Origin of the sequence: Nocardioides bizhenqiangii, from assembly GCF_034661235.1 — a bacterium.
Lineage (GTDB): Bacteria > Actinomycetota > Actinomycetes > Propionibacteriales > Nocardioidaceae > Nocardioides > Nocardioides bizhenqiangii.
On record NZ_CP141059.1, the window covers coordinates 510,245 to 565,171 of the forward strand.

Here is a 54,927-nt window from a genome sequence, read left to right on the forward strand (position 1 = left end):
CTGCCGTTCGCCGTGGTTGCCTTGGTGTGCGTGCTGTTCATCAAGGAGTCGCCGCTGCGGACCAACGTCGGTCCGGTCGAGGCGTCCCCCAGGCGACCGGCGACCTCGAGGAGGCGTCCCGATGACATCCACCCCGAAGCGCGAGGACGGGCACCCGGACCGCGTCGACGCGCTCCGCCAGGTAGAGCAGGAGGTCGGCGTGCTCATCCGGCGGGTACGCCGGGTGATCGCCGAGCGGGCGCGCGCCGTGCACCCCGACCTGCAGTCGGCGTCGTACCTCATGCTCGGCTACGTGCTCGACGAGGGCCCGATCCGGGCGTCGGCGCTGTCCACCGTGTTCGACCTCGACAAGGGCGCGATCAGCCGCCAGCTCCAGCACCTCGTCGACCTCGGGCTGGTCGACCGCACGCCCGACCCCGACGACGGCCGCGCCACCCTGATCAGCGTCAGCGCCGAGGGCGCCCGCCGGTTCCAGGACGTCACCGAGCACCGGCGCAAGTTCTTCGACGAGCGGCTCGGGGAGTGGGCCGCCGACGAGATCCGCGCGTTCGCCGGCACCCTGGCCCGTTACAACGAGGCCCTCGGCGGCGAGGGCGGGTCACCGCCCTAGCGCGTCACCCGAAGCTCTCGACATCGACCGTGATCCACACGTGTTCAGCGGTCGCGCGGAGCCCACCGTCGTAGTCGTACAGCGAGGAAGCGGTGAACGTCTTGCGGCCCTCGTTGCCACGGACCTCACCGACGACCACGTAGTGCTCGCCGGTCACCGGCAGGTGGTCGAGCCGCAGCGTCATGGTCCCGAGCACCATCGGCCGCTCGTCGATGTCACTCGCCCAGCCGCCGGGGCAGTCCAGGGCCGCCCAGGTGATGGGCACGCTCACGTCGTACGGCGTCCAGGTGGCGGCCACCACCCCGTCGGAGCCGGCGACAGGACCGGCGAAGATGCGCAGCCCGTCGCCTTCCGCCCGGGCCGGACCGCAGGTGAAGCACGACGGGAACGGGTGGTCCCGGTGGCCCTTGTAGCGCGTCTCCGCGTCGGCCGCCGCCGACAGGGACACCGGCGGGACCGGTGTCGGGTCGGCATCGGCGAGCCGGGCCTCGGCCACCGTCCGGCCGGCGAGGGCGGCCACGAGCCCGCCGTCGGACGGCGTCACGTCGAGGGGGGTCTCCAGCGGAGGGGGCAGCCGCAGGGCGACCGTAACGGCCTGCCCCGGGTGCGGCGTCGCCAGCCGTTCGGCGAGCGCACCGGCGGTCCAGCCCCCGTTTCCCGACCTGATCGGTCCGTGGAAGTGCTCCGGCACGGTCAGTGGCTCGAGGGAGGTCATGCGTAGAGCCTGCCAAAGATCGGCGGACCACGGCGGCCGACCTTGCGTGCACCCGCTGGCGCGATGGGAGAGGATGGGGGGTGTGAGCGACCTGATCGACACCACTGAGATGTACCTCCGCACCATCTACGAGCTGGTCGAGGAGGGCATCGTGCCGCTCCGGGCGCGGATCGCCGAGCGCCTGCACCAGAGCGGCCCGACGGTGTCGCAGACGGTCGCCCGGATGGAGCGCGACGGGCTGCTGACCGTCGAGGGCGACCGCCACCTCGAGCTCACCGAGGACGGCCAGCGGCTGGCCACCCGGGTGATGCGCAAGCACCGGCTCGCCGAGCGGCTGCTCACCGACGTCATCGGCCTCGACTGGGAGCTCGTCCACGAGGAGGCGTGCCGCTGGGAGCACGTCATGTCGGAGACGGTCGAGCGACGGCTGCTCGAGCTGCTCGACCACCCGACCGAGTCGCCTTACGGCAACCCGATCCCCGGGCTGGCCGAGCTGGGCGAGCTCAACCTCGGCGAGGCGTTCATGTCCGACGTCGAGCCGCTGTCGAAGGCCGCCGCCGAGGAGCCGGGCCGGGCGCTGGTACGACGGATCTCCGAGGAGATGCAGAAGGACGAGGCGCTGATGAGCGCCATGCGCCGGGTCGGAGCGCTGCCCGACAAGACGATCACGATCCAGGCCACCGCCGATGGCGTGCTGGTCGGCTCCGGTGGTGAGTCCGCCGAGATCTTCCCCGAGGCGGCCGACCACATCTTCGTCAAGCGGCTGTAGACCGACGAGCCGCCAGCTCCGGCAGCCAGTCCGACGTGCCGGCGTCGACCTTGTACGACGCCAGCTCGTCCCCGCGGGTGGGACCGCGGTTGACGATCACGACCGGCACGCCGAGCTTGGCCGCGCGGCGCACGAACCGGAACCCGCTCATCACGGTGAGGCTGGATCCGGCGACGAGCAGCACCCCGCCGAAGTCCAGCAGGCCGTCGACGGCGGCGTAGCACCGCCCGACCCGGGCGACGGGCACGTTCTCCCCGAAGAACACCACGTCCGGCTTGAGCGGACCGCCGCAGGGTTCGCAGCCGGGCACCACGAACGTGTCCGTGTCGTCGAGCTCGACGTCGCCGTCCGGCCGGCTGGCGACGTCCGCGTGCCGCTCCACCCACCCGGGGTTGAGCTCGGCCAGCCGCTGCTGCAGGGAGGCTCGCGGCGTCGTACCCCCGCAGGAGAGGCAGACCACGTCGGAGATCCGGCCGTGCAGCGCCATCAGTGCCGGGGTGCCGACGGCCTCGTGCAGGCCGTCGACGTTCTGGGTGATCACCAGCTCGGCGCCGAGGGTTGCGACCGCGCGGTGCCCGGCGTTCGGCTCGGCCCGGCGCATCCGCGACCAGCCGAGGTGCGACCGCGCCCAGTAGCGCTGCTGGGCCGCCGGCCCGGACACGAACTCCTGGAAGGTCATCGGCATCCGCGCCGGCGCGCCCGGACCGCGGTAGTCGGGGATGCCGGAGTCGGTCGACAGCCCGGCGCCGGTCAGCACGACCAGGGGCCGGTCCGCGCAGAGGTCGAGCGCAGCCGTCGACACGGTCAGGGTCGGGGCGGTGCTCACGCCAGCAAGAGTACGGCGGCGCGTGCAACCCCGGGCGCCCCCCGATCCGTTGAAGGGGCATGAGGGCAACCGAGTGAGCCGGGACCGCGACCGCGAGTTCGCCGACTTCGTCCGCACCCATCGCGGGGGACTGATGACGACCGCGCGGCTGCTGACCGCGGGCGACGGTCACCTCGCCGAGGACCTGGTGCAGACCGCGCTGGTGCGGGTCTACCTCGCGTGGAGCAGGGCGCGATCCGGGAACCCGGTCGCCTACGCCCGCCGTACCCTCGTCAACTGCACCGCCGACCACCACCGCCGCGGCTTCACCCGTCGGGAGCACAGCGCGGCCGCCGTGCCCGAGACCGCCGCCCCGGTCCACGCCTCCGACGACCTCGATGCTGAGCTCGTCGCCGCGCTCGGGAGCCTCCCGCCGCGGATGCGCGCCGCCGTGGTCCTCCGCCACGTCCACGACCTGTCCGTCGACGACACCGCGCACGCGCTCGGCTGCTCCGTCGGCACCGTCAAGAGCCAGACCGCACGCGGGCTCGACAAGCTCCGCGCCGCCCTCGCCGTACCCACCCTCGAAGGAGATCACCGATGAACGACCTGACCGACCGCCTCGCCCGCCTCGACGGCGCGGCCCCCTCCCCGACCGAGGGCATCGTCGCCGGCGACCTCACCCGCGCCCACGCCGCCCTCGGCCGGCGACGCCGCAGCCGGGCCGCGGTCGCCGGAGTCGGCCTCACCCTCGGCGTCGGCGCAGCGCTGGGTGTGGTCGTCGCCGTCGACGCCGGCGACGACCCGGCGCCATCGCTGGCCGGGCCGTCGTCGTCCGAGCCCGGCCGCGGACAGGGCACCACGATCGACCTGATCGCCTACACCGGTGCTCAGCCCGAAGGCTTCGAGCTCGCCAAGGTGCCCGAGGGCTACGTCCTCCAGGGTTCCGACGCGTTCGTGCTCACGCTCGCGACGCCCGGCGACGACTCCCACCCGCTGAGCTTCGAGGGCAAGGTCGTCATCATGCTCGAGTCCCAGGACGCGGCGCAGCAGCTCGGCGCCGGCCGCGACGTCACCGTGAACGGTGAGCCGGGCGTGCTCGACGGCGGTCCTGGCGAGACCCGCACCCTGCGGTACTTCCAAGGCGACCACCTGGTGATGGTCCAGGTCTGGGAGACCATCGACCTCACCGACGAGCAGATCGTCGAGCTCGCCGAGGGCGTCACCGTCACCTCCGCCGTCGAGGCCGGCGTCGGCTGACCCGTCGGTCGGGGTCAGTCCTCGATGAGGGGCACGAACAGGTAGCGCCCGTGCCGCTCCACCACCGGTCCCTCCGGTGAGAGCACCACCCGCGTCATCACCCCCTCGACCGGCACCACCAGCACTCCTCCGACGGCCAATTGTTCGAGGAGTGCTGGTGGTACGGCGTGGGCCGCTGCCGACACCAGCACCCGGTCGTACGGCGCCTCCGCCGGCCAGCCCAGCACCCCCGGCTCGGCCTGGAACACGCTGATGGGCGCAAAGGGCGATAGTCCCTGACGTTCCTGTCGAGAATCCGGCCGATCGACGACAGATTCATCAGGGACTATCCGCGCCAGCGCGGTCCGGCTCGACGCCACCAGCTCGGGGATCCGCTCCACGCCGACCACCGATCCGGTGGGGCCGACCAGGTGGGCGAGCAGGGCAGTGGTCCAGCCGGAGCCGGACCCGACGTCGAGCACCCGGTCACCGGGCTGGGGGTCGAGCAGGTCGAGCATGTTGCGCACCGTGGTGGGCTGGCTGTTGGTGACGCCGTATCCGATGTCGAGCGCATGGTCGATGCCGGCGAACGGGTGCTGCCAGGCCGGGAGGAAGTCGCGGCGGGGGACCGCTGCGAACGCCTCATCCACCCGAGCGCTCATGGCGGCGCTCAGCCGTAGCGCAGCTTCGCCCGCTCGCGCGCCTTCTCCGCCTCGATCTCGCGGTCCTTGGGCGGCGCGTTCGTCACCAGCGCCTCCAGCAGGTGCTGGGTGGCGTGGGCGACCTCGTGGACAGCGCGGTCGAACGCCTCCTGGTTGGCCTGCGACGGCTTCGTCGTCCCGCTGACCTTCCGCACGTACTGCAGCGCGGCAGCGGTCACCTCGTCCGACGTCGCAGGCGGCTCGAAGTTGTGGAGAACCCGGATGTTGCGGCACATGCTTCGAGCGTACGCCGGGTCTCGATACGCGGCTCGCGCAGAGCGCTCGCCGCTACTCGACCACCGAAAGCATCGTTGGTCGAGTAGCCCGGCGTACGCCGGGTCTCGATACGCGGCTCGCGCAGAGCGCTCGCCGCTACTCGACCACTGAAAGCATCGTTGGTCGAGTAGCCCGAGCCGCTAGGCGAGGGCGTATCGAGACCTACGAGCGGTCGCGCAGGTCGAAGAACTCCACGTCCTCGCCGGTGACCAGCACGACCCGCCCGTCGGGCAGGGGTACGGCGCGCACCTGGTCGACGTCGTCGCCGTACTCCACCTGGACCATCCGGTTGCGCAGCTCGCCGTCCACGATCCGCAGCACCGACAGGTAGCCGACGCCACTGCGCTGGATGACGGTCAGGATGGTGCGGTGGTCGTTGATGAACGTGAACGACCGCGGGTCGGCGCCGGCCAGTGCGTTGGTGCCCGATGCATAGCGCTGGACGTTCATCCGGTGCACGTCCTCGAGGTCCGCGACGTTGAACAGGCCGACCTGGGCGCCCCAGCCACGGCCGCCGATCGACGGTCCCTCACCGACCCCGACGAGCCGCTTCGGCCCGAGCGGGTGGAGGTACTCCGAGAAGCCGGGGATCTTGAGCTTCGCGATCAGCCGCGGTCGCTCCACCTCGGTCAGGTCGACCGCGTAGAGCGGGTCGACCTGGCGGAACGTCACCAGGATCGCCAGCCCGTCGAACCACCGCACCGACTTGAGGTCCTCGTTGCGACCGAGCTCGTCGAGCCGGCCGATCTCGACCAGGTCCTGCCCGTCGCGGTCGAACGTCACGACCGAGTTGAAGTTGCCGGTCTCGGAGGTCGGGGTGACAGCGACGCGCAACACACCGCCTGCCTCGTCCATCGCCCACCGGTCGGCGATCGCGCCCTCGACCTCGCCGGACGCGACGTGCGTGGCCCGGGTGCCGTCGACCTTGAAGTCGAACAGGTAGGTGCTGCCGCCCTGCACGCTCGGCAGGATGCGCGAGCCGATGCAGCCGATGCAGTCGAGCCCGTTGCCCCAGCTCGGGCTCGCCGCCAGGTAGAGGTGGTCGACCGACTCGTAGGCGATGTCGGTCGCTCCGGCCAGGCCGATCGCGTCGACCTCCGCGGGAGCGGCGGCCTCGAAGCCGACCACGCTCACCGTGTCGAGCGTGAGCTCGTCGGACGGGATCGCCACGTCGGTGCAGTCCAGCAGCTGCGCGGGGTCCTCGCCGTTGGCGGTGATCGTCGGCAGCCAGTCCTCGATGGTGGACTTCTCCACCTTGTCGCGGTTCGTCGCCAGCGCCTTGCGGGCGCTGCGCCCGTTGGTCGGGCGCACGAAGCCGAGGTCCGGCAGTCCGCTCGACAGCACCAGGCGTACGGCGTCGCCGTGCTGGCGCGCCGACAGCAGCCGCGCGTCGTAGGCCACGTCCTCGACGACCTCGGGTGCCTCCGGGTCTGCGATCGAGACGGTGAGGACGCGGGTGCCCAGCCGAGAGCCGGCGCCGTACGCCGTCCGGACCCGCGGCGCGTGGTCGTCGATGCCGACGGCGACCACTTGGTCGCCGGCGAGCATGATCTCGCCTTCCTCGAGGCCTTCGAGGTCGACCGACGAAAGCCGCTCGGTGCGCTCCCCGGTGACGTCGTAGACGACCAGCTCGTCGTCACGCAGCCGCAGCAGCAGGTCGCCGTTGGTCTTGACCAGGTCGGGCTCGTCGACGCCGATCTCCTGCACGTTGGTGCCGGTGTCGCTGTTCTCCTGGCGGGCGGTCTTTGATGCCGTTCCAAAGGTTGCTCGGTCGTTGGCCTGCTCGAGGTAACCGAGGTGAAGGCTGTCCATGTCAAGGGGCGCGTCAGACGCGCCGCGGCTGAACTGCCTCACTTCCGCGATGATGGGGCCGTCCTCCCAGTAGGGGTTGTACGGCTCGTCCCACCCCCACGCGGTGACCCGGCCGAGCCCGCGGTCGACGTACGTCTCCAGCAGCTCGTCGCAGGACTTCGCCGTCTCGAGGTCGGCCTGGAACGCGACATGGCTGGGGGCCTCTCCGGCGCCACCGGCGTCGGAGTCGGAGCCCCCGTCGCCGCCGTCGCCGCCGTCGACCAGGGTCCCCGCGAGGAACGCTCCGACGATGCCGGTGGCGAGGCCGGCGGTCAGCAGCGGCTTGACCAGGAAGTGCCGCTGCTTCGAGGCTGCGGGCGCGGTGGCCTGGCGGCCGGCACGCAGGATGTCGTGGGTGGGCGGCTTGCCGACGGGCAGGTCGTCCCAGAGGTCTTCGAGGTCGGTCATCGCGACGCCCCTCCGCTCAGGTCGAGGATGTGGTCGTTCGCAGCCAGCAGGGCCAGGGACCGCGACAGCCGGCTCTTCACGGTGCCCGCCGGCACCCCCAGGACGTCGGCGGTCTGTCGTTCGGTGAGCTGCACGAAGTAGCGGAGGACCACCACGTCGCGGTTGGGCTTGGTCAGGCAGTCGAGGGCGCGGTGCACCGCGTCGGCCAGCACGATGGCGTCGGTGCCGTCACCGACCGATGTCTGCATCGATCCGGCGCCGCCGTCCTCCAGCTGTCCGGTCGCCGCACGGTCCTTCCACCACCGGCTGCGCCGGTTGTCCCGCAGGCAGTTGAGCAGCATCCGGTAGACGTAGGCGTCCCGGTTGTCCGCGTTGCTCACCTTGTCCCAGCCGGTGTAGCACCGGACCAGCGTGGTCTGGGCGAGGTCCTCCGCCTCGTGGGGCAGGGCACCCAGGAACACGGCGGCACGGACCAGCGTCCCCCAGGCCTGCTCCACGTAGGCGGCGTACTCCGCCTCGGTGTCTCGATCCACGAACTCTCCGATGCTCTTCCCTGCCGGGCTGCTGACCGTACGACGGATCTACGACCCCGGTAGGTTCCATCGGTCTCGATACGGCCTCGCGCAGAGCGCTCGGCCTACTCGACCACCGAAGGGACGGAGTGCGACGATGGCGGACATGGCTCAGTCATCCGGCTCCCCGCGCACCTACGACCTCGTCCTGCTCGGAGCGACCGGGTTCACCGGCGGGCTGACCGCCGACTACCTCGCGGAGCACGCCCCCGACGGCCTGCGGTGGGCGATCGCGGGACGCAGCAAGGAGAAGCTCGAGCGGGTGCGCGAGCGGCTCGGCGCCGGTGCCGAAACAGTCGACCTACTGGTTGCGGACTCGTCCGACGAAGCCTCGCTCCGTGACCTGGCCTCCCAGACCAAGGTGGTCGCGACGACGGTCGGTCCCTACCTCGAGTACGGCGCTCCGCTGGTCGCCGCGTGCGCCCAGGAGGGCACCGACTACGCCGACCTCACCGGCGAGCCGGAGTTCGTCGACCGGACGTACGTCGACCACCAGGCGACCGCCGAGGCCAGCGGCGCCCGGCTCGTTCACGCGTGTGGCTTCGACTCCATCCCGCACGACCTCGGTGCCTACTTCACCATCCGGCAGCTCGCCGACGCTGTCGGTGGCGAGATCACGGAGCCGGTGACGATGCGCGGCGTGGTCCGGTCCAACGGCACCTTCTCCGGTGGCACCTTCCACTCCGCGCTCACCGCGTTCGGGCGGGCCCGGCAGATGCGCGACGCGATGCAGGCCCGCAAGCGGGTCGAGCCGCGTCCCGAGGGCCGTCGGTCGAAGGCGGTCGCGGGCAAGCCCGGCCGCGACAAGCTGCTCGGGTACTGGTTGCTCCCGCTGCCGACGATCGACCCCTTCATCGTGGCCCGCAGCGGCGCCGCGCTCCCGTCGTACGGCCCGGACTTCCGGTACTCGCACTTCGCCGGCACCAAGACGCTGCGCTATGCCGCCGGTGGTGCTGTCGGAGCCAGCGCCCTGGCGGTCGCCGCGCAGGTGCCGCCCGTCCGCAACACGCTGAAGAAGCGGGTGCCGCAGGGCAGCGGACCGTCGGAGGGGCGGCGCAACGCGTCCTGGTTCTCCGTCGAGTTCGTGGCCGAGAGCGGCGACACCACGGTCCGGACCAAGGTGTCCGGCGGCGACCCGGGCTACACCGAGACCGCGAAGATGCTGGCCGAGTCGACCCTCTGCCTGGCGCTCGACGACAACCCGCCCACGGCAGGGCAGGTCACCACTGCTGAGGCGATGGGCGACGCGCTGCTGGCCCGGCTGCAGGCAGCCGGCCTGACGTTCGCGCGGGTCCGGTAACCGCCGTCCAGCGTCTAGCGAGCGCTCTCGACGGCCCACTCGCCGGCCGGGTCCACCGGGAGCTCGTTGGTGACGACCTGGAGCAGGCTGGTCGCCGAGTGGTGGTTGCCGGGGGTGGAGGACGCCAGCAGCGCCTCTGATCCCTGCGCCTCGTCGAACGACGACGGGACGACGAGCAGGCAGTAGACGACGCGGTCCGAGGTCGTCAGGTAGATGACGTGGGTGTCGTCGCGCGGGAACTTCCCCACCTTGACGGAACGGCCGCGGACGGCGATGCGCCGCGGCGCGTCGTCCCAGTCGGGGGGCGAGTAGACCGCCCGGACGATCCGCCCGTACTGCGTCGGGAAGTCGTCGACGAGCTCGGCGAACTCGGTGGCGAGGTCGCGACTCCGCGGCCACCAGCCGCCGTCGAGGCTGTCGCGCCCGACGCCGGACGTCCCGATCGCGAGCCGCAGCCCACTCATTGCGAAACCGCCGCCCGGAAGGTGCTCGCGAAGTCCATCCGTCGCCAGGTGGTGTGCGGGTTGCTGGCCTCGGCGAGGAGCTCCTCGGCCGCGGCCGGGTCCGTGTCGTGGGGGATCATCAGCAGCCGACAGCTGGAACGGTCGCTCAGGACCAGGATCAGCGTCCGGGTGAGGTACTGGGCCGGCACCGAGGCCTCGCTCCGGTCCCAGTTGTCGTGGAGGAACGCGTAGCTGACGATCGACGGCCGGTCCGCGGGCCACCGGCCCATCAGGTCGAGGATCTGGTGCGAAACGTCGTCTCCACCGGGCCACCACCCGCCGCCGTAAGGACGGTTCGTGTGATTGAGCTGAAGGCGCAGATCTGGCTGTACGACGGTGGCCATGACGGCCTCTCCCCGGTCGCCGTTAGACCGCTGCACCCTGGGGGGCTGCTGGAGACGACCTTGCCTTCGACAGTAACACCGCAGGGGCGGCCCCCCACCTTCGTCAGCCGGCCGGTTCGACGTCCCCGGCGTGGAGGGAGCTACTTCCGGCCGGCGGTCATCGCGACCAACATCAGCTGGATGCACTGGTCGGTGAACTCGGCGTCGACGGTGCCGCGCCTGAGCAGCTCGCCGAGGTAGGCGCCGACCATCAGGCTGACCGCCGCGTCGGCGTCGAAGTCGGAGCCGAGCTTGCCGGCCGCGACGTCCGCCTCGATCAGCGCGACGAGGGCGTCGGTGTAGGGCAGGAGAATGCGGCGGAAGCCGTCGGTGAACCGGCGATCGGTGTCGCCGATGATCGCGGCGAGGCCACCGGGCCCGAGCACGTCGGACATCTGCTGCCAGGTCTGGTTCAGGGCCCAGCGGATCTTCTCGCCCGGGTCGGCGTCGGGCGGCTGGCCGGGCTCGCCGATCGCCCTCACCAACGCGGCGCGCAAGAGCTCGTGCCGGTCGGCGTACCGGCGGTAGATGGTGGTCTTCGCCACCCCCGAGGAGTCAGCCACGGCCTCGACGGTGACGGCGCGGGGTCCGCCGGCGCGAAGCAGCTCGAGCCCGGCGGTCAGGATGCGCCGGTCGGTGTCCGCGTCGCGTGGGCGACCCCGCCGCGGCGCGGCACCCTGAGGCGTCTGTGCTTGGCCTACCACTGCGTGGATCCTTTCGAGTGGCATGAGGCGATGTTGGATTTCGGCGAACTACCGCTACAAACTACGGGGCGAGTAGCGGAGTCCCGCCCAGCCGCCCGAGATGAAAACTCTATTCGTCTTGCGCCGGCGTGCCGGCGGGGGACGACCGTTCAGGCCTTGCGTGACGCCCGACCTGGCCCGGACGGCGCCGGACAGCCAGTGGTGCGCGGTCCATCGGCGAGTCTCGAGGGGCCGATCACCCGCGCAGGGCGCCCCCAGTCGGGGACGCCCTGCTGCCGGCAGTGCCACCTGGTCACGCACCAAGGCCCTGGGTCATCCGTTGGCGATGATGTCGGCTGCCAGCCACCCGATTGCCATCGCCGGCGCCGCGGTGTTGCCGGCGACCTGGGTGGGCAGGACCGAGATGTCGACGACCCGGAGTCCCTCGACACCGCGTACCCGCAGGTCTGGAGTGACCACGTCGTCGTCGTTGGGACCCATGGCCGCCGAGCCCACCGCGTGGTAGATGGTGTTGCCGGGCGATGATGCGAAGTCCACCACCTGCTCCGGCGTCTGCACGTCGGTGCCCGGGAACTCCTCGAACGCGATCTCACCGGCCAGCGGGTCCTGGGCGGTGACGTCGCGCAACCGGTCGATGATGGCTCCGGTGACGCGGCGGTCCTCCTCGTCCTGGAAGTAGTTCGCGTTGATGATCGGGCTCGATCCGGGGAGCGCGTCGCTGATGTGGATCGAGCTCTGCGTGTTGGGCCGGATCTGGTAGCCGAGCAGGTACATGCCTGGCTCCTTGGACGGATTGAGGCCCTCGGAGAAGTCCAGCCCGAACGGCGTGGCGACCACCTGGATGTCAGGGCGAACCACGTCGAGGGACGAGCGCACGTGTGCCATCAGGTCATAACCCGCCGTGCTGACGGGACCCTCGCGGGTCAACAGGTACTTCACGCCGTGCCCCAGCTGCTTGGCCTTGGAGCTCAGCGCGAGCGTGTGACCGATCTCGCGCTTGAACCGGATCTGCGCAGCGACACCGTGCTGTTCGATCATCCGCTCGCCGACGTTCGGGGACTCGACCCGCAGCGCGACGCCGGCGTTGCTCAGGACGTCTCCGCGGCCGATGCCGGAGCGCTCCAGGAGCAGCGGGGTCTCGATCGCTCCAGCGGAGAGGACGACCTCCTTACGCGCGGTGTAGTCCACGACGCGGTGGTCGCGGCGGGCCCGTACGCCGACTACGCGCTTGCCCTCGAAGCGGAGCAGCCCGACGGTGGTGTCAGTCGCGATGGTGAGGTTCTTGCGGTTGCGTGCCGGCCACAGGAACGCGTTGGCGGTGCTCTGACGGATGCCGTTCTTGATGGTGGACGGCGTGAACCCGATCTGCTGCTGGTCCTGGGCGTTGACGTCCTCGACGAACCCCCATCCGGCCTTCTCAGCGGACTGCAAGAAGAGCTGCACCGTTTCGTCGTCGCTCTCCTGCGGGACGCTGATCCCGACCGGCCCGCCTGCTCCGCGCACGTCTGAGGATCCCAGGGAGTGGTCCTCCATGGCCCGGAAGGCCGGCAGCACCTGGTCCCAGCCCCATCCAGGGTTTCCGGCCGCGGCCAGCGCGTCGTAGTCCGCCTGTTGGCCACGGACGTACATCATGCCGTTGACGGCAGTCGACCCACCAAGGCCGCGGCCGCGCTGCCACGCTTCGGCGTACCCGGTTGCGGTGGGGTTGGCCAGGTAGGTGGTGGTGAGCTTGTCGGACTTGAGGGTGAAGAAGAACCCCTTGGGGATGTAGAGCATCGGGTTGAAGCCCTTGCCGCCCCGTTCGATCAGGAGCACCGAGTTCCTCGGGTCCTCGGACAGGCGGCTGGCCAGCACAGCGCCGGAGCCTCCTGCTCCCACGATGACGTAGTCGAATGTCTCCTCGTTCGTTGTCACAACGGTCGCCTCCTCAGCGAATTGAATGTGTCTTTCACCTTCAATAACGCTACGGTCAGCGTAGTCTATTCCTGGAGTCGCGCTTCGCCCAGTGCCGGGCACAAAAGGGCCGCGTCCTCATCGGAAGGCTCAGTACGCGAACCAGCCCCGGAGTAGTAACTCCGGGGCTGGATGTCGACTTTCACTGCGGGAGCCGGGCCGCGCGATCTGAAGCCTATGGTCGCCCGCTCGAAGAGCGGTTCCGCGCTACGAGAGCGGCACGAGCTCACCGGCGGTCCGGACCCCACTCCAGCGATCGATCTCACCTGTCAGGTCGAGTCGCTCGATGGGAGCGGCGTTCTCGTACTGCCCCCAGTGCGCCTTCGGCAGCATCCACATCACCTCGAACTCGTTGCCGTCCGGGTCCGCGGCGTAGAGGCTCTTGGTCGCACCGTGGCTGGACTCGCCGGTCAGCGCGCCGAGGTCGGCCAAGGTGGCCCTGGCCTCCTCGAGCTCCTCGATGGTGTCGACCTGCCACGCGAGGTGGTAGAGCCCCAGCCCGCCGCGCGGTCGGGGCGGCTGCACGCCGACCCCGAACAGGCCCAGGTCGTGATGGTTCCCCGAACGTGGCAGCCGCAGGAACGCGGCGTTCGCCCGCGGCTCGCGCGCCATGACCGTCATGCCGAACGCGTCGGAGTAGAACGCGATGCTGCGCTCGAGGTCGGCCACGAACAAGACGGCGTGGTTGAGACGGACGGCGTTGACGGTCATGGTTGGTTCCTTCCAAAAGGCGCGGTGATGGTGATCCGGGTCAGGCGGCCACGCCGAACCCGCCGGTCCAAGAGACCTTCTCGTTGGCGGCGAGGGTGAGCTGCAGGAAACCGACCGCCTCGAGCTCACGGGCCCTCTTGAGGGAGCCGGCGTCGATGGCCTTCAGTCCGCCTGAGGTGACGATCGCGGCCAGGGTGGCCTTGGCGTCGGCGTCGTCGCCGGCGATCAGGACGGTCGTGGGCAGCGAGCCGACGTTTCCGGCGGCGAGCGTGCCCGCGAACGTCGTGTTGAACGCCTTCAGGACACGGGACTGCGGCAGGGCCGCAGCGATCTCGGCGGCCGCGGAGCTGTCCGCGGGGACGACGAGGGAGTCGAACGTCTCGAAGTCCAGGGGGTTCGTGATGTCGACCACGACGCGACCGGCGAGCTGCTCGCCGCGCTGGGCAATCACGTCGGCCACAGCCGGGTAGGGCACGGCGAGGACGACGACGTCTCCGGTGACCGGCGCGCCGAGGTCGTCGACGCCGAGCTGCTGGACGTTGTGGCCGCCCTTGGCGGCGACCGATGCGATGACCTGGCCCATGTTGCCGGTGCCGAGGATCGAGAGGTTCGTCATGAGGTGCTCCTTGCAAGTTCGTGGACAACCCATTTGGTTGTTCCTACAACTAACACTCTACCTCATTTGATTGATCCGTCAAGTAATCGCGCTAGGATCGCATCATGGACGAGGTGAAGTGGCTCGACGAGACCGAGCGGGACGCATGGCTCCGACTGATCGCGGTGGTCGAGCTGCTACCGGGGGTGCTCGACGCGCAGCTACGGTCGCAGGCAGGTCTGACGCACTTCGAGTACTACGTCCTGGCGATGCTGTCCGAGACACCGACCCGCACGCTGCGGATGACGGCACTCGCTCAACGCACGAACGCAACCCTTCCGCGGCTCTCCCATGTCGTGCGCCGTCTGCACGACCGAGGGCTCGCCGAGCGAGTTCCGTGCCTCGAAGACAGACGCGCCACGAACGTGCGGCTCACCGAGGCCGGATGGGACACGGTGGTGACCGCGGCCCCAGGGCATGTCGCCACCGTGCGCAGCCACGTCCTGGACCCCCTCACTGCCGAACAACTCGAGCAACTACGGGGCATAGCCGACGCGCTCCTGACCACGTTGGACCCCCAAGGCCGGATGACTGCGCTCTACGATCCCGAAACCGCGGCCGAAGACGCCTCCTGACCAGGCGCTCTCCAGCCTCTCGCGTGCGACCTCGTCGATCTCGGCAGCAGCTCATGGACAGGACCGTTGCAGGGCTCCCGGGGCGCCTTCGTAGGAATGAGAATGGCGACCGGCCCGGTGCTATGGTCCGGTCATGGCACCCATCTTCGAGACGCGACAGGGAACGGCCGGTCCGGCGAACGTCCCCTCGGGTGCCGCGCTCCTGGCCATCGAGCTCAGTGAGCAGGCCCGAGGCGTCCGTGGCCTCGACGTCCTTCGACGGAGCGTCGACCGAGCTCCGCCGGCCTGACCCGACGAGCTTCCTAGCTCCTCTCTCCTCTCCCACGCGAGCGGGAGAGCAGAACCTTCGTTTCGACACCCTTGCTTGACGTGTCCGTGTTTTCTCCGCGTGACACCCGCAGCGTCGAACGCGCCCGCGCCGATGCACCGGTGTGACCGGTCGTCCGACGCCCATTCCCGCGCGCCAGCACGCGCACCGCCGCGCCCCACCAACGGCGCTCACAGGGAGGAAATCATGGTCCTCTCCCGACCCGGCCTGTTCGCCGCCGTCTGGCTCTCCCGCCACACGACCGCCAACCCGCCCCGCCCCCGCACAGCAGGCTCACCCGAGCCTGGCTCACCACGAACCGCCAACAATGAACGCCGTCGGCTCCGCGCAGGCAACTGGGCTCGCGTCGACCTGTACACCCCCACCCCAGAAGAGACAACCCGCCTGCTGGACGACACGCTCGCCGTCCCGGTCGACGCGCCCAGGCGACTCGAATCAACGATCGACACCGTCGCCCGCCGTCTCCGAGCACTACCCGAGCCGCACGAATTGGGTAGGCGCTCTATCAGCTACAGATCCCAACTCCAGCGCATCCTGCGCCAGGCACGCCAAGCCCAGACCCGGCTGACCGGGGGCACCTACGGCACCTGTCTGGACTGCGCGACGCCGATCGCGCTGGACACCCTGATCGAGACGCCGTGGACGCCGACCTGTGCCCGCTGCGCGCTCGTCATCTGATCGCAGCGCGTCGTGACGAAAACAGCCACCGAGTCCAAGAGGAAGACCACAATGGACCGACGCAAGACCACCCGAACCGGACGCAAGACGACGGCGCAGCAGTCGTGGATCAGGCCCCCTCGAGATGTCGCCGTCGTCGGCGCCGGGATCGTCGGGCTCAGCAACCGCCTGGTTCCTCCAGGAGCGAGGCGTCGCCGTCACCGTCTACGACAGCGACCACGCCGCGGGCGGCGCGTCCTGGGGCAACGCCGGCTGGCTCACCCCGGCCCTCGCTGCACCACTGCCAGAGCCTGACGTCCTGCGTTACGGGCTGAAGTCAGTCCTCACTCCGAGCTCACCCGTCTATGTCCCGCCACGGCTCGATCCCTCGCTCTGGTGGTTCCTCGCGGGATTCGCCCGGCACTCCACCCTTCCACGATGGCAGCGCGGAATGGCCGCCTACGCACCGTTCAACCGGCGCGCGATCCGCGCGTTCGATGACCTCGCGGACGCCGGCGCCACCCCACGTGCGCGACAGGCCGGCCCGTTCCTCGCCTGCTACCGCACGTCCGCCGACGCCGGAGCCATGCTGACCGAGCTGCGGCGCATCAAGGAGGTCGGCCAGAGCGCCCACTACGACTACCTCACCGGTCCCCAGGTCCGACGGGCGCAGCCGGCGGTCAGCGACGCCGTCGAGGCAGCCGTTCTCATCCACGGACAGCGCTACATCCATCCCCCGCAGTTCGTCCGCGCGCTTGCGCACTCCGTCGTCGACCGTGGGGGAAAGCTTCGTGAGTCTGTTCGCATCTCCGACGTCGAGACCGAGAGCAACGCGGCCTGGCTCCGCGACAGCGAGGGCGCCCGCCATCGGCACGACGCCGTCGTGCTCGCCACTGGAGCCGCGCTCAGTCGCCTCGCCCGCCGGTTCGGAGTCAAGAAGGTCGTTCACGCCGGGCGCGGCTACTCCTTCACGGTCACTGGCGACCGCGTGCCCGACAGCCCCGTCTACTTTCCCGACCAGCGGGTCGCGTGCACCCCGCTTCACGAGCCCACCGCCCCCGACCACCAGCCAGGTGCGCCCGCAGACGCGGACGGTCCCCCGCTTCTCCGCGTGGCCGGGATGATGGAGCTCCGACGCCCTGACGAGCCACTGGACCAGCGCCGTATCCGCGCCATCGTCGAGGCGACCCGCGAGCTGCTGCCCGGCGTCGACTTCGACCGCCGCAGCGACGAGTGGGTGGGCTCGAGACCCTGCACCGCTGACGGCCTGCCGCTCATCGGTGCGACCCGATCGCCACGGGTCTTCGTCGCAGGCGGTCATGGGATGTGGGGAGTGGTCCTCGGGCCGGTGACCGGCAAGCTCCTCGCCGAGCAGATCGTCACCGGCAGCTCACCGGGCGTCCTGACCCCGTTCGATCCTCTCCGGTGACGGCGACTCGGCCGTCAAGAGAGATCGGTCCGTACCAGCCCCGGGGAATAGCCGGCGTCTGATTATTGCTACGCAGTACGTAGCGATAATCAACGGCGGCGGAAAGGCCGCTCGGAAGGAGCGAGATCCATGTCCTCGACCGAGTATCTGGTGTGGTTCCTGGCGATGGCGGTCCTGATCCCCATCATCGTTCATGGCGGCACGACCTGGGCCCACTTCCGTGGCCAGCAGCAGAAATCGGCGCGGCCGGCCGACACGGCCGCGCCGCACGGCCCCGGCCGCCGCCGCGACGAGCCACCGGGGATGGCCCGAGGGAGATCGAAAGCTCCGCCCGTGCCGTCGTCCGAAATGGAGGACGATGGCGGCGTTCCCGAGAAGCAGATCTGGCGTTGGTACGACGACGGCGGAGCTGTCGGGGCATCGGGTGGCGAGACTCGACCCCGGCCGCTCGATGACGGCTCGTCGTCGTAGTACAGACGGGCATCACCACCACCGGCGCCTCGAGAGGGTGTCGCGACCGTTCACCATGCCCGGTCGATGCCGTGCCCCGTGAGGGTTGCTGTCGTCCGGCAACGAAACCGTCTCGTAGTTGACCGGTGAGCGCTCCTGCCTTCACGGATTTGCTGAGACAGCATCGACCTCACAGGACCACTCACCGCAGGCGTTGTGGTGACCACTCGTTGATCGAGCTGGTGCACGTCAATCAGCTCCGCCCCGCGACCCGGTCAAGGCAGAGCGAGATGCGCATGCCTGGTGAAGGGCGTCGACGTCTGAAAGGCGGATGCAAGCGGTGACAATCGACCACGCACCGACATCGGCGGACATCTGGATCCGTCCGGTCCCTGGCTCACCGTCCGACCAACCCGGGACCGACGGATCAACAGACGATCGGGAAGCAGATACAGCAGCCCGCCCGACCCGGCTGCAACAACTGTTCGTCGAACAAGGCCACAGTCCGTGGCTCGACGGCTTCTCTCGCGGTGACCTGGCCGACGGCACGCTCTCCCGGCTCGTCACGGACGGCATCCGCGGGGTGACGGCCAACCCCACCACCTTCACCAGGGCGATGGAGGGGTCGGCGGAGTACGACGAGCAATTGGCTTGGCTGACCTCGACTGCATGCTCGGCCGAGGAGGCCTATGGAGAGCTGCTGGCCATTGACACCATTGCCGCCTGTGCGGCGCTCCAGCCCGTCCACCGAACCAGCAACGGGTTGGACGGCTTCGTGTCCGTCGAGGTGGCACCGCGGTTCGCCAGCAACACCGGGAGGACGATCGCAGCCGCGCGGGAACTGCACCGGCGGATCGACCAGACCAACCTGTTGGTGAAGGTTCCCGCAACCGCTCAGGGGGTTCCGGCCATCAAGAGATTGGTCGCGGAGGGGCGCAGCATCAACGTCACACTGCTCTTCTCCCTGACGCGCTACGACGACGTCATCGAGGCCTACCTCTCAGGTTTGGAGACCTACATCTCGCACGGCGGGGATCCCTCGAGGGTCCACGGCTTTGCCTCGTTCTTCGTGGCCCGGGTCGACGCAGAGATCGACCAACGGCTCCAGCAGCGTGGAGCCAGCGGCGCGGGCGTCCTCTGCGGCGGCGCGGGGATTGCGCAGGCCAAGCTCGCCTACCAGATGTTCAACGAGAGATTCTCCGGCGGGAGATGGGAACGTCTGGCACGACATGGCGCGCACGCACAACGGCTGCTGTGGGCCTCCACGTCACCCAAGAACCCCGCTGATCGCGACACCCGGTATGTCGAAGAACTGATCGGGCCGCAACTGGTGAGCACGCTGCCGAAGCGCACCACGCGCGCGTTCGAGCAGCACGGGCGGGTAACTCGCACCATCGACACCGGTGTGCAGGACGCCAAGGAGCACCTGCGTTCACTCGCCGAAGCAGGGATCGACATGGCCGACGTCGGTAGCACGTTGGAGACCGAAGGCGTTTCCGGGTTCCAACGCTCCTTCGAACAGGCGATGGCCGTGCTCGACGCCAAGATGCTGTGAACTCGGCGGCGGTGAGATGGACTGGACCGGGTGGGCGCTGTTCGGACTGCTTGCCACAGGTGCATTGACCGCGGTGATGATGGCCGCCCAGCTCGCGGGGCTCACCCGGCTCGATCTTCCGCTGCTGCTCGGCACACCATTGTCACCGAGGATCCCGACCGAGCCCGGGCCGCCGGGTTCGGTATCCATCTGGTCATCGGCCAAGGCTTCGCTCTGGGATACGTGGCCGTGTTCGCTCGCTTGGAGCAAGCCACCTGGTGGCTGGGCGCGGTGTTCGGGCTGCTGCACGTCGCGGTGGCCCTGCTGGCCCTGCTGCCGCTGCTGCCGGGCCTGCATCCCCGGATGGCGTCGCAGAGAGCTGGGCCCGCGAGTACCGCCGTGCTCGAACCCCCCGGTCTGCTGGCCCTCAACTACGGAATCCAGACCCCAGCGGTAGCGATCATCGCCCACCTCGTCTATGGCGCCGTCCTCGGTGCCCTGATCGAGGTCGGCTGATGCACGTCGACAACCTCACGCTGACGTCGCGCCCGATCGCGGACTACGGACTCCTCGGCGACACTCGCACCGCGGCGTTGGTCTCCTCGGACGGCGCGATCGACTGGCTGTGCGCCCCACGGTTCGACAGCCCGCCGGTGTTCGGACAGCTGGTGGGTGGACGACCGGCCGGCACCTTCCGCGCAGGGCCGGCCTTGCCATCCGTGGCAGCCGCCCGTCGCTACCGGCCCAACACGGCCACGCTGGTGACCACCTGGCACGTGGGTCGCGGGCAACTGACGCTGACCGAAGGCATGGTCGCCGAGGTCGCCGGGCGTCTGCTGCCCGCAACCCTGCTGGTCCGTCGTCTGTCCGCCGACGGGGCCGCCGTAGACGCGGTGGTGGACTTCGATCCTCGCCGCGGCGAGCACCATGACCCGCCGCGGGTCAGGAGCCGCGCGGGCGAGCTGGTGTGTGGATGGGGAACCCTTGCCCTCTCCCTGGCGAGCGATCCGCACATGGACGTCCAACCCGGCCGTCCGACGTACGTCACGGTCCGGCCTGGGCACCCCGTCACTCTCGTGCTCAGCATCGCCCACCGGGAGCCACTCATCCGCGTCGGCCCAACGTCGGCCTGGGCACTTCTCGACGAAGACGGCACGCGGTGGCAGACCTGGACGGACGGGATCGACCACCAGCTTCCGTACCGGGACGCGGTGGTGCGCAGCATGCTGACCCTACGGTTGCTGACCTACTCGCCATCCGGAGCGCCGGTCGCGGCACCGACGACCTCCTTGCCTGAGGACCTGGGCGGCAGGCGCAACTGGGACTACCGCTACGCCTGGCCACGAGACGCCAGCATCGGCATCGCCGCCTTCCTCAGCGTCGGCAAGGTTGCCGAGGCCCGAGGTTTCCTCTGGTGGCTCCTTCACGCCAGTCGCCTCCAGCGGCCGCGCCTGCCGGTGCTGCTGACGCTGGACGGACGACGCTCGCCGCGCGAACGTGAGCTAGGCGGCTGGAGCGGATATGCGCACAGCGTGCCGGTCAGGGTGGGCAACGGGGCCGCCGAGCAGCACCAGCTCGACGGGTACGGCTGGGTCATCGACGCAGCGTGGGTGCTCGTCGACCACGGCCACCAGCTCTACGGGGAAGCTCGGCGAATGGTCTGGGGCTTCGCCGACCTGGTCGCGCGACGGTGGCAGGAGCCGGACGCCGGGATCTGGGAAGTCCGAGACGACGCCGATCATCACGTGCATTCCAAAATGATGGCCTGGCTCGCGCTCGACCGTGCCCTTCGTATCGCCGAGACCCATCACGTCTCCGACCGCCGTCGGCGACGCTGGCGAACCGCGCGAGAGGCGATCGTCAGCGAGGTGCGCACACGCGGGTTCGACGAGGAGCGAAACTGCTACACCCGCAGTTACGGATCCGCAGACCTGGACGCGGCCCTCCTTGTTCTTCCGCTCCTCGGCATGGAGGACACCAACTCGCCACGCGTGGCGAGCACCATCGACGCCATCCGAGCAGACCTCTCCGCCGGCGGCCCGTCTCTCTACCGCTACCCACCGTGCGGCGACGGACTGCCCGGCGCTGAAGGCGCGTTCCTACCGTGCTCCTTCTGGCTGGTCCAGGCCCTCGCCCATACCGATCGCCGACCCGAAGCCGTGGACCTCTTCGAAGCCCTCCTCGACCGCGGCAGCACCCTCGGGCTGTTCGCTGAGGAGATGGACCCCGCCACCGGCGCGCATCTGGGCAACTTCCCGCAGGCGTTGACTCACGCGGCTCTCGTGTCAGCGGCTCTGGCATTGCGCGATACCGCCGCAGTGTCACGCGACGAAGGGACGTCGCTCGAGCTCTGAGGTTCGTTGGCGGCCGGCCGCCAACGGGAGACGGTTGCTCGTCACTGGTCCCTTCCGTCGATCAGGTCGTCCCAGTTGATAGCCCCGCGGTCGATGTGAGCCAAGCTCAGGTAGGGCAGCGGGTTGTCGGCAGCAGTGGCTCCGGACGCGACCCAGGCGGCCACAGTTCCAGGATTTCGTTTCTCCATCTCGTCGAGGTGGCCCGCGCGCTCTTCGACGATCCGCAGCAGTTTCCGACGGGAGGTGGTGGAGTGCAATGCCCCGTAGCTGGCGCACCATGCCCGGCACAGCTCTTCATCGGTCGCGGGCGGGGACTGCTGGAACGGCCGGAACGGCTGGAACGGCACGAACCCCGGGTTGGACGTGGCGAGGGCGCGGACCACTGTGTCCAGCTGCCCCTCCGATGGGCGAGGACCGGTTCGCAGCCAGCGCCTGACCGCGCGCACTGTCATGGGCGAGGCGAGGGCGAGCACGACCAGGATGGACGCCGCGCCGACGATCAACCCCAGGAGGCTCACGGGTGACGCGACCGCCACCGCGACCATGCCGGCCGACGTCAACGCGATCACCGCAATGAACCACACAACCCGGTAGGCCTTCATCGACCTGTGCAGCGTTCGGATCGGATCATGACTCCACTGTGGCGCGGTGACTTGATCCAGTCACCGGGTGTGTCCGGCTGTGAAGTGCGCGCCGTTCTTGCCGGGCAACCGCCAATTCGCTCGTGTCCTGCGGTCTGGGGCCTCCCCGCCGACGATCCGCAACGGGTGGATCGCGCGAGGCGGGGTGACGCTGCCGACCGCGACGAGGGACGTCGGGTTGAGTCGAGCGGTGGTGATTGCCGGAGGGCGGCAACGTGCCGTCTACTGTGAGGTCGAGGCCAAGTGAGGCGATAGGCATGGAGGACACCGGCGCCACCCGCGGTGCGAACAGCGCGGTGCGTGGCACCGAGCGCGACGAGGAGTGGCTCGTACGGGCAGCGGAAAGCGCGAGCAGGGATGCCGGCGGGGTGTCGGTCGCCCTGCTGGGCGACTACTTGCCGATGCTCGCCGACGCTGCCACCCTCGGGCAGTTTCCGGAGAGGTCCGAGATTGACGCGGTTCGACGCCAGGGTCGTAACGCTGCAGAGCAGGGGGTCGCGGTCGGTCGAGGCGTCGATCTCTATCTCTCAGCGGCCCGGCACGTGTGGGGCGAGCTCCCAACAGTGGTTCGTGAGCGCGACCGAACGGCGGTACGTGCGGCCGCTGAGGCAGTACTGCAAGTCGTGGACGACGCGGTGGCGGCGTTTGCCGAGGGCCACGCTGAAGCCGGTCGCGAGATGATCCGCCGCGAGGAGACCGTGCGTCGAGAGCTGATCGAGGACCTGCTTCGCGGAGGCGCTCATCTCAGCGACCTCGTCGAGCGGGCGGAGCCGTTTGGTCTCGATCTGACCCGCGCTCACCAAGTTGCCCTCGCGCAGCCGGGGGAACGGCTCTCTTCGATCGCCGCGGCGACCACCTCGCTGGAACGAGTCGTCCTCGATCGGTTCGGCGACCGGGACGTTCTGGTGGCGACGAAAGAAGGATGGGTCGTCATCATCGCGCTCGCCGATGCGACGGGGGCACCGCCGGTGTCGGGCAGCTTGGGAACGACGGGTGACCTGGGAAAGATCGTGTACGGCGAGCTCTCCCGGCTGAGGCAGGGACGTCCCTGGCGTGTCGCGGTCGGCCGGGCGCACCCGGGGGCATACGGGATCGCCCGATCGTACGAAGAGGCTCGTGAGGGCCTCACGATGGCCACTCGCATGCAGATCGCCCGGCCGATCGTCGAGACCCGCGACCTCCTCACCTACCGAGTGCTCGCCCGAGACCAGCCCGCCCTGGTCGACCTGGTGCACTCGGTGCTCAACCCGCTCCATCAAGCCCGCGGAGGGGCGCAACCGCTCGTCGACACGCTGGCGGCCTACTTCGACTGCGGCTGCGTCGCCACCACCACCGCGACGTCGCTCCACCTCTCGGTTCGGGCGGTGACCTATCGCCTCGACCGCGTCAAGTCACTCACCGGCTTCGATGCCCTCGACCCAGAACACCGCTTCACCCTGCATGCCGCCGTCCTCGGCGCCAAGCTCCTCGGTTGGCCGGACCGGCCGCTGCCCGCGGCGTCAGCTCCAGTGTCGAGCTGACTGTCGCGTTCTGCAGAGCCTCGGGAAATCCGGGAGACGACCGGCGCCGATTGCCGGGGTCAGGCAGGAACCGTCGCTGAAGTTGGCCGGGCTGCCCCGCTGACCCGAGAGAGCCGCATCGCTCACGATGGACGCAGCCGCGGCCGACTCGGCCACCCTTCGACGGAGGTCCGATCCGATGACGCTCGCTGTCCGGGTGGCTGGCCCGACTCTCCCCATCGGCGCCTCCTCAGACGAGCCAGAGTCTCCGGCCTGGGACCTGGTGGACGAGTGGGGTCGTCAGTCGTTTCCCGCTAGCGATCCACCCGCCAACTGGTGACGTCCTGGACCCCGGCTCCGATCGGTTGAGGGATCTCGGTTGACTACTACCGTCGCCCGGTCCGCCGAGGTCGGCGCGCGCAAGCCGCTCGGCCAGTTGCTGGTGCGGGTCATGACCACGACCGATCACAAGGTGATCGGCAACCTCTACTTCGTCACCGCCATGGCGTGGTTCATGGCGGGCGGCGTCATGGCCCTCCTCATCCGCTCCGAGCTGGCCTATCCGGGCAGCCAGGTGGTGAACGAGGAGACCTACAACCAGCTGTTCACGATGCACGGCACGATCATGCTGCTGCTGTTCGCGACGCCGCTGTTCTTCGCGTTCGGCAACGCGATCATGCCGCTTCAGATCGGCGCTCCGGACGTCGCGTTCCCGCGGCTGAACATGTTCAGCTACTGGCTCTACCTGTTCGGCGGCCTGATCGCCGGAGCCGGCTTCCTGACGCCGGACGGCGCGGCGTCGTTCGGCTGGTTCGCCTACACGCCGCTGTCGGACTCGGTCAACAGCCCCGGAGTCGGCGGAGACCTGTGGGTGATGGGCCTGTGGATGGCGGGTCTGGGCACCATCCTCGGTGCGGTCAACTTCATCACCACGATCATCTGCATGCGCGCACCGGGGATGACGATGTTCCGGATGTCGATCTTCACCTGGACGGTGCTGATCACCAGCCTGCTGGTGCTGATCGCGTTCCCGGTGCTCGCCGGCGCGTTGCTCTCGCTCGAGGCGGACCGGCAGCTCGGTGCCCATGTGTTCGACCCGTCCCACGGCGGGGCGATCTTGTGGCAGCACCTGTTCTGGTTCTTCGGGCATCCCGAGGTCTACATCATCGCGCTGCCGTTCTTCGGCATCATCTCCGAGATCCTGCCGGTCTTCAGCCGCAAGCCGATCTTCGGCTACATCGGCCTGGTCGGCGCGACGATGGGGATCGCGATCCTCTCGGTCGCGGTGTGGGCGCACCACATGTTCGTCACCGGTGCGGTCAACCTGCCGTTCTTCTCCGGCATGTCGTTCCTGATCGCGGTCCCGACGGGGGTGAAGTTCTTCAACTGGATCGGCACCATGTGGGGCGGGTCGGTGCGGATGGACACCCCGATGCTGTGGTCCATCGGGTTCCTCACGACGTTCCTGTTCGGTGGCCTGACCGGCATCATCCTGGCCAGCCCGCCGCTGGACTTCCACGTGTCCGACTCCTACTTCGTGGTGGCGCACTTCCACTACACGGTGTTCGGCACGGTCGTGTTCGCCATGTTCGCCGGCTTCTACTTCTGGTGGCCGAAGCTGACCGGCAAGATGCTCGACGAACGGCTCGGCAAGATCCACTTCTGGTTGCTGTTCATCGGCTTCCACACCACGTTCCTCATCCAGCACTGGCTGGGCATCGAGGGCATGCCGCGGCGCTATGCCGACTACCTCGGCGACGACGGGTTCACCGTCCTCAACCAGGTGTCGACCATCGGTGCGTTCATCCTCGCGTCCTCGATGCTGCCGTTCTTCTACAACGTCTGGATCACCCGCAAGACCCCGGTGGTCGGCGTCGACGACCCGTGGGGTTGGGGGCGCTCGCTGGAGTGGGCCACCAGCTGCCCGCCGCCGCGCCACAACTTCGCCAGCCTCCCGCGGATCCGCTCGGAGTCGCCGGCGTTCGACCTGCACCATCCCGAGATCGCCGCGATCGAGCTCGATGCCAACCCGAAGGAAGCGACCGACGAGGCCGCCGATGCTCCGGACTCGCGCGGACTCCGGGAGCACCTCGCCCAGCAGCAGGCCCAGAAGGACGCCGGCGACCCCAAGAGCCACAGCTACAAGCACGACGAGACGGAGGATGAGATCTGACGAGGATCTTGCCGGTCCCCGGCAACAACCGTCGGAGAGCTTGACCGGCGGTCGCCCTACCCGGACCCGCGCCGGCGAGCCAGGGTTGGGATCGCATCCTCGGGTCAACACGGCACCGTTCGTTGTCGTCCCACAAGAGAGGAAGTCCGGCATGCCAGCTTCAGACGCTGTCGCCGCTCGGCAGCCTGAGACTGAAGTCCTCCACGTGAGGCGGTCGAGCGCTCTGCCAGCGGGATTCGTCGCCAACGCTCGGGAGATGTTGCTGCAGCAACGGGCGTTCCGGATCGACCAGCTCAACCGTCTCGACTCCCCGACCGCAACGAAATCCGATCCGGCTCGCGACGAGATCGGTGCGACGTTGCGCGAAGCCGCCCGACGGGTCCTGACCTTGATCGATGCTGCGCTGCGCAGGATCGAGGAAGGCAGCTACGGCCATTGTCAACGGTGTGGCGATCTCATGTCTCTGCACCGGTTGACGGCGCTGCCGATGTCGACGTTGTGCGGCCGGTGTCAGCTCACCCTGGGGATCGTGGGACCGGATCGTGCGCGGGGACCTGAGCATTCGCGGACGGCCCACCGTGACATCTGACAAGGTCGTTGGCCACCGTCACGCCCTCGACGTCGGCCGCACCTTGACGCAACACCTGCCGGGCTCCGGCTCGAGACGGGCTGTGACGTCAGCGGCAAGACCGTCTGCGACTCCCTGCACGAAGGATTGGTTGAGACCGCACACCAGGGCGGTGTGCTTCTGCGCCAGGGCGTCGAACGGGCAGTTGGCTAGCACCACCTCGTCATCCTCGACCTTGGGCTCGAAACCTTGGCTGCTCAACACCGTGGCTAGGCCGGCGAACGCCGCGGTCCCATCGAGACCTTCGGTGACCTGCCCCAGCGACAGGCCTTCGTGTCGGGCGCAGTCGTGCAGTGCCTGATCCAACGGCGTGCCCGCGCCGGCGCGACTCACCGCGGCCGCCAGGATGTCGCCGACCAGGTCGTAGCGTCGCGGCGGCAGGGAGACGGCGAACTCCCGGGAGGCGCGGCGGTAGAGCTTGCTCGGCCGCCCGGCGCCGGGACCGGTCCTGCCGCTGAGGCGCCGGTACTCCACCTCGAGCAGTCCCTCTGCCACCAACCGATCGAGGTGGAAGGTCACGTTGTGCAGGGCGAGCCCCAGTGCGGTCGCGGCCTGCTCGCGTCCCACCGCGTCCTCTTGACCCGACACGTACTCGTACAACGTCCGCCGTGTGTCGTCGGCCAGCGCACCGATACCGGCGGCTTGCGCACCCAGGTCCATCTCAGCAGTCTAAAACAGAATTTGTTTGACACAAGAGGTCGGAAGGAGTCTACTTCGTAACATCATCTGTTTTAGAGAAGGGACAATGCCATGACCACAGACACCACTGCCGCGGAACGGACCAGCACCGGGGTCGGCGCCGACCGTGCCTTCCTGCTGCTCCGCACCGTGTTCACCATTGCGCCGATCGCATTCGGTCTGGACAAGTTCGCCGAGTGGCTCACCGACTGGGAGCAGTACCTGGCGCCGTGGGTCAACGATATCCTGCCCGGTAGCGCCCACCAGGCCATGCTGACCGTCGGCGTCATCGAGGTCGTGGCCGGCATCGCCGTCGCCGTCGTACCGCGCTACGGGGCACTCCTGGTCGCCGGCTGGCTGGCCGGGATCATCGTGAACCTGGTGACCATGGGGGAGTACTACGACGTCGCACTCCGCGACTTCGGGCTTCTCGTCGGTGCGCTGGCCCTCGCCGCACTCGCTTTCGACCGCGCCAAGCCAGCGGCATGAGCAGTACCGCAGCGATAGCAAGCGGTCGGTCTGCCGACCGCGCGGCGGCGCGGCGGTGGCGGCCGCGGGTCACGCACCCGCGGCGCGAGGTCGACCCCGGGGCGGCGGAGCGGGCGGCCGCCGACCTGCTCACCGCCCTGGGGCTGAACCTCGTCGACGAGAACCTCGTCGAGACGCCGCGCCGGATGGCGCACGCGTTGATCGAGATGACCAGTGGGTCCGACTTCGAGCTCACCACGTTTCCCAACGAGGAGGGGTACGACGAGCTCGTCCTGGTCGGGGGCGTTCCCGTGCAGTCACTGTGCGAGCACCACATGCTGCCCTTCGTCGGCGTCGCGCACATCGGCTACCTGCCGGGCGCTCGGATCCTGGGTCTGTCCAAGTTCGCTCGCATGGTCGAGCTCCACGCCCGCCGTCCACAGACGCAGGAGCGGCTCACCAAGAGGATCGCCGACCACCTCCAGGAGGAGCTGGGACCGCACGGTGTCGGCGTCGTGATCGAGGCGGAGCACACCTGCATGAGCCTGCGCGGCGCCCGAACGCCCGGCGCGCGCACCACCACCTCTGCCCTGTACGGCCGGCTCCGCGACGACCCGCGCAGCCGCGCCGAATTCCTCGCCCTGACCAGGAGGTCGCCATGAACATCGTCATCGTGGGCGCCGGCCTCGCCGGCGTCAGCGCCGCAGAAGAGCTCCGCAACCAGGGCTGCCCCGGGCAGATCACCCTGATCGGCGCGGAGCCGCACGCTCCCTACGAACGGCCGCCCCTGTCGAAGGGCATCCTGCTCGGCGACGCCGAGCCCGACTCGACGATCGTCCACGACGCCCAGTGGTACGCCGACCACGAGGTCGAGCTGATCACCGGCGTTCCGGTCTCCGAGGTCGACATCGACACCGGGCACGTCCTGCTCGGAGACCGTCATCTGCCCTACGACCGGCTCCTGCTCACCACCGGCTCCGTGCCCCGACGGTTCCCGCTGGCCGACAGGTCGGGGGCCGACGTCGTCTACCTCCGCACGCTCGACGACGCCCTCGCCCTCAAGAGCCGGCTCACCGAGAACCTGCTGATCATCGGAGCAGGCTGGATCGGTCTCGAGGTCGCCGCCGCCGCAAGGACGGCGGGCGGCACGGTCACCGTGGTGGAGGCCGCAGACCTTCCCCTGGCAGGCGTGCTCGGCCCCGAGCTGGCCCCGGTCTTCGTGGACCTCCACCGCGAGCACGGCGTCGACCTCAGGCTCGGCACCTCCGTCACCGCGATCGAGCAACGGGGTGGTCGCACCCTGGTCATGCTCGCTGACGGCCACCAGGTCTCCCCTGATCTGATCCTGGTCGGCATCGGCGCCGAACCGGACGACCACCTCGCCGTGAAGGCGGGGCTGGACACGGACGGTGGCGTCCTCGTCGACGCGTGGCTGCGCGCAAGCGACCCGCACGTCTACGCCGCGGGAGACGTCGCGAACCAGGAGCACCCCGTCCTCGGCCGGATCCGCGTCGAGCACTGGGACACCGCCATCCACCAGGGTCGCCACGCGGCTCGCAACATGCTCGGCCAGGACGACCCCTACGACAGGCAGCCCTACTTCTTCACCGACCAGTACGACCTCGGCATGGAGTACGTCGGGCACGTCGGTCCCGAGGGGTACGACGAGGTCGTCGTCCGGGGCGAGCTCGATGACCGGGTGGTCACCGCGCTGTGGATCCGCGACAACCGAGTGCTGGCGGGCATGCACCTCAACGACTGGGACGCCATCGACCCGATCCGCTCCTGGGTCGGTCGTGAAGCCGACGAGGAGCTGCGAAACACGGCATCCCGTCTGTGCCCCCGGTAGGAGTCGAACCTACGACCTTTCGCTTAGGAGGCGGCTGCTCTATCCACTGAGCTACGGGGGCCTCGGCGAGATTCTGGCAGGTCGCGCCCGTCCGGACGGAATCACCCGGGAGCGCTCGGGCTGTGTCCGATTCGTGATTGCTTCGTCGGGTCGTCACAATGGGGGGAACGTCCCAGTCCCAGCCAGGTGAGATTTTGTCCGACACACCCGACGCGGCCGGCACCAAAGGTGACGACGCCGGCAGCCGGAAAGCGCAGGCGCGTCGAGTGTCCGGCTCCGTGGCCAACCGCAGCGTCGCCGGCAAGCGACGGCTGCGCAAGCGGCACACCGTGGGCAAGGTGATCGCGGCGACCCTGGCCGTCCTCGCCGTCGGTACGGCGACGTCCGTGGTGCTCGCGTACAACAACTGGAACGGCAACCTCGACCGCAAGGACGTCAGCGGGCAGCTCAAGAACCGTCCGGACAAGGTCGAGGTCGGGGGCCCCAAGGAGCCGCTCAACATCCTGGTGCTCGGCTCCGACACCCGTGAGGGCGAGAACAACATCGACGGGCTCACCGGCGACGGGGAACGCTCCGACACCACGATCATGCTGCACCTCTCGGCGGACCGGAAGCGTGCCTACGGCATCAGCATCCCGCGCGACACCCTGGTCGACCGTCCGACCTGCTACGAGGAGGACGGCACCGCGATCCCAGGCGCGCAGGACGTGATGTGGAACGAGGCGTTCTCCGTGGGCGGCGCCGCCTGCACCATCCAGCAGTTCGAGCAGGTCACCGACATCAGGATCGACAACTACGTCGTGATCGACTTCCAGGGCTTCAAGGACATGGTCAACGCCCTCGACGGCGTGGAGGTCTGCATCCCCGAGGACATCGACGACCCGGAGCACGGCATCACGCTCGAGGCCGGCACCCGCGAGATCCGTGACGACGAGGCGCTCAGCTACGTCCGGGTGCGGGCCGTCGGTGACGGCACCGATCCCAACCGGATCCGCCGCCAGCAGGCCTTCATGGCCGCCATGATCAACAAGGCCATCTCTGCCGGGATGCTGGTGCGACCCGACCGGATGCTGTCGTTCCTCAACGCGGTCACCGACTCGATCCAGACCGACTACGACAACGTCGCCGAGCTGGCCGACCTCGGCCGCAGCTTCCAGGGCATCGGCCTCGACAACATCAAGTTCGTCACCACGCCGTGGGTCTACTCCACCGCCCAGGAGGGTCGGGTCGAGTGGACCGAGGACGTCGAGGACCTCTGGCAGCTGGTGCTCGACGACAAGGCCCTGAGCCAGGAGTTCGAGGAGGAGTCGATCAGCGCCGCCGACGACCCCGAGGGCTCCAGCGCGCCGCCGGACGAGGCCGGGCAGACCGACGATCCCTCCGACCCCACCGAGTCGTCGACCGGCGGCGGCAAGAAGAACGACGACGACGGCCTGTCGGACGACGCCCGCGAGAACGCCGGGCTCTGCACATGAGTGACGACGACAAGCGGGCGCGGCCGGAGACCGACTGGGAACGCCGCCGACGGCTGGCGGCGGTCTTCGGCGACGTGCTGCCCGAGGTCACCGGCGACGAGAAGGACCCCGCGGAGCGGGCCGACGACGGCGACTCCGCCGGCGACCGCTGGCTGAAGTCACAGGTGCCGCCGCACCACGGGTGAGCTGTCGATCAGGGTCGGCTGGCGAGAGCGTTGCGGATCTCGGTGAGCAGCTCGACCTCGGTCGGACCCTTCTCGTCGACGGGGAAGAACTTCTCCTTGGCCTTCGTGTAGGGCAGGACGATCAGGAAGTACACGACGGCGCCCATGATGACGAACGAGATCACCGCGTTCATGAAGGCTCCGAAGGTGTTCGGGTCATTGGCGAAGACCTCGCGCGCCGACTTGGGCAGCTGTTCGGTGAGCCACGCGACGAAAGTGGTGACCACCGTTGCGAACGCCGCCGCCATGATGAAGGCCACGGCGACCTCGATGAGGTTCGCGCGGAGCAGGAAGTTCTTGAACCCGGACATGTGGTTTCTCCTCTTTTCCGAGACGCGCCCCTACCGGCGGGGAGGGAGCGCCGACGAACCTAGTGTCCCCGACTTGAGATCCGCACCTGTTTCGCGCCCGGGGAACTAGCGGCTCGTCCACGCGTAGGTCAGGAACGACGTGACCGCGGCGCCGGTCACGTCGGCCACGGTGGCGACCGGGATCCCGACCACGACCAGCCGGCCCGGGATCGCGTCCGGTGCCTCCTGGTCCGGTGCTGGTACGGCGAGCACGAGCACCCCGCTGGCGACCGTCGTCGTGGTCCGCGACTCGGGGTCGGTGGCCAGCAGGTCGATCTCGTCCCCGACCTCGAGCAGGCCGACCTGCGCGGCATCCGAGACCCGCACCGGCAGGGCGATGGTCCCCGGTGCGCTGTCGACCAGGTCGGGCCCGACCAGCCGGACATCGGTCACCGGCTCCCCGGCGCGCAGCGGCGCCGCCAGGATGGCGCCGGCGGCGTCCTCCGCGTCGGTCAGCACACCGTCCGGTGTGCGGTCGGGCTCCACCTCGACGGTGTGCAGGTCGTCGCCGTCGAGCACCGCGCCGGCCGGCAGGTCACGGACGGCGACCAGGACCTGCTCGGTCGGCGCCGCCGGCGGCGCGGTGGCCCGGAGCCCGGCCGCGACCGCTCCGACCGTGCAGAGCACGGCGAGCAGCCGGCGTCGCCGCAGCACCGCGCGGCGTACCGCCGTCAGTCGGTCGCGGACGCGCGCAGGAAGATCCCGAGTGGCCATGGGCCGACGCTAGGAGCCGGCCGGCCGCGGCGCGCCCCCTGCGGGGGTTGTCCACAAGGGACCGGTCAGGCGGGAGTGGCGGCGGGGGTGCTGCTCGACGAGGACGACGAGTCGGAGGAGGTGCTGGTGGCGGCGGCCGGCGCGGGCGCCGACTTCTCCTTCGACTTGTCCCCGGACTTCTCGCCCGGCGACTCGCTGGTGCTCTTGCCGCGGCTGTCGGTGCGGTAGAAGCCCGAGCCCTTGAACACCACGCCGACGGCGTTGAACAGCTTGCGCAGCTTGCCGGAGCACTCCGGGCAGACGGTCAGCGCATCGTCGGAGAAGCTCTGGAACTGCTCGAAGGCGTGCCCGCAGTCGGTGCAGGCGTACTGGTAGGTCGGCATCGGGTCTCCCCAGGATGAGCTCTGTGACTTAGCACTCTCGTATTACGACTGCCAATGCTACTGGAGGATCGGCGTACCCGGCACAATGTCGACCACCATGACCGCTGTGACCCGCCGCCTGCGCAACTGGCCGGCCTCACTGCGCTGGACCATGTACGTCGCGATCGGTCTCGCTCTGCTCCTGGTGCTGGTGCTGCTGGTCGGCGTGATCGTGGTCCGGCGGTCGTGGCCCGAGACGTCCGGGGAGCTCGAGATCGCCGGCCTCGAGGGCGAGGCCGAGGTGCTGCGAGACGAGCACGGCATCCCGCAGATCTACGCCGACTCCCTGCACGACCTGATGCTGGCCCAGGGCTTCGTGCACGCCCAGGAGCGGTTCTTCGAGATGGACGTCCGCCGCCACGCGACCGCGGGCCGGCTCGCCGAGCTCTTCGGCGAGGACGCCCTCGAGACCGACCGCGTCGTACGGACCCTCGGCTGGCGGCAGGTCGCCGAGCAGGAGCTCACTCTGCTCAAGCCGTCGACCCGCGCCCTCCTCGACGCCTACGCCGAGGGCGTCAACGCCTACCTCGACGACCGCGGCCTGGCGGAAATCTCGCTGGAGTACGCCGTCCTCGACCTCTCGGGCTTCGACTACTCGCCCGAGGCCTGGACCGCCGTCGACTCGATCGCCTGGCTCAAGGCGATGGCCTGGGACCTCAAGGGCAACCTCGAGGAGGAGATCGGCCGGGCGCGGTCGATCGGTGCCGTCGGCACCGAGCGGGCCGCCCAGCTGTTCCCGCCCTACCCCTACGACGACCACCCGCCGATCGTGGAGCAGGGAGCCGTCGTCGACGGGGTCTTCGAGCAGGACGCCACCGCGCCCGGCACCCGGCTGCCGCAGCGGCCCCCGCTCGGGCCGCGGGTCCAGGAGGCGCTGGCCGGCATCGAGCGCGTGGTCGGCGAGGTGCCGGCGCTGCTCGGCGCGGGGGACGGCATCGGCAGCAACGGCTGGGTCGTCGGCGGCGAGCACACCGACACCGGCGCGCCGATCCTGGCCAACGACCCGCACCTCGGGATCTCGCTGCCCGGCGTCTGGATGCAGGTCGGGCTGCACTGTCGTGAGGTCAGCGACGCCTGTCCGCTCGACGTCGGAGGCTTCAGCTTCTCCGGCGTGCCCGGGGTGATCATCGGCCACAACGCCGACATCGCCTGGGGATTCACCAACCTCGCCCCCGACACCACCGACCTCTACGTCGAGCGGGTGCGTGACGACCGTTGGCAGCACGACGGCCGGAGCCGGCCGCTGGAGGTGCGCGAGGAGACGATCGAGGTCCGGGACGGCGACGACGTCACGATCCAGGTGCGGTCCACCGCGCACGGACCGCTGCTGTCCGACCTGAGCGGCGAGCTCGGCGACCTGGTCGACGAGGCCGGCGACAGCGGCGTCGTACCCGACGTCGCCGAGCGGTGGGACGACGCCGTCTCGCTCGCCTGGACCGCGCTCGATCCGCAGCCGACGGCCGACGCGCTCGCTGCGCTCAACCTCGCCACCGACTGGCGCTCGTTCCGGGCCGCGCTGGCCGACTTCGCCGTACCTGGTCAGAACGTCGTCTACGCCGACACCGAGGGTCACATCGGCTACCAGGCGACCGGGCGGGTGCCTATCCGCAAGTCCGGCAACGACGGGCTGCTGCCCGCGGCCGGGTGGCGGGCGGAGAACGACTGGACCGGTGAGTACGTGCCCTACGACGCGCTCCCCAACGTGCTCGACCCCGAATCCGGTCTCGTGGTGACCGCCAACCAGGCCGTGGTCGACCCTGCCAGCACCGTCAGCGGCTACCCGTACTACCTCACCGACGACTGGGACCGGGGCTACCGCTCGGCGCGGATCCGCGAGCTGCTCGAGGACGACGAGTCGCTCGACGTCGACGACATGTCGTCGGTGCAGCTCGACGACCGGAACCCGATGGCGCCGAAGCTGACGCCGTACCTGCTCGAGATCGAGCTCCCGGTCGACTACTACTCGGACGGGCAGCGAAAGCTCGCGGACTGGGACTTCCAGCAGGACGCCGACAGCGCCGCGGCCGCGTACTACAACGTGGTGTGGCGCGAGCTGCTCGCCCGCACCTTCCACGACGAGCTGACCGGCACCCTCCGTCCCGACGGCGGGGACCGGTGGTTCGCGGTGGTCACGGACCTGCTCACCCGCCCCGGCGACCGGTGGTGGGACGACCAGGCGACCGACGACGTCGTCGAGACCCGCGACGACATCCTCGAAGCGTCGCTCCGCGCGGCCCGCGACGTCCTCACCTCGCGCCAGTCGCCGAACGCCGACGAGTGGAGCTGGGGTGCGCTGCACCGCCTGGAGCTGCGTTCCTCGACGCTCGGGGAGTCCGGGATCGGGCTCATCGAGGACCTCTTCAACCGCGGCGAGTGGGAGGTCGGCGGCGGGGGAGCGATCCCCGACGCGACCGGGTGGGACGCCCGGGAGGGCTACGACGTGGCGACCGCTCCGTCGATGCGGATGGTGATCCCGCTCGACGACCTCGACGCCGCGCGGTGGGTCAACCTGACCGGGGTGTCGGGGCATGCGTTCCATGCGCACTACGTCGACCAGACCGACCTGTGGGCGGAGGGGGAGACCCTGCCCTGGGTGTTCTCCACCGATGCGGTCGAGGATGCCGCGGAGGACACACTCACCCTCGTTCCCACCGACTGAACGCCGACCCGGCTCATCTGAACGCCGACCCGGCTCGTTTGAACGAGCCGGGTCGGCGTTCAGATGAGCCGGGTCGGCTAGAAGCGGAGGATGCCATGGGGGGTGACGGCGGCGGTGACCGGCTGGTCGTGCGGCTCGGTGGGTACGGCGACGCCGGTCTCGTCGGCGTAGAGCAGGACGCAGGTGAAGGTGCCGAGCGGGACCCGGGCGAGGGCGCGGTCGTAGGAGCCGCCGCCGCGGCCGAGCCGCTGGCCGGTGGGGGAGACCGCCAGCCCGGGCACCAGGACGACGTCGGCGGTGGCGACGGCGTCCGCGCCGAGCCGGGCGCTCATCGGCTCGAGCAGGCCGCGGCCGGCGGGGGCGAGCGACGTCTCGCCGTGGTAGACCGCCCAGTCCAGGTCGTTGCCGGGCAGCAGCACCGGGAGGATCACCCGCTTGCCCGCGGACGTGAGCCGGTCGAGCAGCGCCGTGGTGCCCGGCTCGGTGCCCACCGAGACGTAGCACGCGACGGTGGCGGCGCGGCGTACCTCCGGCGCAACCAGCAGGTGGTCGGCGATCGCGCGGGCGTCCTGGCCGACCTCGGCCAGCGGCCGGCGCCTCCGTGCGGTCAGCAATTGGTCGCGCAGCGCGAGCTTGGCGACCCCGGTGTCACCGACCGGTTCGGGAAGGGATTGCGGACTCGGCACGGGGCCAGCCTACGATCGGGGTATGGGTAGCGCCGGTTTGGAGATAGCACGGGCAAAGATGGTCGACGCGGGCGTCGATCCGGTGGCGATCGAGACGTTCGCGCACTACTACCGGCTGCTGGAGCACGGCGAGACCGGACTGATCGCGGAGTCGAGCATCGAGCCGGTCGACATCGAGCGGCTCGCGGACGCCGACGTGCCCGCCGACGTCGCGGCCGACGCCCTCCGGCAGACCGCGATCATCAAGCTCAACGGCGGTCTCGGCACCTCGATGGGCATGGACCGCGCGAAGTCGCTGCTCTGCGTGCGCCGCGGTCTGTCCTTCCTCGACATCATCGCCCGGCAGGTGCTGCACCTGCGCGAGAAGTACGACGCTCCGCTGCCCCTGCTCTTCATGAACAGCTTCCGGACCCACGAGGACACCCTCGAGGCGCTGGCGCGCTACGAGAACCTCGCGGTCGACGGGCTGCCGCTGGACTTCCTGCAGAACAAGGAACCGAAGCTCCTCGCCAAGGGCCTGATCCCGGCGAGCTACCCGAAGGACCCCGACCTCGAGTGGTGTCCGCCCGGTCACGGCGACGTCTACACCGCACTCCGCGGCAGTGGCCTGCTCGACCGGCTGATCGAGCGGGGCTTCCGCTACGTCTTCATCTCCAACTCCGACAACCTCGGTGCCGTGCCGGCCCCGGAGGTCGCGGGCTGGTTCGCCGAGAGCGGTGCGCCGTTCGCGATCGAGGCGGTCCGCCGTACTCCCTCGGACAAGAAGGGCGGCCACTTCGCCCGGCGCAAGGCCGACGGCCGGCTGGTCCTGCGTGAGACCGCGCAGACCGCGAAGGAGGACCTGGCGGCGCTCGCCGACCTCGAGCGGCACCGGTTCACCTCGACCAACAACCTGTGGATCGACCTCCGCGCGCTCCGCGACACCCTCGACCAGCGCGACGGCGTGCTCGGCCTGCCGCTGATCAAGAACACCAAGAGCCTCGACCCCGGCGATCCGACCACCCCCGAGGTGATCCAGATCGAGACCGCGATGGGCGCGGCGATCGAGGTCTTCGAGGGAGCGACGCTGATCGAGGTCGGGCGCGACCGGTTCGTGCCGGTCAAGACGACCAACGACCTCCTGGTGCTGCGCTCCGACGTCTACACGATCGGGGCGGACTTCGTGCTCGACCTGGTCGCCGCCGACGTGCCGTATGTGGACCTCGACCCCGCCCACTACAAGCTGGTCGGCGAGTTCGACAAGCGATTCCCCGAGGGCGCGCCGTCGATGGCCAAGGCGTCGTCGCTGAAGATCGAGGGCGACTGGACCTTCGGCCACGGCGTCGAGATCGTCGGGGAGGTCGAGCTCGACGCCGACACGGCCCAGCGGGTGCCCGCCGGGGAGGTCATCACCGGCACCGATGGCTGATCCCGGGGTCTCCGTCGAGAGGCACCTCGAACGGGTCCTCGGCCTGGTGGCGCCACTGGCTCCGGTGACGGTGCCGATCGGCGACGCCGGGGGTCTCGTCTGTCCAGCGGACGTCCCGGCCCCGATCAGCCTGCCGCGATTCGACCATGCCGCGATGGACGGGTACGCCGTCCGGGCCGCCGACGTCGCGGACGCCGCGCCCGCCACCCCCGTGGTGCTGCCGGTCGCCGGCGTGGTCGCCGCCGGCGACGCCGCGCAGCCGACCCTCGTGCCCGGCACCGCCTGGCGGATCATGACCGGCGCCCCGGTGCCGGAGGGCGCCGACGCCGTCGTGCCCTTCGAGTGGACCGACCGGGGCCGGGAGACCGTGCGGATCGACGCGGCCGTGCCGGCTGCCCGACACGTCCGGTTGGCCGGCGAGGACGTGGGCGAGGGGAGGGTCGCAGTTGCTGGCGGCACCAAGCTGGCGCCGCGACACCTCGCGCTGCTCGCCGCCGTCGGCACCGCGACGGTCGCGGTGCACCCGCCGCCGCGGGTCGCAGTGGTCGTGACCGGCCAGGAGCTCGCCGTGCCCGACGCGGAGCTGGCGGACCTGCCCGCCCATGTGCCCGACAGCAACAGCGTCGCGCTCGCCGCCGCCGCCCGCGCCGCCGGAGCGCGGGTCGTGTCGTTCGGGCCCGTCCCGGACGATCCACAGCTCCTCCTCGACCAGCTGGCGGAGGCGGCCGAGGTCGCCGACCTCGTCGTCACCACCGGAGGGGTCTCGGCCGGCGACCACGACGTGGTGAAGGCGGCACTGCGCGATCGGGAGGGCTTCTGGTTCGGCTCGGTCGCGGTGAAGCCTGGACGGCCGCAAGGCGCCGGTGCGGTCACCGCGACCGGAGGGCGCCAGGTGCCGGTCGTCTCGCTGCCGGGCACACCCGTGGCGGCGTACTCCTCGTTCCGGCTGTTCGCCGAGCCGGCGATCCGGGCCCTGGCCGGCCAGTCCCCGCGGGCGGTCGGGCGCGCGCTCCTGGAGGCTCCGGTCGAGGTCGCCGCCGACCGGACGCTGGTGCTGCCGGCGGCGTACGTCGCTCCCGGACGGGTCGCCCAGCTGGCCGGCCACGTCGGCCACTCCCAGCGGTTGCTGGCGGCCGCCGACGTGCTCCTCGTCGTGCCGCCGGGCGGAGCCCCGCTGCCCGCGGGCGCCGAGGTCGTGATCCTTCCCCTCTGAGGGTGGATCATGGACCCCATGAGTGACCCGTCCCGACTGACCCACGTCGACGAGACCGGCGCCGCCCGGATGGTCGACGTCTCGGGAAAGGCGGTGACCGTGCGGACCGCGACCGCGTCCGGCCGGGTGCTGGTGGCACCCGAGGTGGTCGCGCTGCTCCGCGGCGAGGGGGTGCCGAAGGGAGACGCGCTCGCGGTCGCCAGGGTGGCCGGGATCATGGGCGCCAAGCGCACGCCGGACCTGGTCCCGCTGTGTCACCCGCTTGCGATCTCCGGCGTCACCGTCGACCTCACCGTGGCTGACGACGCGGTGGAGATCGTCGCGACGGTGAGGACCAGTGACCGCACCGGTGTCGAGATGGAGGCGCTCACCGCGGTCTCGGTCGCGGCGCTGACCGTCGTGGACATGGTGAAGGCGGTCGACAAGGGCGCGGTGATCAGTGACGTCCGGGTCGAGTCAAAGACCGGTGGGAAGTCGGGGGACTGGTCGCGATGATCACCCCGAAGACGACCGATGCGGAGGGGCTCCCGGCGGTGGTGGTCGTCGCGTCCAACCGCGCCGCGGCCGGTGTCTACGAGGACACGACCGGGCCGCTGATCGTCGACGCCCTCCGTGCGCTCGGCTTCGCCGTCGACGACCCGGTGGTCCGTCCCGACGGCGACCCGGTCGGGGCGGCGATCGAGCTCGCCGTGCGTGGCGGTGCGCGGGTCGTGCTCACCACCGGCGGCACCGGGCTCACGCCGACCGACCGGACCCCCGACGTCACCCGACCGTTGCTCGACCGCGAGGTGCCCGGTCTCGCGGAGGCGATCCGCGTCGCCGGCGTGGCGAAGGGCGTACCGACGGCTGCTCTCTCGCGCGGCCTGGCCGGCGTGGCGGGGAGCTGCCTGGTGGTCAACCTGCCGGGCTCGCGCGGCGGGGTGAAGGACGCGCTCGAGGTGCTCGGACCGGTGCTCCAGCACGCCGTCGAGCAGATCGTGGGGAGCGATCATTGAGTCGAGACGAGCGGATCCGCCGGTTGGGGCGGGAGCGGATGATCACCTCGGTCCCGGGCCGCGCCTGGCCCAACCAGCTGATGTCCGGCACCGACCCGGTCGTCACGCTGCGGCCGGTCCGGCGCTCGGACGCGGGCGCCTGGCGCGCTGCCCGCCGCCGCAACGCGACCTGGCTGTCCCCGTGGGACGCCACCGTCCCGCCGGGCGGTGACGCCCGGCCGACCACCTTCTCCGCCCTCGTCCGCCGGCTCACCAAGGCCGCGCGACGCGGGACGACGTACCCCTTCGTCATCGAGGTCGACGGCAGGTTCGCCGGCCAGGTCAGCATCAACAACATCGTGCGGGGGTCGGCGCAGTTCGGCTCGGTGGGCTACTGGATCGACCACGAGTTCGCCGGTCGGGGCGTGACACCGCGGGCCGTCGCGATGGCGATCGACCACTGCTTCTTCACCGCGAAGCTGCACCGGCTCGAGATCTGCATCCGGCCCGAGAACACGAACTCGCTCCGCGTGGTCGAGAAGCTCGGCATCCGCGAGATCGGCTATGCCCCGCGCTTCCTGCACATCGACGGGGCCTGGCGCGACCACCGGATCTTCGCGATCACCAAGGAGGAGGTCCCGCGCGGCCTCCTCGCCCGGCTCGACGAGTCGGGTGGAGACGCGTCGGCCAGCGGGTGACCGCAAATCACACCAGTCACATCCGTCAATCTGTGACACACCGATAGACATACGTCCCGAACTGCATCACCCGGCCTAGCCTCTCGGGTGTGGACCTGAGCGCGTTGATCTTCGTCGCCCTGGCGGTTGCCTGGGCCGTCTACCTCATCCCCAAGGCGCTCAAGCACCACGAGATCGACCGCGTCAGCCGGTCTGTCGAGAGCTTCTCCGACCGGGTGCGGGTGCTCGCGCGACGCGAACCGGTCTCGGCCGGGCAGGCGGCGCTCGTGGTCAGCTCCTCCGGTACGACGGTGGCCGTTGCTGTCGATCCCGTCGCCGAGCCGTCGGTCGGCGAGAGGGACGAGATCGCAGCACCTGCTCCGACGACAGCGCCGCAGGTCCGCGCGCACAAGGCGGCTGCAGCCCGCGCCGCCCAGCGCCGGCGGCGGGTGCTCGGCACCACCCTGCTCGCCAACCTGGGCGTCGTCGGGCTGGCAGCAGCCGGCGTGATCGGTTGGGCCTGGGAGGCGATCCCGGCGACGCTCCTCGTCGCCTGGCTCGTCGCCTGCCGGCTGATGGTCCGCAAGGAACGGGCCGTCCGGGTCGCCGGCACGACACCGGTCCGCAAGCGCCGTACCACGCTTGCGGACCAGGTGATCGCCGACGAGGACGCGTCCGACGACACCGGCGAGATCGCCGTGGTCGCGGACGCGCCTGCCGTTCCCGGCGGCTGGGACCCGGTGCCCGTCACGCTGCCGACGTACGTCGACAAGGCCACTGCCGGCCGCACCGTCCGCACCATCGATCTCGACTCGACCGGGGTGTGGAGCTCGGGCCGCAACGCCGTCGACTCCGCTCTCGCTCGCGAGGCGGACCAGCAGAAGGCAGAGCAGGCAGAGCAGTCAGGGCCGGAGGAGCGCCGCGTCTCCGGCGCCTGAGCAAGCCCGTCCTCCGGGGCCACCTGGATTCGGAACGGCCGGAGCGCTGGTGCTACCGTTTCCCCTCGCTTGGGGCTGTGGCGCAGTTGGTAGCGCGTCTCGTTCGCAATGAGAAGGTCAGGGGTTCGAATCCCCTCAGCTCCACCAAAACTCTCTGTAAACCCGCTGGTCAGAGAGCCCTGCCCGGATCCTGAGATCCGGGAGCAGGCAGCAAAGCTCAGCAGAAGGTCAGCACAAGCCGGGTGACCGGCAGCCGGTCTCGGCGTGCCTGGGCCGGTCTTGGGGTCCTGCGGCGGGCTCGAGCACCTGTGGTGCGGTCGCGATCCGGTCCTGACGAGGCGTGCTTCACGGCCAGTCCACGCTGAAGTACTGCGTCTCCTGGTACTCGCGAATACCGTCGCGCGCGCCTTCGCGTCCGATTCCGCTTTGCTTGAAGCCTCCGAACGGTGCGGCGGGGTCGGAGACGACACCCCGGTTGACGCCGACCATGCCGGCCTCCAGCGACTCGGCGATGCGCAGCGCGTCCTGGAGCCGGCCGGCGTAGACGTACGCCGCCAGGCCGAACTCGCTGTCGTTGGCCCGGGCGACCATCTCCGACTCATCGGTCCATTCGATGACGGTGACGACCGGGCCGAAGATCTCCTCGCGAGCGATCCGCATGCCCGGCTGGACGTCGGTGAGCAGCGTCGCCGGGTAGCGCCAGCCGGTCTCGGAGGTCCGCCCGCGGTGCCGCACCACAGCCCCGGCCGACACCGCCTCGTCGACCAGTGCCGTGACACCGGCGACCGCCTCGGCGCTGATCAGCGGTGCGACCTCCAGAGCTTCGACCTCGTCGCCGAGGGCGGCGACGAACTCGTCGAGACAGTCGGCATGCACGAAGAACCGGTTGGCGGCAGTGCAGGCCTGCCCGCCGTTACGGAACTTGGCGATCATCGCGCCGGCGACGGCAGCCTCGATGTCGGCGTCGGCCGTGACCACGAACGGCGCGTTCCCACCGAGCTCCATGCTGCTGTTGAGCACCCGCTCGGCAGCCTGCTTGAGCAGGGTGCGGCCGACGCCGGTGGAACCGGTGAAGGAGACCTTGCGCACCCGCGGGTCCTCGAGCCAGGTGGTGACGACTTCAGCCGGAGCCGTCGTCGACACGACATTGACCACACCCTCGGGCACGCCGGCCTCGACCAGGAGCTCCGCGATGGCAAGCGCGGTCAGCGGCGTCTCGGCCGCGGGCTTGAGGACCACGGTGCACCCGGCGGCGAGAGCCGGGGCGATCTTTCGCGTCGCCATGGCGGCCGGGAAGTTCCACGGCGTGATCAGTGCGGCCACGCCGACCGGCCGGTGGGTCACGATCGTGCGGGTGCCACCCGCCGGGGAGACGCCGTACGCACCCTCGGTGCGCACCGCTTCCTCGGAGAACCAACGGAAGAACTCCGCGGCGTACGCGACTTCGGCGCGAGCGTCCGCCTCGACCTTGCCGTTCTCGGCCGTGATCAGCGCTGTCAGCCGGTCGCTGTCGTCGACGATCAGCTCGTACGCGCGGCGGAGGATCTCGGCCCGCACGCGCGGCGCCGTCGCAGCCCACGACGGGAAGGCGGCAGCCGCGGCGTCGACCGCAGCGGTGGCGTCGGCCGCGGTGCCGTCGGGGACGACGGCGATGACCTGCGTCGTGGCCGGATCGCGCACCTCGAACGTGCTGGCGTCGTCGAGCGGCCCGCCGGCGACAGCGGGCTCGGTGAAGGCAGTCATCAGCTCTTCCGGAAGATGTCTTCGAGGATGGTGAGCGCCTCGGCCAGCAGATGGTCGGGCATGGCCAGGGGCGGGAGGAACCGCAAGACGTTGCCGTAGGTGCCGCAGGTGAGGACGACGACGCCCTCAGCGTGGGCGGCCGAGGCGACGGCCTTGGTCAGGTCGGGGTCGGGCTCGGTGGTGCCGGCCTTCACCAGTTCGACGGCGACCATGGCTCCACGACCGCGGACGTCGCCGATCCGGTCGTCGCCGAATGCCTGCAACCGCTCGACCAGGGTCTTGCCGATGTGGCGGGCCCGGTCTACCAGGTGCTCAGTCTCGATCGTCTCGATCACGGCGAGTGCGGCCGCGCAGGCGAGCGGATTTCCCCCGTAGGTGCCACCGAGGCCGCCGACGTGGGGGGCGTCCATCAGCTCCGCACGTCCGGTCACCGCGGCGAGCGGCAGCCCGCCGGCGATGCCCTTCGCGGTGACGATCAGGTCGGGTACGACGCCCTCATGGTCGCAGGCGAACAGGTCGCCGGTGCGGGCGAATCCGGTCTGCACCTCGTCGGCGACGAAGACCACGCCGTTGTCTTTGCACCACTGGACCAGTGCGGGGAGGAACCCGTCGGCGGGGACGATGAACCCGCCCTCCCCTTGGATCGGCTCGATCACCACCGCGGCGAGGTTGGCGGCCCCGACCTGCTTCTCGATGACATCGATCGCGCGGGCAGCCGCCTCCTCGCCGGCAAGACCGCCGTCGCGGAACGGGTAGGAGAGCGGTGCCCGGTACACCTCGGCCGCGAACGGTCCGAAGCCGTGCTTGTAGGGCATGTTCTTGGCGGTCATCGCCATCGTGAGGTTGGTGCGGCCGTGGTACGCGTGGTCGAACACCACCACGCCCTGGCGCTTGGTGGCGACACGGGCGATCTTGACCGCGTTCTCGACGGCTTCGGCGCCGGAGTTGAACAGCGCAGTGCGCTTCTCGTGCGAGCCCGGCGTGAGCCGGTTCAGCGCCTCCGCGACGCGGACGTAGCCGTCGTACGGCGTGACCATGAAGCAGGTGTGGGTGAAGGCCCGTACCTGCGCGGAGACGGCGTCGACGACGCGCGGAGCGCTGTTGCCGACCGATGTCACAGCGATGCCCGAGCCGAGATCGATGAGCGAATTGCCGTCGACGTCCACGACGACCCCGCCGCCCGCCCGCTCGGCGAACACCGGCATCGTCGTGCCGACGCCGGACGCGACGGCTGAGTTCTTGCGCCGCATGAGCTCGATCGACCGGGGGCCGGGCAACTGGGTGACGAGCCGGCGTTGCTGGGCGATGGGGGTGCCGTCGGACATGCGGTTCCTCCTCGAAGGCTTGGTGCATTCGAGTCTGCCTCGTTCGTTCTATGCTGTCCAATACTTGTCTGTTCCAGATAAGATGCCTGCCAGGCATATCTGGCTTCCCGACGCGGAGGTGTGTGGAATGGAACTACGGCACCTCCGCTATTTCGTTGCGACGGCCGAGGAGGGCACTGTCAGCGCGGCGGCCGCCCGCCTGCACGTGACGCAGCCCGGTCTCTCCCGCCAGTTGCGCCAACTCGAGCAGGAGCTCGGCGTCGACCTGTTCGACCGGGCAAGCGGACGGCTCGCGATCGCTGGCACAGGCAGGGCACTTCTCCCACTGGCGCGTGACCTGCTGAACCGCGCGGAGGCGTTCAAAGTGGCCGCCACCTTCCATGCCCACGGCCGACTCGACCGCATCACGGTCGGCGCCCCAACGGTGACGCTGACCGACGTGGTGGCGCCGTTCATCGTGACCCTGACGACGGGCGATCCGATCGCCTCCGTGTTCGAGGTGGACGGCCGTGACCCGCTGGAGGCGCTGCGTCGAGGAGCCGACCTGGCGATCGGAAACATTCGGCCGCAAGCGCCATACCGCGCGCGGGAACTCGCGGTTCTGCCTGTTTGGGCATACGTCCCACCGGGGCATCCGTGGGCGACACGAGGGCGAGTCGCGCTCCATGAACTTCTTGCCGAAACCCTCATCTGCCTGCCCTCTGACTTCAGCGCGCGCCAGGCATTGGATGCAGCGGTCGCCACCGCAGGCGCGACCTATTCCGTGTTGCTCGAGGCAGCAAACGGCACGGTCGCGCAGGCGCTGACGGCCTCAGGACGCGGAGTCACCGTCGCCTCTGATGACCCGCGGTTCGGGCTGGTGCCACTCGAGATCGACATCGACCAACGACCGCTCAGTATCCGCCTCGTTGCCGTGTGGGATTCGCGTCATGCCGCGGCAGCCACCATCGACGAGTTCGCCGAGCGGCTGGGTGCCTTCGTGCGCGAGCGATACAACGTCGGGTGACTCGCCGTCCTAGTGGACGGTGCGGATCAGCTTCTTGTTCACGAATTCCTCGAGCCCGAAGTGACCGAGCTCGCGTCCGAAGCCGGAGGACTTGATACCCCCGAACGGGAGCTCCGGGCTGTCGAGCAAGACTCCGTTGACGAACACCATCCCGGCCTCGATGCGATCGGCCACCCGAGCCGCCTGTTCCGGGTCGGCGGCGAACACGTAGGAGCCGAGCCCGAACGGAGTGTCGTTGGCGAGCGCCACCGCCTCGTCCTCGGACGCGACCCGGAAGACGACGGCCACCGGTCCGAACAGCTCTTCGTGGTAGGCGTCGTTGGCGGACGTGACACCGGTCAGCACGCCGGGCGGGTACGACGCAGCAACCCGCGTGCCCGCCGTCACGAGTGTGGCACCCTGGAGCACCGCCCGGTCGACCTGCTCCTCGAGTCGCTCGGCCGCAGCCACCGATGACAGCGGCGCGACGTCGCTCGCGAGCACCGTGGCCGTGAACTTCTCGAGGAACGGCTCGTAGAGGTCGTCGACGACGATGAACCGCTTGGCGGCGTTGCAGGACTGGCCGGCGTTGTCCAGGCGGGCGCTCGCCGCCGCCTCGACGGCGGCGTCCAGGTCGTCGGTGCCGAGCAGCAGGAACGGGTCCGACCCGCCGAGCTCCAGCACGACCTTCTTCAGGTGGCGACCGGCCAGCTCGGCCACCGCGGAGCCGGCCCGCTCCGATCCGGTCAGCGAGACGCCGGCAACGCGCGGGTCGCCGATCATCGTGGCCACCTGCTCGTTGGTCGCGTAGACGTTGACGTAGGCACCCTCGGGGAAGCCGGCGTCGCGGAACAGCTGCTCCAACGCGGCAGCCGACTCCGGGCACTGCGGCGCGTGCTTGAGCAGGATGGTGTTGCCGACCGCCAGGTTCGGACCGGCGAACCTGGCCACCTGGTAGGAGGGAAAGTTCCACGGCATGATCCCGAGCAGCACGCCGAACGGGCCGCGGCGGATCAGTGCGGAGCCCTCGCCATCGAGGAGTGGCACCGGCTCGTCGACCAGCAGAGCCTCGGCCCGCTCGGCGTAGAAGCCGTAGATCGCAGCGGAGAAGTCGACCTCGCCGAGGGCGTCGTCGAGCTTCTTGCCCATCTCCCGCACGATGATGGCGGCGAGCTCCTCGCGACGCTCCTCGTGCAGGCGGCTCACCTCGCGCAGCAAGGCACTGCGTTCGGCGACCGTGGTGCTCGGCGTCCAGGAGCGGTACGCCGTGCTCGCGGCCGCGAGCGCGGCCTCGATGTCGGCGTCCGTCGCCGTCGGATACGTGCGGATGATCTCGCCAGTGGCCGGATCGGTGACGGCGTACTCCGTGGACGCCGTCACGAAAGCACCTTGGAGAGGAACGCCTTGGTGCGGACGTGCTGGGGATTGCCCAGTACGTCGGCCGGCTTCCCCGCCTCGACGATCACGCCGCCGTCCATGAACACCACTGTGTCGGCGACCTCGCGGGCGAAGCCGATCTCGTGGGTCACCACGATCATCGTCATCCCGTCACGAGCCAGGTCCTTCATGACGTCGAGGACCTCGCCCACGAGCTCGGGGTCGAGCGCGGAGGTGGGCTCGTCGAAGAGCATCAGCTTCGGCTTCATCGCCAGCGCGCGGGCGATCGCGACCCGCTGCTGCTGGCCGCCGGACAGCTCGGCGGGGTAGTTACCGGCGCGCTCGGCGAGGCCCACCCGGTCGAGAAGCTCCAGGCCCAGCTTCCGTGCGGCCGCCTTCGGCTCGCCACGGACCTGGACCGGCGCCTCCATGACGTTCTCCAGGGCGGTCATGTGGGGGAAGAGGTTGAAGCGCTGGAAGACCATGCCGATGTCGCGGCGCTGGGCAGCGACCTCGCGCTCGTGCATCTCGTAGAGCTTGTCGCCCTCCTCCCGGTAGCCGATCAGCTTGCCGTCGACCGACAGCCGGCCGCCGTCGACGCGCTCGAGGTGGTTGATGCAGCGCAGGAAGGTCGACTTGCCCGAGCCGGAGGGACCGAGGATGCAGAAGACCTCGCCGTTGGTCACCTCGAGGTCGATCCCCTTGAGCACCTCGACGTGGCCGAAGGACTTGTGGACGTTCTCGGCCTTGACCATCGTGGTCGTCATCGGTTGGCTCCTTCGGTGGTCGAGCGTCCCGGACGCAGGTTGGCCGACAGCCGCGCTGCCCAGCCCGGACCTGCCTTGGATCCCTGAGAGGTTCCGCGGGCGAAGCGGTGCTCGAGCCGCGACTGGACGACGGTGAGCACGCTGGTCAGCACGAGGTACCAGAAGGAGGCGACCAGGAGCATCTCGAAGGTCGTGAAGTTCTTGCTGCCGAAGAGCTGTGCCTCGGTGAACAGGTCCTGGGCGCCGATGACGGCGACCAGAGAGGTGGTCTTCAGCATCGTGATGACCTCGTTGCCCGTGGGCGGCACGATCACCCGCATCGCCTGGGGCAGCACGATCCGGCGCATCGTCTTGGCGCCGGTCAGACCGAGCGCGTGCGCCGCCTCGGTCTGCCCGTGGTCCACGGAGAGGATGCCGCCCCGGACGATCTCGGCCATGTACGCCGCCTCGTTCAGCGCCAGCGCGAGCAGCGCGGCCGTGAAGGCGCTGATGAGCTCGTTCGTGTCGGCGCTGACCGGCCCGAAGCCGAGGCGCGGGAAGATCAGGCCGAGGTTGAACCACAGCACGATCTGCACCAGCACCGGGGTCCCGCGGAATAGCCAGAGGTAGCCCCCGCTGACCATACGGAGCACCGGGTTGTGGGACAGCCGCATCACGGCCAGCACGACACCGAGCAGGACGCCCAGCACCATCGACATGACGGTGAGCTGGATCGTCACGATCCCGCCGCGAAGGATGTTCTCGTTGAAGAGGAACTCGCGGACGACCTCCCACTGGATGGCGGGGTTGGACGCGAACGACCAGACCAGCGCCGCCACCAGGGCGGCGACGATCGCGGCGGAGATCCACTGGCCGGTACGGCGTACGGGGATTGCCTTGATCGGGGCGGGACGCACCCGCTCGGGGGACTCTGCGGTCGCGGTCATGTCGCTTACTCCGTCGCTCCGTTGATGGTGACGGTGTCGACTGCGCCGCTCTCGAGCTCGTAGTTGGCGAGGATCTCGTGGTAGGTGCCGTCTGCGATCAGCTTCTCCAGCGCTGCCTTGAAGGCGTCGCGCAGCTGCGTGTCCTCCTTGGTGAACACGATGCCGACCGGGGTCGGGAGCAGTGCCTCGGAGTTGGCGACCTCGAACTGGTTGCCGCCGCCGATGTTCGCCGCGTTGAAGGCGCCGACGGCGTCCTGGGTGAACGACGCGACGTCGCGGCCGCTCTGCACCTGCGTCAGCGCGTCCTTGTCGCTTGGGAAGGGGTCGATCTCGATGGGGTCGTCGGCGCACTCGTCCTCGTTGAACTGGCCGAGCATCTTCTCCTGGGTGGAGGCCTTGAGGACGGCGACCGGCTGGCCGCACAGGTCACTGATCCCCTCGATGCCCTCGGGGTTGCCCTTCTTCACCACGATCGACTGGCCGGTGAGGAAGTAGTCGACGAAGTCGTAGACCTCCTCGCGGTCCTTGGTGTCGGTGATCGCGGCCATGACGAGGTCGAAGCGGCCACCGTCGAGCGCCGTGAGCAGGCCGTCGAAAGCGGTGTGGGTGAACTCGACCTCGATGCCGAGAACCTGGCCGAGCGCCGTCGCGAGGTCGGGGTCGAGCCCGACGATCGTCTCGTTGTCGTCGGTGAAGGACTCGAAGGGCGGGTAGAGCGCCTCGGTCCCGATCGTCACCTTTCCGGCGTCCTTGACGTCGGCGGGGAGGCTGTCGTGCAGCTTCTGGTCGACCTCCTGGGAGGCGACCGGCTCGCCGGCCGCGGGGTCGTCGGCGTCGTCACTGCTTCCGCAGGCGGTCAGCAGCGCGCCGGCGGCAACAACGGCCGCGACGGGCAGCCAGGCGAGCCGGCGGGTGCGGGGGTGGCGGGTCATCGGGGGCTCCTCGGTGATGGGTGTGGCCACGGTCGATGTGGCCTGCGTCACCCGAGAATGACGCCGAAGTTGCCTTATTGTCAACCCTTGTTTCCTAAAGGGCTCATGGTGTTTCATAGGGATGCGACGTGGCGCCCGTCACGTCTCTTGCGCAGGAACTCAGGATCGGAGTCCGAGGCCCATGACCGCTCAGGCCCAGTCGGCCGCGGACGGCGTCCGCATCGGCGAGCAGCTCAAGGCAGCCCGCATGGCGCGCCGCAAGACGCTGGCCGAAGTGGCCGACGCTGCTGGCCTCACCAAGGGGTTCCTGTCCAAGATCGAGCGTGACCAGGCCAGTGCTTCGGTCGCCTCGTTGATGCGGATCTGCGAGACGCTCGGCCTGTCGGTCGGTGAGCTGTTCGACGCCCCTGCAGGCAACGTCGTACGTCGTGCGGCGTACCCGCCGATCAACTTCGGGGGCATCGGGATGACCGAGTACCTCCTGACTCCGAGCGGGGAGCGGCGGCTGCAGGCGATCCTCAGCGAGATCGAGCCGGGCGGGGGCAGCGGCGACGAGCCCTACAGCCTGCCCGCCGACGTGGAGTTCGTCTTCGTGGTCTCCGGCCGACTCGCCGTGACCCTCCGCGAGGAGGAGGTCGTCCTGGAAGCCGGGGACACGCTCACCTTCGCCCCCCACGTGCCGCACACCTTCCGCAGCGCCTTCGAAGACGCGAACACCCAGGTCCTGTGGGTCTTCTCGCCGGCCCTTCCCGACCACAGCTGACCCGCTGACGACCCCTGGAGACCCCGTGAACGACCAACGCCACACCCCGGACGGCCCAGTCGGCCCCGTCGACGCCTCCCGCGTCCCGCGCTTCGCCGGCATCGCGACCTTCGCCCGGCTCCCGCGCCTGGAGGACGTCGGACGTGCGGACGTCGCCGTGATGGGCGTTCCGTTCGACAGCGGCGTCTCCTACCGGCCCGGCGCCAGGTTCGCACCTGCCGCGGTGCGGGAGGCGAGCCGACTGCTGCGGCCCTATCACCCTGGCCTGGACGTCTCCCCGTTCGCGTCGCTCCAGGTGGCCGACGCCGGTGACGTGAGCTGCAACCCGTTCAACATCCCGGAGGCGCTCGACGCCGTGGCGGCCAGCGCCGGAACGCTGCTGGACGCGGGCTCGAAGATCGTCACCGTGGGCGGCGACCACACCATCGCGCTCCCGCTGCTGCGTGAGATGAACCGCAAGCACGGGCCGGTGGCGCTGCTCCACTTCGACGCCCACCTCGACACCTGGGACACCTACTTCGGGGCCGACTACACCCACGGCACGCCTTTCCGACGCGCGTTCGAGGAGGGCCTGCTCGACGCGGAGGCTCTCAGCCACGTCGGCATCCGGGGACCGCTGTACTCCAAGCAGGACCTGACCGACGACGCCCGGATGGGCTTCGGCATCGTCACCTCGATGGACGTGATGAACCAGGGTGTCCCCGCAGTGGTCCAGGCGCTGCGCGAGCGGGTCGGCGACCGCCCGCTCTACATCTCGATCGACATCGACTGCCTCGACCCGGCGCACGCCCCCGGCACCGGTACGCCGGAGGCCGGCGGAATGACCAGCCGCGAATTGCTGGCCATCCTGCGCGGCCTGGACGGGTGCAACCTGGTCTCCGCCGACGTCGTCGAGGTCGCTCCGGCCTACGATCACGCCGACATCACCGCCGTCGCCGCTTCCCACGTCGCCTACGAGCTGATCTCGTTGATGGCGCGGCAGGGTGCGCCCCAGCCGGTCCCGTCCGGCGCGGTTCGACAGGGCGCGCACGGATGAGCACCGCCGTACGCCGCGGTGGCGACCTCGTCGCGGAGACCCTGGCCGCGCTTGGCGCTACGACCGTCTTCGGCGAGCCGGGCCAGCATGCCCTTGGCCTGTTCGACGCCCTGTCCCGCAGCAGCCTCCGGTACGCCGGCTTCCGCAACGAGCTGGACGCCGCGTTCGCCGCCGACGGGTATGCCCGGGTGACCGGACGGCCTGCCCCGCTCATGCTCTCCACCGGTCCCGGCGCCCTGCAGAGCCTGGCCGCCCTCCAGGAAGCAGCAGCTGCGTCGGTGCCGGTCGTGGTGATCGCGAGCCAGATCCCGTCGGCAGGACTCGGTGCCCGGCGCCGCGGTTTCCTCCACGAGCTGCGCGACCAACGTGCCCTGGTGGCGCAGGTGGTCACGCACGCCGTGCAGGTGCAGAGCCAGTCGCAGATCAGCAGCGCGCTCCAGGAGGCCTGGGAGGTGGCGCTCAGCGCGCCGCACGGACCGGTCTGGGTGGAGATTCCTCAAGACGTCCTCCTCGCGACGACCGACCTGCCGCCGGTCGAGCCGGTGCCGGTCTCCCCGCGCGTGCTCGCGCCCCGACCCGAGCTGGTCGCGGAGGCGGTGCGCCTGCTCGACGGCGCCGACCGGCCGACGATCATCGCCGGCGGCGGAGTGGTCCGCTCGGGCGCGGAAACGGCGCTGCTGGAGCTCGCCGAGAAGCTGCGCGCGCCGGTGGTCACAACGTTCGGAGCCAAGGGCGCGTTCCCGTGGGCGCACCCGCTCTCGCTCCAGTCGTGGCTGGAGGACTGGCACACGACGGAGTTCCTCCAGGACGCCGACGTGCTGCTCGTCGTCGGCAGCGGCCTTGGCGAGCTGTCGAGCAACTACCACTCCTTCCAGCCGCGCGGCCGGGTCATCCAGGTCGAGGCCGACCTGGGCAAGCTCGAGGCCAACCATGCGGCTCTCGGCATCCACGCGGACGCATCGCTCACCCTCGAGGCGCTGGCCGGCGCAGTCGCCCCGCGCGAGACCGACGGCGTTGCGGAGAAGCGGGTCGCCGAGGTGCTCTTGCTGGTGGCCGACCGGCTCGCGGGGCAGGGGCTCGACCTGGAGCAGCAGATCCTCGACGCGGTCCGGGCCGCGCTGCCCGACGACGCACCCAGCTTCTGGGACATGACGATCCTGGCCTACTGGGCCTGGTCGGCATGGGACGCCGGGATGTCGGGCTCGATGCAGTCCGCCCAGGGCGCGGGTGGTCTGGGATTCGGCTTCCCTGCGGCGCTCGGCGCCGCGGTGGCCCGGGCCGGCACGGGTCCGGTACTCGCGGTCTCCGGTGACGGCGGCGCGATGTACGGCATCGCCGACCTCGCGACGGCCCGGCAGCTCGACCTCGACGTGACTTGGCTGATCGTCGACGATGGCGGCTACGGGATTCTGCGCGAGTACATGACCGGCGCGTTCGGCGCGCCGTTCGCGACCGAGCTGACGCGGCCCGACTTCGTGGCCCTCGCCGAGGCGTTCTCCGTGCCCGCACGCAGCACTACACCCGACACGCTGCAGCGGGACCTCGCTGAGGCACTGGCGTCGCCGGGCCCGAGCGTCGTCGTACTCCCGGTGCTGCTGCGGATGTTCGCCCCCACCCATCCGGGCTCCGAATCGTGAGGATCGCAGCCGCTTCCGGCTGGCGCGTCCGCGCACTCGTCACCGCTTGACGACGGCCAACACCTGGTCCCACTCACCGGCGTGAGAAGAGTCGGCGCGGACTGCGAAGGTGCGTCGATCTCCTGGTTGGGCGACGCGGGTCCGGGTCACCTTGATGGAGAGGACCGTTGATGCTCCTGGCTGGAGGGTGCCGGTCCGGTAGGTGCCTGAGGTGACGCCGCGGGTCACGTTCTGGTCGCTGGCGGCGTGGTAGGTCACCTTGAACCTGCCATTCCCCGGAGTGGCGAGGATCTTCATCCGGTCCGGGGCGTCGCCTCGATTTGTCACGCGGACCTCGAACGAGACGCTGAGCCCGGGTGGTGCCAGCCAGCTGGTCACCCGCTGGTGGTCGTCGTACCTGTCGATGCCCACGAGGCTGCCGCCGAGCCGGCGAACGGCTGCATCGGGCCGGTAGGCGGGGTCGGGGCCGGGGACGTTGATCGTGAGGGCTTGAGTAGCGGTGCCGGTGTTCTGGGCCGCGTCGGTCACGCTCGCCACTACGTCGTGGGTGCCTCCGGGGAGGGTGGCCGCACTCACGCCCCAGGCGCCGCCGGCCTCCACCGTGGCGGTCAGGTGCTGACCGCCGATGGTGAGGTGCACCGTCGTGCCGGCGCGCTCGGCCGTGGTCCCGTAGGTCCACGGTGACGTGTCGTCGGTCGACCGGACTGCGCCACCGTCGATGGTCACCACCGGGACCGTGAGGTCCACCACGAGGACCTGGGTGGCGGTGGCGGTATTGCCGGCACCGTCCTCCATCGAGGCCACCGCGCTGTGGGCGTCCTCGGCCAGGATGCCCGTGGTGACGGTCCAGGCGCCGGTGTCGCCGCCTGCTTCGGTGGTCAGGGTCTGACCGTCCACGGTGACGGTCACCGGGGTGCCCGGTGCCGCGTCGGTGGTGCCGGAGATCTCCGGGGTGGTGTCGTTGGTCGCCCTGGTCGTCGGACCGTCGATCGAGATGATCGGCGCGGTCTGGTCGACCGTGAGCTCCTGCTGGGCGGTGCCGACGTTCTGTGACGCGTCGGTGATCGCCGCCACGACGCCGTGGGCGCCCGAGGCCAGGGCGGTGGCGCTGACCGCCCAGATCCCACCGGCGCCGACCGTGGTCGTCAGCGCCTGTCCGCCCACGGTGACCCGCACCGTGCCCGTCTGCTCGTCGGTCGTGCCCGAGATCGTCGGCGTGGAGTCGTTGGTCGAGCGCGCGGCACCCCCATCGATGGTGACCAGCGGCGCGGTGAGGTCGTCCTTGGCCACGAGGAAGGGGGTGTTGGTCATGGCGACCGACGTCGGGGTCAGGGCACGGCCCTTGAGCGAGGCGCCGTCGCCGAAGGCGATCGCACCTGCCCCGAGGAACGTACCGACGTACTTCGCGTCCGCACCGAGTGAGATCGCACCGACGACCTGCCAGTACACGTTGTTGGCCAGCGCGCCGTCGGTGAGGACCACCTTGCTGCCGGCCGCTGAGCTGAGCGCCGCATTGATCTGGAAGATGAAGACCGCGTTGGAGTCACCGTCGGCGTCGAGAGTCATCGTTCCCGTGTTCGAGAAGGCGGCGGCCGTGGTGTGGACGCCGGGATGGAACGTCGCGCCAGCCTGATCACCGGCGAAGGTGGTCGTGCTCTCCTGGCCGGCCGCGTCCGCGTAGGCATCCGCGCGATCCGACTGCGCGGCCTCGGCAGCGGCGTCCTTGTCGTGGATCGTGCCGTTGACGGTCCCGGGCGGGAAGCCGGTGATCGGACCGGCGGGGCTCAGCCCGAGGTCTCCTGCCAGGACGGTGCCGGGTCCGGTGTTCGCCACGCTGGTCCCGGCCAGCACGGAGTACGAGGCCGCGGCTCCCAGGTCCACGAAGGCAGCCTCCGCTGCCATCGTCACGAGTGGTGCTGGTGGGGCTGCGGCGGCTCGACCCCCAACGGCGAGGGAACCTGCCACGAGGAGGAAGCAGAGGATGTGACGGGACGATCGCGCGGCTGAACTCATCATGAGTGCCTTCGGTCGAGGCACCGCGATCATCAACCTGGTCTTCCAGACGAACGAGGTTCGACGGTTGCCTACACCTCGGAACATAGGTGCCACCGGCACTCGTGGGTGCTGCTTTCGGCGAAGCACGACCGATCGGCCATTTCTTGCACCCGAGAGACGATGCGCGACGCGGCCCCGCCTCCGGCTGGCTCTTCGAGCGGTCGCGCGACTTACCACATCTGAGAAATTGGCGTACGTTGGGGGTAGAGCCCGCGGAGGCGAC

At 69.9% G+C, this 54,927-nt stretch carries 57 protein-coding genes and 2 tRNA genes; 33 read left to right on the forward strand and 26 right to left on the reverse strand.

The window, feature by feature from the left end; translation table 11 throughout:
• The first annotated feature begins 280 nt into the window (after positions 1-280).
• Complete coding sequence (locus SHK19_RS02500; protein ID WP_322938667.1) at positions 281-610, forward strand: MarR family winged helix-turn-helix transcriptional regulator; 330 nt, start codon at positions 281-283, stop codon at positions 608-610.
• A gap of 4 nt (positions 611-614) precedes the next feature.
• On the opposite strand, the gene SHK19_RS02505 is transcribed toward SHK19_RS02500, so the two are convergent.
• The gene (locus SHK19_RS02505) at positions 615-1,325 is read right to left on the reverse strand and encodes a hotdog family protein (RefSeq protein WP_322457707.1); all 711 of its coding nucleotides are present in this window, start codon (positions 1,323-1,325) and stop codon (positions 615-617) included.
• Positions 1,326-1,407: 82 nt separating this feature from the next.
• On the opposite strand from SHK19_RS02505, the gene SHK19_RS02510 reads away from it, so the two are divergent.
• Positions 1,408-2,094, forward strand: coding sequence for a metal-dependent transcriptional regulator (locus SHK19_RS02510; RefSeq protein WP_322457708.1), 687 nt, complete (start codon positions 1,408-1,410; stop codon positions 2,092-2,094).
• On the opposite strand, the gene SHK19_RS02515 is transcribed toward SHK19_RS02510, so the two are convergent.
• Positions 2,081-2,920, reverse strand: a complete 840-nt coding sequence (locus tag SHK19_RS02515) for a Sir2 family NAD-dependent protein deacetylase (protein ID WP_322457709.1) — start codon at positions 2,918-2,920, stop codon at positions 2,081-2,083. The genes SHK19_RS02510 and SHK19_RS02515 overlap by 14 nt on opposite strands.
• Positions 2,921-2,993: 73 nt before the next feature.
• Between SHK19_RS02515 and SHK19_RS02520 the strand changes: the two genes are divergently transcribed.
• Both SHK19_RS02520 and SHK19_RS02525 read left to right on the forward strand, forming a co-directional pair.
• Positions 2,994-3,503 (forward strand): SigE family RNA polymerase sigma factor, encoded by a 510-nt coding sequence (locus SHK19_RS02520; protein WP_322457710.1) that lies wholly within the window; start codon positions 2,994-2,996, stop codon positions 3,501-3,503.
• Positions 3,500-4,159 carry a hypothetical protein gene (locus SHK19_RS02525; protein ID WP_322457711.1) on the forward strand — a complete coding sequence of 220 codons (660 nt, stop codon included), beginning with the start codon at positions 3,500-3,502 and terminating at the stop codon, positions 4,157-4,159. The genes SHK19_RS02520 and SHK19_RS02525 overlap by 4 nt, the downstream gene beginning before the upstream one ends.
• Before the next feature lie 14 nt (positions 4,160-4,173).
• On the opposite strand, the gene SHK19_RS02530 is transcribed toward SHK19_RS02525, so the two are convergent.
• The 4 genes from SHK19_RS02530 to SHK19_RS02545 all read right to left on the reverse strand — a co-directional run bounded on the left by SHK19_RS02530 (position 4,174) and on the right by SHK19_RS02545 (position 7,907).
• A complete protein-coding gene (locus SHK19_RS02530) occupies positions 4,174-4,788 on the reverse strand; it encodes a protein-L-isoaspartate O-methyltransferase family protein (protein WP_322457712.1) in 615 nt (204 codons plus the stop codon).
• Positions 4,789-4,808: 20 nt separating this feature from the next.
• On the reverse strand, positions 4,809-5,075 hold the full coding sequence (locus tag SHK19_RS02535; protein ID WP_322457713.1) for a DUF2277 domain-containing protein: 267 nt from the start codon (positions 5,073-5,075) through the stop codon (positions 4,809-4,811).
• 202 nt (positions 5,076-5,277) lie between these two features.
• Complete coding sequence (locus tag SHK19_RS02540; RefSeq protein WP_322457714.1) at positions 5,278-7,374, reverse strand: beta-propeller domain-containing protein; 2,097 nt, start codon at positions 7,372-7,374, stop codon at positions 5,278-5,280.
• Positions 7,371-7,907, reverse strand: coding sequence for a SigE family RNA polymerase sigma factor (locus SHK19_RS02545; RefSeq protein ID WP_322457715.1), 537 nt, complete (start codon positions 7,905-7,907; stop codon positions 7,371-7,373). The genes SHK19_RS02540 and SHK19_RS02545 overlap by 4 nt, the downstream gene beginning before the upstream one ends.
• Positions 7,908-8,052: 145 nt before the next feature.
• Here SHK19_RS02545 and SHK19_RS02550 point away from each other — a divergent pair, with 145 nt between their 5' ends.
• Positions 8,053-9,246, forward strand: a complete 1,194-nt coding sequence (locus SHK19_RS02550) for a saccharopine dehydrogenase family protein (RefSeq protein WP_322937739.1) — start codon at positions 8,053-8,055, stop codon at positions 9,244-9,246.
• A 14-nt stretch (positions 9,247-9,260) separates the two neighbouring features.
• Here the strand turns inward: SHK19_RS02550 and SHK19_RS02555 are convergent, their stop codons facing one another.
• From SHK19_RS02555 to SHK19_RS02580, 6 genes are all read right to left on the reverse strand, one after another.
• Entirely contained in the window at positions 9,261-9,710 is a 450-nt protein-coding gene (locus SHK19_RS02555) for a DUF5994 family protein (protein ID WP_322457717.1), read from the reverse strand.
• On the reverse strand, positions 9,707-10,093 hold the full coding sequence (locus SHK19_RS02560; protein ID WP_322457718.1) for a DUF5994 family protein: 387 nt from the start codon (positions 10,091-10,093) through the stop codon (positions 9,707-9,709). Before SHK19_RS02560 ends, SHK19_RS02555 begins: the two co-directional genes overlap by 4 nt.
• Positions 10,094-10,233: 140 nt before the next feature.
• A complete protein-coding gene (locus SHK19_RS02565; RefSeq protein WP_322937740.1) occupies positions 10,234-10,836 on the reverse strand; it encodes a TetR/AcrR family transcriptional regulator in 603 nt (200 codons plus the stop codon).
• Positions 10,837-11,148: 312 nt separating this feature from the next.
• The gene (locus SHK19_RS02570) at positions 11,149-12,750 is read right to left on the reverse strand and encodes a GMC family oxidoreductase (protein WP_322937741.1); all 1,602 of its coding nucleotides are present in this window, start codon (positions 12,748-12,750) and stop codon (positions 11,149-11,151) included.
• A gap of 246 nt (positions 12,751-12,996) precedes the next feature.
• A complete protein-coding gene (locus SHK19_RS02575; protein WP_322937742.1) occupies positions 12,997-13,500 on the reverse strand; it encodes a VOC family protein in 504 nt (167 codons plus the stop codon).
• Between the two features lie 40 nt (positions 13,501-13,540).
• Positions 13,541-14,116, reverse strand: coding sequence for an NADPH-dependent F420 reductase (locus tag SHK19_RS02580; protein WP_322457722.1), 576 nt, complete (start codon positions 14,114-14,116; stop codon positions 13,541-13,543).
• Between the two features lie 104 nt (positions 14,117-14,220).
• Between SHK19_RS02580 and SHK19_RS02585 the strand changes: the two genes are divergently transcribed.
• From SHK19_RS02585 to SHK19_RS02620, 8 genes are all read left to right on the forward strand, one after another.
• Positions 14,221-14,730 carry a MarR family winged helix-turn-helix transcriptional regulator gene (locus SHK19_RS02585; RefSeq protein ID WP_322457723.1) on the forward strand — a complete coding sequence of 170 codons (510 nt, stop codon included), beginning with the start codon at positions 14,221-14,223 and terminating at the stop codon, positions 14,728-14,730.
• Positions 14,731-14,863: 133 nt separating this feature from the next.
• The gene (locus SHK19_RS02590) at positions 14,864-15,019 is read left to right on the forward strand and encodes a hypothetical protein (RefSeq protein ID WP_322457724.1); all 156 of its coding nucleotides are present in this window, start codon (positions 14,864-14,866) and stop codon (positions 15,017-15,019) included.
• 225 nt (positions 15,020-15,244) lie between these two features.
• Entirely contained in the window at positions 15,245-15,736 is a 492-nt protein-coding gene (locus SHK19_RS02595) for a hypothetical protein (RefSeq protein ID WP_322457725.1), read from the forward strand.
• 124 nt (positions 15,737-15,860) lie between these two features.
• A complete protein-coding gene (locus SHK19_RS02600; RefSeq protein ID WP_322937743.1) occupies positions 15,861-17,144 on the forward strand; it encodes an NAD(P)/FAD-dependent oxidoreductase in 1,284 nt (427 codons plus the stop codon).
• A gap of 129 nt (positions 17,145-17,273) precedes the next feature.
• Positions 17,274-17,615, forward strand: a complete 342-nt coding sequence (locus tag SHK19_RS02605; RefSeq protein ID WP_322457727.1) for a hypothetical protein — start codon at positions 17,274-17,276, stop codon at positions 17,613-17,615.
• A 319-nt stretch (positions 17,616-17,934) separates the two neighbouring features.
• On the forward strand, positions 17,935-19,149 hold the full coding sequence (tal, locus tag SHK19_RS02610) for a transaldolase (protein ID WP_322937744.1): 1,215 nt from the start codon (positions 17,935-17,937) through the stop codon (positions 19,147-19,149).
• A gap of 228 nt (positions 19,150-19,377) precedes the next feature.
• Positions 19,378-19,644, forward strand: a complete 267-nt coding sequence (locus SHK19_RS02615) for a hypothetical protein (protein WP_322937745.1) — start codon at positions 19,378-19,380, stop codon at positions 19,642-19,644.
• Positions 19,644-21,482: a glycoside hydrolase family 15 protein gene (locus SHK19_RS02620; RefSeq protein ID WP_322937746.1), complete on the forward strand. Its 1,839-nt coding sequence runs from the start codon at positions 19,644-19,646 to the stop codon at positions 21,480-21,482. Before SHK19_RS02615 ends, SHK19_RS02620 begins: the two co-directional genes overlap by 1 nt.
• Positions 21,483-21,523: 41 nt before the next feature.
• Here SHK19_RS02620 and SHK19_RS02625 read toward each other — a convergent pair whose 3' ends face one another.
• Positions 21,524-22,027, reverse strand: coding sequence for a hypothetical protein (locus tag SHK19_RS02625; RefSeq protein WP_322937747.1), 504 nt, complete (start codon positions 22,025-22,027; stop codon positions 21,524-21,526).
• Between the two features lie 353 nt (positions 22,028-22,380).
• Here SHK19_RS02625 and SHK19_RS02630 point away from each other — a divergent pair, with 353 nt between their 5' ends.
• The 3 genes from SHK19_RS02630 (at position 22,381) to SHK19_RS02640 (ending at position 26,384) form a co-directional block, all read left to right on the forward strand.
• Complete coding sequence (locus tag SHK19_RS02630; RefSeq protein ID WP_322457732.1) at positions 22,381-23,643, forward strand: PucR family transcriptional regulator; 1,263 nt, start codon at positions 22,381-22,383, stop codon at positions 23,641-23,643.
• A gap of 358 nt (positions 23,644-24,001) precedes the next feature.
• A complete protein-coding gene (gene ctaD, locus SHK19_RS02635) occupies positions 24,002-25,795 on the forward strand; it encodes an aa3-type cytochrome oxidase subunit I (RefSeq protein ID WP_449867064.1) in 1,794 nt (597 codons plus the stop codon).
• 256 nt (positions 25,796-26,051) lie between these two features.
• The gene (locus SHK19_RS02640) at positions 26,052-26,384 is read left to right on the forward strand and encodes a TraR/DksA family transcriptional regulator (protein WP_322937748.1); all 333 of its coding nucleotides are present in this window, start codon (positions 26,052-26,054) and stop codon (positions 26,382-26,384) included.
• 18 nt (positions 26,385-26,402) lie between these two features.
• Here SHK19_RS02640 and SHK19_RS02645 read toward each other — a convergent pair whose 3' ends face one another.
• Complete coding sequence (locus SHK19_RS02645; RefSeq protein WP_322937749.1) at positions 26,403-27,083, reverse strand: helix-turn-helix transcriptional regulator; 681 nt, start codon at positions 27,081-27,083, stop codon at positions 26,403-26,405.
• A gap of 90 nt (positions 27,084-27,173) precedes the next feature.
• Between SHK19_RS02645 and SHK19_RS02650 the strand changes: the two genes are divergently transcribed.
• From SHK19_RS02650 to SHK19_RS02660, 3 genes are read left to right on the forward strand one after another with little or no spacing between them, the layout of a single operon-like run.
• Positions 27,174-27,590, forward strand: coding sequence for a hypothetical protein (locus tag SHK19_RS02650; RefSeq protein ID WP_322937750.1), 417 nt, complete (start codon positions 27,174-27,176; stop codon positions 27,588-27,590).
• Positions 27,587-28,231, forward strand: a complete 645-nt coding sequence (gene folE / locus SHK19_RS02655; protein ID WP_322937751.1) for a GTP cyclohydrolase I FolE — start codon at positions 27,587-27,589, stop codon at positions 28,229-28,231. Before SHK19_RS02650 ends, folE begins: the two co-directional genes overlap by 4 nt.
• Positions 28,228-29,418, forward strand: a complete 1,191-nt coding sequence (locus SHK19_RS02660; protein WP_322937752.1) for an NAD(P)/FAD-dependent oxidoreductase — start codon at positions 28,228-28,230, stop codon at positions 29,416-29,418. The genes folE and SHK19_RS02660 overlap by 4 nt, the downstream gene beginning before the upstream one ends.
• Here the strand turns inward: SHK19_RS02660 and SHK19_RS02665 are convergent.
• Positions 29,407-29,479: transfer RNA gene (locus SHK19_RS02665), tRNA-Arg, on the reverse strand. The two genes, SHK19_RS02660 and SHK19_RS02665, sit on opposite strands and share 12 nt — an antisense overlap.
• A 133-nt stretch (positions 29,480-29,612) precedes the next feature.
• Between SHK19_RS02665 and SHK19_RS02670 the strand changes: the two genes are divergently transcribed.
• Together SHK19_RS02670 and SHK19_RS02675 are read left to right on the forward strand one after the other, a co-directional pair.
• Positions 29,613-30,893 (forward strand): LCP family protein, encoded by a 1,281-nt coding sequence (locus SHK19_RS02670; RefSeq protein ID WP_322937753.1) that lies wholly within the window; start codon positions 29,613-29,615, stop codon positions 30,891-30,893.
• Positions 30,890-31,078: a hypothetical protein gene (locus SHK19_RS02675; protein ID WP_322937754.1), complete on the forward strand. Its 189-nt coding sequence runs from the start codon at positions 30,890-30,892 to the stop codon at positions 31,076-31,078. Before SHK19_RS02670 ends, SHK19_RS02675 begins: the two co-directional genes overlap by 4 nt.
• An 8-nt stretch (positions 31,079-31,086) precedes the next feature.
• Here SHK19_RS02675 and SHK19_RS02680 read toward each other — a convergent pair whose 3' ends face one another.
• From SHK19_RS02680 to SHK19_RS02690, 3 genes are all read right to left on the reverse strand, one after another.
• Positions 31,087-31,428, reverse strand: a complete 342-nt coding sequence (locus SHK19_RS02680) for an MscL family protein (RefSeq protein ID WP_322937755.1) — start codon at positions 31,426-31,428, stop codon at positions 31,087-31,089.
• A 105-nt stretch (positions 31,429-31,533) separates the two neighbouring features.
• Entirely contained in the window at positions 31,534-32,181 is a 648-nt protein-coding gene (cpaB, locus tag SHK19_RS02685; RefSeq protein ID WP_322937756.1) for a Flp pilus assembly protein CpaB, read from the reverse strand.
• Positions 32,182-32,246: 65 nt separating this feature from the next.
• On the reverse strand, positions 32,247-32,564 hold the full coding sequence (locus SHK19_RS02690) for an FmdB family zinc ribbon protein (RefSeq protein WP_322937757.1): 318 nt from the start codon (positions 32,562-32,564) through the stop codon (positions 32,247-32,249).
• Between the two features lie 97 nt (positions 32,565-32,661).
• On the opposite strand from SHK19_RS02690, the gene SHK19_RS02695 reads away from it, so the two are divergent.
• Positions 32,662-35,262, forward strand: a complete 2,601-nt coding sequence (locus tag SHK19_RS02695; RefSeq protein WP_322937758.1) for a penicillin acylase family protein — start codon at positions 32,662-32,664, stop codon at positions 35,260-35,262.
• A gap of 77 nt (positions 35,263-35,339) precedes the next feature.
• On the opposite strand, the gene SHK19_RS02700 is transcribed toward SHK19_RS02695, so the two are convergent.
• The gene (locus SHK19_RS02700) at positions 35,340-35,948 is read right to left on the reverse strand and encodes a 5-formyltetrahydrofolate cyclo-ligase (protein WP_322937759.1); all 609 of its coding nucleotides are present in this window, start codon (positions 35,946-35,948) and stop codon (positions 35,340-35,342) included.
• 22 nt (positions 35,949-35,970) lie between these two features.
• On the opposite strand from SHK19_RS02700, the gene SHK19_RS02705 reads away from it, so the two are divergent.
• From SHK19_RS02705 to SHK19_RS02735, 7 genes are all read left to right on the forward strand, one after another.
• Positions 35,971-37,356, forward strand: coding sequence for a UTP--glucose-1-phosphate uridylyltransferase (locus SHK19_RS02705; protein WP_322937760.1), 1,386 nt, complete (start codon positions 35,971-35,973; stop codon positions 37,354-37,356).
• Positions 37,349-38,569, forward strand: coding sequence for a molybdopterin molybdotransferase MoeA (locus SHK19_RS02710; protein WP_322937761.1), 1,221 nt, complete (start codon positions 37,349-37,351; stop codon positions 38,567-38,569). Before SHK19_RS02705 ends, SHK19_RS02710 begins: the two co-directional genes overlap by 8 nt.
• 18 nt (positions 38,570-38,587) lie before the next feature.
• A complete protein-coding gene (gene moaC, locus SHK19_RS02715; RefSeq protein WP_322937762.1) occupies positions 38,588-39,064 on the forward strand; it encodes a cyclic pyranopterin monophosphate synthase MoaC in 477 nt (158 codons plus the stop codon).
• A complete protein-coding gene (locus tag SHK19_RS02720; protein ID WP_322937763.1) occupies positions 39,061-39,564 on the forward strand; it encodes a MogA/MoaB family molybdenum cofactor biosynthesis protein in 504 nt (167 codons plus the stop codon). The genes moaC and SHK19_RS02720 overlap by 4 nt, the downstream gene beginning before the upstream one ends.
• Positions 39,561-40,241, forward strand: a complete 681-nt coding sequence (locus SHK19_RS02725) for a GNAT family N-acetyltransferase (RefSeq protein WP_322937764.1) — start codon at positions 39,561-39,563, stop codon at positions 40,239-40,241. The genes SHK19_RS02720 and SHK19_RS02725 overlap by 4 nt, the downstream gene beginning before the upstream one ends.
• Before the next feature lie 89 nt (positions 40,242-40,330).
• Positions 40,331-41,158: a divisome protein SepX/GlpR gene (gene sepX / locus SHK19_RS02730; RefSeq protein ID WP_322937765.1), complete on the forward strand. Its 828-nt coding sequence runs from the start codon at positions 40,331-40,333 to the stop codon at positions 41,156-41,158.
• A gap of 71 nt (positions 41,159-41,229) precedes the next feature.
• Positions 41,230-41,305: transfer RNA gene (locus SHK19_RS02735), tRNA-Ala, on the forward strand.
• Positions 41,306-41,503: 198 nt separating this feature from the next.
• Here the strand turns inward: SHK19_RS02735 and SHK19_RS02740 are convergent.
• Together SHK19_RS02740 and gabT are read right to left on the reverse strand one after the other, a co-directional pair.
• A complete protein-coding gene (locus SHK19_RS02740; protein ID WP_322458339.1) occupies positions 41,504-42,901 on the reverse strand; it encodes an NAD-dependent succinate-semialdehyde dehydrogenase in 1,398 nt (465 codons plus the stop codon).
• Complete coding sequence (gene gabT / locus SHK19_RS02745; protein WP_322458338.1) at positions 42,901-44,226, reverse strand: 4-aminobutyrate--2-oxoglutarate transaminase; 1,326 nt, start codon at positions 44,224-44,226, stop codon at positions 42,901-42,903. The genes SHK19_RS02740 and gabT overlap by 1 nt, the downstream gene beginning before the upstream one ends.
• Positions 44,227-44,353: 127 nt before the next feature.
• Between gabT and SHK19_RS02750 the strand changes: the two genes are divergently transcribed.
• Positions 44,354-45,232: a LysR family transcriptional regulator gene (locus tag SHK19_RS02750; RefSeq protein ID WP_322937766.1), complete on the forward strand. Its 879-nt coding sequence runs from the start codon at positions 44,354-44,356 to the stop codon at positions 45,230-45,232.
• A 9-nt stretch (positions 45,233-45,241) separates the two neighbouring features.
• Here SHK19_RS02750 and SHK19_RS02755 read toward each other — a convergent pair whose 3' ends face one another.
• From SHK19_RS02755 to SHK19_RS02770, 4 genes are read right to left on the reverse strand one after another with little or no spacing between them, the layout of a single operon-like run.
• Positions 45,242-46,591 carry an NAD-dependent succinate-semialdehyde dehydrogenase gene (locus SHK19_RS02755; protein ID WP_322937767.1) on the reverse strand — a complete coding sequence of 450 codons (1,350 nt, stop codon included), beginning with the start codon at positions 46,589-46,591 and terminating at the stop codon, positions 45,242-45,244.
• Positions 46,588-47,355, reverse strand: a complete 768-nt coding sequence (locus SHK19_RS02760; protein ID WP_322458335.1) for an amino acid ABC transporter ATP-binding protein — start codon at positions 47,353-47,355, stop codon at positions 46,588-46,590. Before SHK19_RS02760 ends, SHK19_RS02755 begins: the two co-directional genes overlap by 4 nt.
• On the reverse strand, positions 47,352-48,281 hold the full coding sequence (locus SHK19_RS02765) for an amino acid ABC transporter permease (protein WP_322458334.1): 930 nt from the start codon (positions 48,279-48,281) through the stop codon (positions 47,352-47,354). The genes SHK19_RS02760 and SHK19_RS02765 overlap by 4 nt, the downstream gene beginning before the upstream one ends.
• A gap of 5 nt (positions 48,282-48,286) precedes the next feature.
• Positions 48,287-49,213 (reverse strand): ABC transporter substrate-binding protein, encoded by a 927-nt coding sequence (locus tag SHK19_RS02770; protein ID WP_322458333.1) that lies wholly within the window; start codon positions 49,211-49,213, stop codon positions 48,287-48,289.
• A 181-nt stretch (positions 49,214-49,394) separates the two neighbouring features.
• Between SHK19_RS02770 and SHK19_RS02775 the strand changes: the two genes are divergently transcribed.
• From SHK19_RS02775 to SHK19_RS02785, 3 genes are read left to right on the forward strand one after another with little or no spacing between them, the layout of a single operon-like run.
• Positions 49,395-49,976, forward strand: a complete 582-nt coding sequence (locus SHK19_RS02775) for a helix-turn-helix domain-containing protein (protein WP_322937768.1) — start codon at positions 49,395-49,397, stop codon at positions 49,974-49,976.
• 25 nt (positions 49,977-50,001) lie between these two features.
• On the forward strand, positions 50,002-51,012 hold the full coding sequence (gene speB, locus SHK19_RS02780; protein ID WP_322937769.1) for an agmatinase: 1,011 nt from the start codon (positions 50,002-50,004) through the stop codon (positions 51,010-51,012).
• Positions 51,009-52,649 carry a thiamine pyrophosphate-binding protein gene (locus SHK19_RS02785; protein WP_322937770.1) on the forward strand — a complete coding sequence of 547 codons (1,641 nt, stop codon included), beginning with the start codon at positions 51,009-51,011 and terminating at the stop codon, positions 52,647-52,649. Before speB ends, SHK19_RS02785 begins: the two co-directional genes overlap by 4 nt.
• 39 nt (positions 52,650-52,688) lie before the next feature.
• Here SHK19_RS02785 and SHK19_RS02790 read toward each other — a convergent pair whose 3' ends face one another.
• Positions 52,689-54,530, reverse strand: coding sequence for an ice-binding family protein (locus SHK19_RS02790; RefSeq protein ID WP_322937771.1), 1,842 nt, complete (start codon positions 54,528-54,530; stop codon positions 52,689-52,691).
• Between the last annotated feature and the right edge of the window lie 397 nt (positions 54,531-54,927).

Bases quoted from the DNA above. Each gene is read 5' to 3' on its own strand.
- SHK19_RS02500 (WP_322938667.1), top strand. From the start codon at position 281: ATGCTCGGCTACGTGCTCGACGAGGGCCCGATCCGGGCGTCGGCGCTG.
- SHK19_RS02505 (WP_322457707.1), bottom strand. From the start codon at position 1,325: ATGACCTCCCTCGAGCCACTGACCGTGCCGGAGCACTTCCACGGACCG.
- SHK19_RS02525 (WP_322457711.1), top strand. From the start codon at position 3,500: ATGAACGACCTGACCGACCGCCTCGCCCGCCTCGACGGCGCGGCCCCC.
- SHK19_RS02535 (WP_322457713.1), bottom strand. From the start codon at position 5,075: ATGTGCCGCAACATCCGGGTTCTCCACAACTTCGAGCCGCCTGCGACG.
- SHK19_RS02540 (WP_322457714.1), bottom strand. From the start codon at position 7,374: ATGACCGACCTCGAAGACCTCTGGGACGACCTGCCCGTCGGCAAGCCG.
- SHK19_RS02550 (WP_322937739.1), top strand. From the start codon at position 8,053: ATGGCTCAGTCATCCGGCTCCCCGCGCACCTACGACCTCGTCCTGCTC.
- SHK19_RS02555 (WP_322457717.1), bottom strand. From the start codon at position 9,710: ATGAGTGGGCTGCGGCTCGCGATCGGGACGTCCGGCGTCGGGCGCGAC.
- SHK19_RS02560 (WP_322457718.1), bottom strand. From the start codon at position 10,093: ATGGCCACCGTCGTACAGCCAGATCTGCGCCTTCAGCTCAATCACACG.
- SHK19_RS02575 (WP_322937742.1), bottom strand. From the start codon at position 13,500: ATGACCGTCAACGCCGTCCGTCTCAACCACGCCGTCTTGTTCGTGGCC.
- SHK19_RS02580 (WP_322457722.1), bottom strand. From the start codon at position 14,116: ATGACGAACCTCTCGATCCTCGGCACCGGCAACATGGGCCAGGTCATC.
- SHK19_RS02585 (WP_322457723.1), top strand. From the start codon at position 14,221: ATGGACGAGGTGAAGTGGCTCGACGAGACCGAGCGGGACGCATGGCTC.
- SHK19_RS02590 (WP_322457724.1), top strand. From the start codon at position 14,864: ATGGCACCCATCTTCGAGACGCGACAGGGAACGGCCGGTCCGGCGAAC.
- SHK19_RS02595 (WP_322457725.1), top strand. From the start codon at position 15,245: ATGGTCCTCTCCCGACCCGGCCTGTTCGCCGCCGTCTGGCTCTCCCGC.
- SHK19_RS02600 (WP_322937743.1), top strand. From the start codon at position 15,861: ATGTCGCCGTCGTCGGCGCCGGGATCGTCGGGCTCAGCAACCGCCTGG.
- SHK19_RS02605 (WP_322457727.1), top strand. From the start codon at position 17,274: ATGTCCTCGACCGAGTATCTGGTGTGGTTCCTGGCGATGGCGGTCCTG.
- SHK19_RS02620 (WP_322937746.1), top strand. From the start codon at position 19,644: ATGCACGTCGACAACCTCACGCTGACGTCGCGCCCGATCGCGGACTAC.
- SHK19_RS02625 (WP_322937747.1), bottom strand. From the start codon at position 22,027: ATGGTCGCGGTGGCGGTCGCGTCACCCGTGAGCCTCCTGGGGTTGATC.
- SHK19_RS02630 (WP_322457732.1), top strand. From the start codon at position 22,381: ATGGAGGACACCGGCGCCACCCGCGGTGCGAACAGCGCGGTGCGTGGC.
- SHK19_RS02640 (WP_322937748.1), top strand. From the start codon at position 26,052: ATGTTGCTGCAGCAACGGGCGTTCCGGATCGACCAGCTCAACCGTCTC.
- SHK19_RS02645 (WP_322937749.1), bottom strand. From the start codon at position 27,083: ATGGACCTGGGTGCGCAAGCCGCCGGTATCGGTGCGCTGGCCGACGAC.
- SHK19_RS02650 (WP_322937750.1), top strand. From the start codon at position 27,174: ATGACCACAGACACCACTGCCGCGGAACGGACCAGCACCGGGGTCGGC.
- folE (WP_322937751.1), top strand. From the start codon at position 27,587: ATGAGCAGTACCGCAGCGATAGCAAGCGGTCGGTCTGCCGACCGCGCG.
- SHK19_RS02660 (WP_322937752.1), top strand. From the start codon at position 28,228: ATGAACATCGTCATCGTGGGCGCCGGCCTCGCCGGCGTCAGCGCCGCA.
- SHK19_RS02675 (WP_322937754.1), top strand. From the start codon at position 30,890: ATGAGTGACGACGACAAGCGGGCGCGGCCGGAGACCGACTGGGAACGC.
- SHK19_RS02680 (WP_322937755.1), bottom strand. From the start codon at position 31,428: ATGTCCGGGTTCAAGAACTTCCTGCTCCGCGCGAACCTCATCGAGGTC.
- cpaB (WP_322937756.1), bottom strand. From the start codon at position 32,181: ATGGCCACTCGGGATCTTCCTGCGCGCGTCCGCGACCGACTGACGGCG.
- SHK19_RS02690 (WP_322937757.1), bottom strand. From the start codon at position 32,564: ATGCCGACCTACCAGTACGCCTGCACCGACTGCGGGCACGCCTTCGAG.
- SHK19_RS02695 (WP_322937758.1), top strand. From the start codon at position 32,662: ATGACCGCTGTGACCCGCCGCCTGCGCAACTGGCCGGCCTCACTGCGC.
- SHK19_RS02705 (WP_322937760.1), top strand. From the start codon at position 35,971: ATGGGTAGCGCCGGTTTGGAGATAGCACGGGCAAAGATGGTCGACGCG.
- SHK19_RS02710 (WP_322937761.1), top strand. From the start codon at position 37,349: ATGGCTGATCCCGGGGTCTCCGTCGAGAGGCACCTCGAACGGGTCCTC.
- moaC (WP_322937762.1), top strand. From the start codon at position 38,588: ATGAGTGACCCGTCCCGACTGACCCACGTCGACGAGACCGGCGCCGCC.
- SHK19_RS02720 (WP_322937763.1), top strand. From the start codon at position 39,061: ATGATCACCCCGAAGACGACCGATGCGGAGGGGCTCCCGGCGGTGGTG.
- SHK19_RS02740 (WP_322458339.1), bottom strand. From the start codon at position 42,901: ATGACTGCCTTCACCGAGCCCGCTGTCGCCGGCGGGCCGCTCGACGAC.
- gabT (WP_322458338.1), bottom strand. From the start codon at position 44,226: ATGTCCGACGGCACCCCCATCGCCCAGCAACGCCGGCTCGTCACCCAG.
- SHK19_RS02750 (WP_322937766.1), top strand. From the start codon at position 44,354: ATGGAACTACGGCACCTCCGCTATTTCGTTGCGACGGCCGAGGAGGGC.
- SHK19_RS02760 (WP_322458335.1), bottom strand. From the start codon at position 47,355: ATGACGACCACGATGGTCAAGGCCGAGAACGTCCACAAGTCCTTCGGC.
- SHK19_RS02765 (WP_322458334.1), bottom strand. From the start codon at position 48,281: ATGACCGCGACCGCAGAGTCCCCCGAGCGGGTGCGTCCCGCCCCGATC.
- SHK19_RS02770 (WP_322458333.1), bottom strand. From the start codon at position 49,213: ATGACCCGCCACCCCCGCACCCGCCGGCTCGCCTGGCTGCCCGTCGCG.
- SHK19_RS02775 (WP_322937768.1), top strand. From the start codon at position 49,395: ATGACCGCTCAGGCCCAGTCGGCCGCGGACGGCGTCCGCATCGGCGAG.
- SHK19_RS02785 (WP_322937770.1), top strand. From the start codon at position 51,009: ATGAGCACCGCCGTACGCCGCGGTGGCGACCTCGTCGCGGAGACCCTG.